The 56,010-nt window shown below is 72.2% G+C and carries 56 protein-coding genes (2 of these 56 running past the window's edge); 25 read left to right on the top strand and 31 right to left on the bottom strand.

The genetic code is table 11. The features are described 5' to 3' along the window. A protein-coding gene (locus tag EW117_RS12980) for an SRPBCC family protein (RefSeq protein ID WP_129787140.1) crosses the window boundary here: on the top strand, window positions 1–131 show its final stretch. Its footprint begins 373 nt before the window's first position; the window shows 131 of its 504 coding nt (coding positions 374–504); its start codon lies off the left edge, out of view; it ends in the stop codon at window positions 129–131. Between the two features lie 86 nt (window positions 132–217). Here EW117_RS12980 and EW117_RS12985 read toward each other — a convergent pair whose 3' ends face one another. Next, complete coding sequence (locus EW117_RS12985) at window positions 218–1,126, bottom strand: EamA family transporter (protein WP_129787141.1); 909 nt, start codon at window positions 1,124–1,126, stop codon at window positions 218–220. Window positions 1,127–1,223: 97 nt separating this feature from the next. Here EW117_RS12985 and EW117_RS12990 point away from each other — a divergent pair, with 97 nt between their 5' ends. The 3 genes from EW117_RS12990 (at window position 1,224) to EW117_RS12995 (ending at window position 3,540) form a co-directional block, all read left to right on the top strand. After that, window positions 1,224–1,811 (top strand): CGNR zinc finger domain-containing protein, encoded by a 588-nt coding sequence (locus EW117_RS12990; protein ID WP_129787142.1) that lies wholly within the window; start codon window positions 1,224–1,226, stop codon window positions 1,809–1,811. 72 nt (window positions 1,812–1,883) lie between these two features. Then, entirely contained in the window at window positions 1,884–2,027 is a 144-nt protein-coding gene (locus tag EW117_RS29420; RefSeq protein ID WP_165362675.1) for a hypothetical protein, read from the top strand. A 79-nt stretch (window positions 2,028–2,106) separates the two neighbouring features. Beyond that, entirely contained in the window at window positions 2,107–3,540 is a 1,434-nt protein-coding gene (locus EW117_RS12995; protein ID WP_129787143.1) for an MFS transporter, read from the top strand. 105 nt (window positions 3,541–3,645) lie between these two features. Here the strand turns inward: EW117_RS12995 and EW117_RS13000 are convergent, their stop codons facing one another. After that, window positions 3,646–4,818 (bottom strand): MarP family serine protease, encoded by a 1,173-nt coding sequence (locus tag EW117_RS13000; protein WP_129787144.1) that lies wholly within the window; start codon window positions 4,816–4,818, stop codon window positions 3,646–3,648. A gap of 276 nt (window positions 4,819–5,094) precedes the next feature. Next, window positions 5,095–5,916, bottom strand: coding sequence for a CHAD domain-containing protein (locus EW117_RS13010; RefSeq protein ID WP_129787146.1), 822 nt, complete (start codon window positions 5,914–5,916; stop codon window positions 5,095–5,097). Window positions 5,917–6,434: 518 nt separating this feature from the next. Here EW117_RS13010 and rpmF point away from each other — a divergent pair. Both rpmF and EW117_RS13020 read left to right on the top strand, forming a co-directional pair. Next, the gene (gene rpmF, locus EW117_RS13015) at window positions 6,435–6,620 is read left to right on the top strand and encodes a 50S ribosomal protein L32 (RefSeq protein WP_129787147.1); all 186 of its coding nucleotides are present in this window, start codon (window positions 6,435–6,437) and stop codon (window positions 6,618–6,620) included. A gap of 32 nt (window positions 6,621–6,652) precedes the next feature. Further along, the gene (locus EW117_RS13020) at window positions 6,653–7,672 is read left to right on the top strand and encodes a radical SAM protein (RefSeq protein ID WP_129787148.1); all 1,020 of its coding nucleotides are present in this window, start codon (window positions 6,653–6,655) and stop codon (window positions 7,670–7,672) included. A gap of 76 nt (window positions 7,673–7,748) precedes the next feature. On the opposite strand, the gene EW117_RS13025 is transcribed toward EW117_RS13020, so the two are convergent. The 6 genes from EW117_RS13025 to EW117_RS13055 all read right to left on the bottom strand — a co-directional run bounded on the left by EW117_RS13025 (window position 7,749) and on the right by EW117_RS13055 (window position 14,326). Then, window positions 7,749–8,699, bottom strand: a complete 951-nt coding sequence (locus tag EW117_RS13025) for a 3-hydroxyacyl-CoA dehydrogenase family protein (protein WP_129787149.1) — start codon at window positions 8,697–8,699, stop codon at window positions 7,749–7,751. Further along, complete coding sequence (locus tag EW117_RS13030) at window positions 8,696–9,163, bottom strand: ribose-5-phosphate isomerase (RefSeq protein WP_129787150.1); 468 nt, start codon at window positions 9,161–9,163, stop codon at window positions 8,696–8,698. The genes EW117_RS13025 and EW117_RS13030 overlap by 4 nt, the downstream gene beginning before the upstream one ends. After that, window positions 9,160–10,896 (bottom strand): dihydroxyacetone kinase family protein, encoded by a 1,737-nt coding sequence (locus tag EW117_RS13035; protein ID WP_129787151.1) that lies wholly within the window; start codon window positions 10,894–10,896, stop codon window positions 9,160–9,162. The genes EW117_RS13030 and EW117_RS13035 overlap by 4 nt, the downstream gene beginning before the upstream one ends. Continuing rightward, entirely contained in the window at window positions 10,893–11,861 is a 969-nt protein-coding gene (locus tag EW117_RS13040; protein WP_129787301.1) for a sugar phosphate isomerase/epimerase family protein, read from the bottom strand. Before EW117_RS13040 ends, EW117_RS13035 begins: the two co-directional genes overlap by 4 nt. A gap of 178 nt (window positions 11,862–12,039) precedes the next feature. Next, window positions 12,040–13,092, bottom strand: a complete 1,053-nt coding sequence (locus tag EW117_RS13045; RefSeq protein WP_242504269.1) for a LacI family DNA-binding transcriptional regulator — start codon at window positions 13,090–13,092, stop codon at window positions 12,040–12,042. 439 nt (window positions 13,093–13,531) lie between these two features. Then, the gene (locus tag EW117_RS13055; protein WP_129787152.1) at window positions 13,532–14,326 is read right to left on the bottom strand and encodes an SDR family NAD(P)-dependent oxidoreductase; all 795 of its coding nucleotides are present in this window, start codon (window positions 14,324–14,326) and stop codon (window positions 13,532–13,534) included. Between the two features lie 170 nt (window positions 14,327–14,496). On the opposite strand from EW117_RS13055, the gene EW117_RS13060 reads away from it, so the two are divergent. Together EW117_RS13060 and EW117_RS30510 are read left to right on the top strand one after the other, a co-directional pair. Further along, the gene (locus EW117_RS13060) at window positions 14,497–14,931 is read left to right on the top strand and encodes a VOC family protein (RefSeq protein ID WP_129787153.1); all 435 of its coding nucleotides are present in this window, start codon (window positions 14,497–14,499) and stop codon (window positions 14,929–14,931) included. A 279-nt stretch (window positions 14,932–15,210) separates the two neighbouring features. Further along, a complete protein-coding gene (locus tag EW117_RS30510; RefSeq protein WP_129787154.1) occupies window positions 15,211–16,929 on the top strand; it encodes an HNH endonuclease signature motif containing protein in 1,719 nt (572 codons plus the stop codon). 124 nt (window positions 16,930–17,053) lie between these two features. Here the strand turns inward: EW117_RS30510 and EW117_RS13070 are convergent, their stop codons facing one another. The 4 genes from EW117_RS13070 to EW117_RS13085 all read right to left on the bottom strand — a co-directional run bounded on the left by EW117_RS13070 (window position 17,054) and on the right by EW117_RS13085 (window position 20,807). Beyond that, a complete protein-coding gene (locus tag EW117_RS13070) occupies window positions 17,054–17,491 on the bottom strand; it encodes an ICP22 family protein (protein WP_129787155.1) in 438 nt (145 codons plus the stop codon). A 382-nt stretch (window positions 17,492–17,873) separates the two neighbouring features. Next, window positions 17,874–18,968 (bottom strand): zf-HC2 domain-containing protein, encoded by a 1,095-nt coding sequence (locus EW117_RS13075; RefSeq protein ID WP_129787156.1) that lies wholly within the window; start codon window positions 18,966–18,968, stop codon window positions 17,874–17,876. Between the two features lie 127 nt (window positions 18,969–19,095). Next, complete coding sequence (locus EW117_RS13080) at window positions 19,096–19,749, bottom strand: NAD(P)H-dependent oxidoreductase (RefSeq protein WP_129787157.1); 654 nt, start codon at window positions 19,747–19,749, stop codon at window positions 19,096–19,098. Then, on the bottom strand, window positions 19,746–20,807 hold the full coding sequence (locus EW117_RS13085) for an LLM class flavin-dependent oxidoreductase (RefSeq protein WP_129787158.1): 1,062 nt from the start codon (window positions 20,805–20,807) through the stop codon (window positions 19,746–19,748). The genes EW117_RS13080 and EW117_RS13085 overlap by 4 nt, the downstream gene beginning before the upstream one ends. Before the next feature lie 214 nt (window positions 20,808–21,021). On the opposite strand from EW117_RS13085, the gene EW117_RS13090 reads away from it, so the two are divergent. Beyond that, on the top strand, window positions 21,022–21,495 hold the full coding sequence (locus EW117_RS13090) for a MarR family winged helix-turn-helix transcriptional regulator (RefSeq protein WP_129787159.1): 474 nt from the start codon (window positions 21,022–21,024) through the stop codon (window positions 21,493–21,495). 9 nt (window positions 21,496–21,504) lie between these two features. Here the strand turns inward: EW117_RS13090 and EW117_RS13095 are convergent, their stop codons facing one another. The 4 genes from EW117_RS13095 to EW117_RS13110 form a co-directional block, all read right to left on the bottom strand. After that, window positions 21,505–22,023 (bottom strand): mycothiol transferase, encoded by a 519-nt coding sequence (locus EW117_RS13095; protein WP_129787160.1) that lies wholly within the window; start codon window positions 22,021–22,023, stop codon window positions 21,505–21,507. A 110-nt stretch (window positions 22,024–22,133) separates the two neighbouring features. After that, entirely contained in the window at window positions 22,134–24,011 is a 1,878-nt protein-coding gene (locus EW117_RS13100) for a PhoX family protein (RefSeq protein ID WP_242504270.1), read from the bottom strand. Between the two features lie 124 nt (window positions 24,012–24,135). Then, window positions 24,136–25,161 (bottom strand): L-idonate 5-dehydrogenase, encoded by a 1,026-nt coding sequence (locus EW117_RS13105; RefSeq protein WP_129787161.1) that lies wholly within the window; start codon window positions 25,159–25,161, stop codon window positions 24,136–24,138. After that, window positions 25,158–26,561, bottom strand: coding sequence for an MFS transporter (locus EW117_RS13110; RefSeq protein WP_129787162.1), 1,404 nt, complete (start codon window positions 26,559–26,561; stop codon window positions 25,158–25,160). The genes EW117_RS13105 and EW117_RS13110 overlap by 4 nt, the downstream gene beginning before the upstream one ends. A gap of 155 nt (window positions 26,562–26,716) precedes the next feature. On the opposite strand from EW117_RS13110, the gene EW117_RS13115 reads away from it, so the two are divergent. Next, entirely contained in the window at window positions 26,717–27,427 is a 711-nt protein-coding gene (locus EW117_RS13115; RefSeq protein WP_129787163.1) for a GntR family transcriptional regulator, read from the top strand. Window positions 27,428–27,521: 94 nt separating this feature from the next. On the opposite strand, the gene EW117_RS13120 is transcribed toward EW117_RS13115, so the two are convergent. The 6 genes from EW117_RS13120 to EW117_RS13145 all read right to left on the bottom strand — a co-directional run bounded on the left by EW117_RS13120 (window position 27,522) and on the right by EW117_RS13145 (window position 32,800). Then, a complete protein-coding gene (locus EW117_RS13120; RefSeq protein WP_129787164.1) occupies window positions 27,522–28,283 on the bottom strand; it encodes an ABC transporter permease in 762 nt (253 codons plus the stop codon). A gap of 10 nt (window positions 28,284–28,293) precedes the next feature. Beyond that, window positions 28,294–29,151 carry an ABC transporter ATP-binding protein gene (locus EW117_RS13125; RefSeq protein WP_422890818.1) on the bottom strand — a complete coding sequence of 286 codons (858 nt, stop codon included), beginning with the start codon at window positions 29,149–29,151 and terminating at the stop codon, window positions 28,294–28,296. Between the two features lie 132 nt (window positions 29,152–29,283). Further along, window positions 29,284–30,126 (bottom strand): DUF4097 family beta strand repeat-containing protein, encoded by an 843-nt coding sequence (locus EW117_RS13130; RefSeq protein ID WP_129787165.1) that lies wholly within the window; start codon window positions 30,124–30,126, stop codon window positions 29,284–29,286. 83 nt (window positions 30,127–30,209) lie between these two features. Beyond that, window positions 30,210–30,743 (bottom strand): toxin-antitoxin system HicB family antitoxin, encoded by a 534-nt coding sequence (locus EW117_RS13135; protein WP_129787166.1) that lies wholly within the window; start codon window positions 30,741–30,743, stop codon window positions 30,210–30,212. A gap of 129 nt (window positions 30,744–30,872) precedes the next feature. Then, complete coding sequence (locus EW117_RS13140; protein ID WP_129787167.1) at window positions 30,873–31,541, bottom strand: response regulator transcription factor; 669 nt, start codon at window positions 31,539–31,541, stop codon at window positions 30,873–30,875. Then, window positions 31,538–32,800: a sensor histidine kinase gene (locus tag EW117_RS13145; RefSeq protein WP_165362677.1), complete on the bottom strand. Its 1,263-nt coding sequence runs from the start codon at window positions 32,798–32,800 to the stop codon at window positions 31,538–31,540. Before EW117_RS13145 ends, EW117_RS13140 begins: the two co-directional genes overlap by 4 nt. Window positions 32,801–33,017: 217 nt before the next feature. On the opposite strand from EW117_RS13145, the gene EW117_RS13150 reads away from it, so the two are divergent. From EW117_RS13150 to EW117_RS13195, 10 genes are all read left to right on the top strand, one after another. Then, window positions 33,018–33,731: an ABC transporter ATP-binding protein gene (locus tag EW117_RS13150; RefSeq protein ID WP_129787169.1), complete on the top strand. Its 714-nt coding sequence runs from the start codon at window positions 33,018–33,020 to the stop codon at window positions 33,729–33,731. Further along, window positions 33,728–35,011 carry an ABC transporter permease gene (locus tag EW117_RS13155; RefSeq protein ID WP_129787170.1) on the top strand — a complete coding sequence of 428 codons (1,284 nt, stop codon included), beginning with the start codon at window positions 33,728–33,730 and terminating at the stop codon, window positions 35,009–35,011. Before EW117_RS13150 ends, EW117_RS13155 begins: the two co-directional genes overlap by 4 nt. Window positions 35,012–35,264: 253 nt before the next feature. Continuing rightward, a complete protein-coding gene (locus tag EW117_RS13160) occupies window positions 35,265–35,639 on the top strand; it encodes an SHOCT domain-containing protein (RefSeq protein WP_129787171.1) in 375 nt (124 codons plus the stop codon). Between the two features lie 114 nt (window positions 35,640–35,753). Then, window positions 35,754–37,130, top strand: a complete 1,377-nt coding sequence (locus EW117_RS13165; protein ID WP_129787172.1) for a hypothetical protein — start codon at window positions 35,754–35,756, stop codon at window positions 37,128–37,130. Between the two features lie 325 nt (window positions 37,131–37,455). Then, window positions 37,456–37,647 (top strand): hypothetical protein, encoded by a 192-nt coding sequence (locus EW117_RS13170; RefSeq protein ID WP_129787173.1) that lies wholly within the window; start codon window positions 37,456–37,458, stop codon window positions 37,645–37,647. Between the two features lie 41 nt (window positions 37,648–37,688). After that, the gene (locus EW117_RS13175; RefSeq protein WP_129787174.1) at window positions 37,689–38,129 is read left to right on the top strand and encodes a DUF6325 family protein; all 441 of its coding nucleotides are present in this window, start codon (window positions 37,689–37,691) and stop codon (window positions 38,127–38,129) included. 43 nt (window positions 38,130–38,172) lie between these two features. Next, on the top strand, window positions 38,173–38,511 hold the full coding sequence (locus EW117_RS13180) for an SHOCT domain-containing protein (protein ID WP_242504271.1): 339 nt from the start codon (window positions 38,173–38,175) through the stop codon (window positions 38,509–38,511). Window positions 38,512–38,638: 127 nt separating this feature from the next. Beyond that, window positions 38,639–39,043, top strand: coding sequence for a hypothetical protein (locus EW117_RS13185; protein ID WP_129787175.1), 405 nt, complete (start codon window positions 38,639–38,641; stop codon window positions 39,041–39,043). A 116-nt stretch (window positions 39,044–39,159) separates the two neighbouring features. Continuing rightward, the gene (locus EW117_RS13190) at window positions 39,160–39,537 is read left to right on the top strand and encodes a hypothetical protein (protein ID WP_129787176.1); all 378 of its coding nucleotides are present in this window, start codon (window positions 39,160–39,162) and stop codon (window positions 39,535–39,537) included. Window positions 39,538–39,840: 303 nt separating this feature from the next. Continuing rightward, complete coding sequence (locus EW117_RS13195; protein ID WP_277986464.1) at window positions 39,841–40,086, top strand: RidA family protein; 246 nt, start codon at window positions 39,841–39,843, stop codon at window positions 40,084–40,086. Here EW117_RS13195 and EW117_RS13200 read toward each other — a convergent pair whose 3' ends face one another. From EW117_RS13200 to EW117_RS29425, 6 genes are all read right to left on the bottom strand, one after another. Next, on the bottom strand, window positions 40,087–40,323 hold the full coding sequence (locus EW117_RS13200) for a hypothetical protein (RefSeq protein ID WP_129787178.1): 237 nt from the start codon (window positions 40,321–40,323) through the stop codon (window positions 40,087–40,089). 111 nt (window positions 40,324–40,434) lie between these two features. After that, complete coding sequence (locus tag EW117_RS30180; RefSeq protein ID WP_129787179.1) at window positions 40,435–43,242, bottom strand: LuxR C-terminal-related transcriptional regulator; 2,808 nt, start codon at window positions 43,240–43,242, stop codon at window positions 40,435–40,437. A gap of 203 nt (window positions 43,243–43,445) precedes the next feature. Further along, on the bottom strand, window positions 43,446–43,904 hold the full coding sequence (locus tag EW117_RS13210) for a DUF7144 family membrane protein (protein WP_242504272.1): 459 nt from the start codon (window positions 43,902–43,904) through the stop codon (window positions 43,446–43,448). Beyond that, the gene (locus EW117_RS13215; RefSeq protein WP_129787180.1) at window positions 43,901–44,422 is read right to left on the bottom strand and encodes a DUF1269 domain-containing protein; all 522 of its coding nucleotides are present in this window, start codon (window positions 44,420–44,422) and stop codon (window positions 43,901–43,903) included. Before EW117_RS13215 ends, EW117_RS13210 begins: the two co-directional genes overlap by 4 nt. A gap of 89 nt (window positions 44,423–44,511) precedes the next feature. Continuing rightward, window positions 44,512–46,185 carry a SulP family inorganic anion transporter gene (locus tag EW117_RS13220; protein WP_129787181.1) on the bottom strand — a complete coding sequence of 558 codons (1,674 nt, stop codon included), beginning with the start codon at window positions 46,183–46,185 and terminating at the stop codon, window positions 44,512–44,514. Between the two features lie 189 nt (window positions 46,186–46,374). Continuing rightward, window positions 46,375–46,539: a hypothetical protein gene (locus EW117_RS29425; RefSeq protein ID WP_165362678.1), complete on the bottom strand. Its 165-nt coding sequence runs from the start codon at window positions 46,537–46,539 to the stop codon at window positions 46,375–46,377. A 328-nt stretch (window positions 46,540–46,867) separates the two neighbouring features. Here EW117_RS29425 and EW117_RS13225 point away from each other — a divergent pair, with 328 nt between their 5' ends. Both EW117_RS13225 and EW117_RS13230 read left to right on the top strand, forming a co-directional pair. Further along, complete coding sequence (locus tag EW117_RS13225; RefSeq protein WP_129787182.1) at window positions 46,868–47,536, top strand: GAP family protein; 669 nt, start codon at window positions 46,868–46,870, stop codon at window positions 47,534–47,536. A gap of 100 nt (window positions 47,537–47,636) precedes the next feature. Then, complete coding sequence (locus tag EW117_RS13230) at window positions 47,637–48,827, top strand: zinc-dependent alcohol dehydrogenase (RefSeq protein ID WP_129787183.1); 1,191 nt, start codon at window positions 47,637–47,639, stop codon at window positions 48,825–48,827. Between the two features lie 35 nt (window positions 48,828–48,862). Here the strand turns inward: EW117_RS13230 and EW117_RS13235 are convergent, their stop codons facing one another. Continuing rightward, entirely contained in the window at window positions 48,863–49,513 is a 651-nt protein-coding gene (locus EW117_RS13235; protein WP_129787184.1) for a UdgX family uracil-DNA binding protein, read from the bottom strand. A gap of 54 nt (window positions 49,514–49,567) precedes the next feature. Further along, window positions 49,568–52,183, bottom strand: a complete 2,616-nt coding sequence (locus EW117_RS13240; protein WP_129787185.1) for a helix-turn-helix transcriptional regulator — start codon at window positions 52,181–52,183, stop codon at window positions 49,568–49,570. Window positions 52,184–52,452: 269 nt separating this feature from the next. Between EW117_RS13240 and EW117_RS13245 the strand changes: the two genes are divergently transcribed. From EW117_RS13245 to EW117_RS13255, 3 genes are all read left to right on the top strand, one after another. Beyond that, window positions 52,453–53,886, top strand: coding sequence for a BadF/BadG/BcrA/BcrD ATPase family protein (locus tag EW117_RS13245; protein WP_129787186.1), 1,434 nt, complete (start codon window positions 52,453–52,455; stop codon window positions 53,884–53,886). 73 nt (window positions 53,887–53,959) lie between these two features. Continuing rightward, window positions 53,960–54,979 carry a DUF4037 domain-containing protein gene (locus EW117_RS13250; RefSeq protein ID WP_129787187.1) on the top strand — a complete coding sequence of 340 codons (1,020 nt, stop codon included), beginning with the start codon at window positions 53,960–53,962 and terminating at the stop codon, window positions 54,977–54,979. Between the two features lie 69 nt (window positions 54,980–55,048). Beyond that, window positions 55,049–56,010, top strand: partial view of a DUF3375 domain-containing protein gene (locus tag EW117_RS13255; RefSeq protein ID WP_129787188.1) — the 5' portion only. Its footprint extends 544 nt past the window's final position; the window shows 962 of its 1,506 coding nt (coding positions 1–962); it begins with the start codon at window positions 55,049–55,051; its stop codon lies off the right edge, out of view.

The raw sequence follows: 56,010 nt of genomic DNA on the forward strand, positions 1-56,010 counted from the left end.
TCACGGTCCGTACCGTCGTCTCCAGCAAGGAGGTCCGGGACGGCATCATCGCCACGGGCATGGAGGGCGGCATGCAGGAGGCCTACGACCTGCTGGAGGAGCTGGCGGCCGAGCTCGCGGAGGCCAAGTAGCTCGTTGTGGGCGTGATCGTTGCGGTTGTCTGCCCGTCATGGGCGCAACGATCACGCCCACAACGACGTGCGACGGCGGTATCTCCTCAGTTCCCCTTCTCGAAGTCGGTCTCGGGTGCGCCGTCGCGGTGCAGTGCGACGGCGACGATCACCAGGGCCACGCCGAGGACCTCGGCGGGAGTGGGCACCTGGGTGAGGACGAGGACGCCGATGACGGTGGCCGTTGCCGGGAGCAGCGCGACCATCAGGGCGTAGGTCGCTCGTGCGATGCGCCGCATGGCGAGCTGGTCGAACACGTAGGGGATGACCGACGACGTCACGCCGACGCCGATCGCGGCGCCCAGGGCGAGCGGGTCGGTGAAGGCGGGCGCAGCGTCGATGACGCCGAACGGGAGCGCGAACACGGCCGCGATCAGCATGGCCATGGCGAGCCCGTCGATGCCGACCAGGTGCCGGTGCCGGGACACGCGGTGGGCGAGGACGATGTAGCCGGCGAACAGCGCCATGTTGACGATCGCGAAGGCGAAGCCGAGCGGCGATCCGCTGAGACTGACCTCAGCCAGGAACGCGACGCCGGCGACCGCGACCACGAGGGCCGCGAGGTTGCGCAGGCTGCGGACCGCGATCGCGGCGATCAGGATCGGCCCGGCGAACTCGACAGCGGCCACGGTCCCGAGCGGCAGCCGGTCGATGGCGAGGTAGAAGCTGGCGTTCATCAGCGCGAGGAGTCCGCCCCAGGCGACGACCGTGCGCCGCTCGACGGGCCCGGCCGACGCCCATGCCCGCCAGGGACGCCGCCACACCGCGAAGACGAGTCCGGCGGACAGGATCCGCAGCCAGGCCACGCCGAGCGGCTCGATCCGGGCGAACAGCAGGACGGCGAACGCCGGCCCGAGGTAGTGGAAGATCGCGGACCCGACGAAGTGCAGCTCAGGACGTACTCGCGCGCTCAACGGCGGCGCGGCGGTCTGACGGGGTGCTCGTGGAGGTGGCACGAACCAGCACCTCACGCATGTGGACGAGTTCGGGTGTTAGCAACTCAAACACCGTGCTGCTAACGTGTCAAACAAATCACAGGCATTAGGGGGTCCGATGGCGGAGGCGCTGCCGCTCGATCCGCGCGGCTACCGGGGCACGTACAAGCTGATCGGCGGTGCGCCCGCGCTCGACTTCGCGAACCTGGTCAGCTATCGCGGCACGGATCGTGGGCACGACTGGCTCGCCCCGGATGCCAACGCCGTGACCTGGGCACACGCTGCCGGGTTAGCCGCGCCGGCGGGCGACGACATCGCCGAGCTCCGGGAGTTCCGCGAGGTGCTCGCGCAGGTGTTCCTCGACCTCGTGGACCGCACGACGCCGTCGTCGGCGGACGTCTCGCGCATCGGCGAGCTGGCCGCGAGTGCGTGGGGTGACCGGAAACTGGTGCTCGAGGCCGGCGCCACCGCCGCCACCTGGACAGCCACGTCACCCACGCTCCTCGCCGAAGTAGCCCTCGACGCGGCGTCCCTGCTCACCGACGCCGCGGCACTCACCAGGCTCAGTGCCTGTGAGGAGTGCCGATGGCTCTTCCTCGACACCAGCCGCAACCGCCGTCGGCAGTGGTGTGATCCCGCGGACTGCGGCAACCGCGCCCGCCAGCGACGCCACTACGAGCGAAACCGGCGCTCACCTGCTCGATAGCATCGGGCTGGCACGGAGATCATCGCACCCTGGTTCCCGCCCGGCTGGACGGCCGGACCCACGAGCTTTTTCATGGCCACCGAGCTACGCCCCTCGGACGTGCGCGCCCCGGACGGTTATGCGCTGACCGCCGGGACCAGAGCCGGCGTGACCTCCGTGCGCGTGCTCTCTGCCGACGGCGCGGTCGCCGCCGGCTGGCCTGTGCTGCCCTCTTGACTATATACCCTACGGGGGTATAAGCATGCCTCCAAGTGGATACCCCCAGCCGGTATCCAAGGAGGAGAGAGGGAACGTCATGTCAGCACCAACCGCAGCCCCGGCAGGACGCCGGTGGCTCGGGCTCGCGCTCATCGCCACGGCCCAGTTCGTCGTCATCATGGACACGTCGATCATCGGCGTCGCCCTTCCGGACATGCAGGCCGCGCTCGGGTTCACACCCGAGTCGCTGTCCTGGGTGTTCAACGCCTACGTCGTCGCCTTCGGCGGCCTGCTGCTCCTGGGCGGCCGGCTCTCCGACCTCCTCGGCGCCCGGAAGGTGTTCGTCAGCGGCTGGCTGATCCTCGCCGTCGGATCGGTGCTCGCCGGGGCGGCCGGAAACGTCGGCCTCGAGATCGCCGGACGCGCGGTCCAGGGTGCCGGCGCCGCGCTCATCGCGCCGGCCGCGCTCAGCCTGCTGATGGCGCTCTTCGGCGGCACGGCCGAGCTGCCTCGGGCCTTCGCCGTGTACGGCGCGGCGGCGCCGATCGGCGGCACCGCGGGGGTCTTCCTCGGTGGCGTGCTCACCGAGTGGGCGAGCTGGCCGTGGGTCTTCTACATCACCGTCCCGATCGCGGCGCTCGTCGTCGTGCTCACGCCCGGCGCGCTGCCGGCCGTCGCGGGCGGTCGCGGGTCGGTCGACGTCGGCGGCGCCATCACCGGCACCGTCGGCCTCGCCGCCCTCGTCTACGGCGTGGTCCGTGCCCCGGAGGCGGGCTGGGCCGCGGTGGAGACGCTCGTCGCGCTCGGCGCCGGCGTCGTCCTGCTGGCCGCGTTCTTCGTGATCCAGGCCCGCTCGCGGCAGCCGCTGCTGCGGCTCGGGATCTTCCGCACCCCGCAGCTCGGGGCGGCGAACCTCGCCCAGCTCCTCCTCGGCGCGGCCTGGGTGCCGATGTGGTTCTTCCTGAACCTGTACCTGCAGCAGGTGCTCGGTGCGGGCGCGTTCGCGGCGGGGGCGGCCTTGCTGCCGATGACGGTCCTGATCGTGCTGGGCATGACGCTCGTCGCGCCGCGGCTGCTCGCGAGGTTCGGGGCGCGTGCGCTGATCGTCGGCGGGTTCGGATTCCTCGCGGCGGGTCTCGGGTGGCTCGCCTTCGCCCGCCCGGACGGCAGCTACGTCGTCGACGTCCTGCCCGCCTCGCTGGTCGCGGCGTTCGGGATGGCGCTGGCGTTCGTGCCGTCGCTCGGCACCGCGATCGGCGCCGCGCGCCCGGAGGAGACCGGGGTCGCCTCCGGGCTGGTCAACACCAGCTATCAGATCGGCTCGGCGGTGGGCCTGGCGGCGCTGACCGTGCTGAGCTCGACGGTGGCCGCCGGCGCGATCGATCCGGCGGCGCTGACCAGCGGCTACTCGGCGGCGTTCATCGGCGCCGGGGTGGTCGCCGCGGCCGGCGGCGTCGTCACCCTTGCGGCGCTGCGCACGCGGCGCGGTGCCGAGGCCGCCGAGCCTGAGCCGGAGCTGGTCGCCGGTTGATCGGCAGGGAACCGACGAGGAGGCGCGGGTCCGCGGACCCGCGCCTCTTCTGTTGTCGGCAAGCAGGTTGTCGGCCGGTGCGTTGCCGGCCAGGGTTTTCGCAGGTCAGCCGGCGCACTGCCCGGTCGACACCGCGGCGCCCAGACCGGCCGCCTCGGCCGCGACCGGCCGCAGCTCGGCGCTCGTCATCGCGTAGCCGACGTCCTCCGCGGAGTCGTCACGCGCGAAGATCACGCCGGCCACGTCGCCGCCCGTGGTCAGCAGCGGCCCGCCCGAGTTGCCGGGTCGCACGACGGCGGCCAGCGAGTACACCTCGCGCTCCGCGCCGCCGCGGCCGTACGAGTCCGGCACGCGGGCGGTGTTGACGCTGATCACACCGGCGCTGCCGGAGGTGAACGGGCCCCCGTACGGGTAGCCCTGCACGACGGCGCGGTCGCCCACCGACAGGGTGGGCGCGATGCCGAGCGGGTCCGCGTCCAGGTCGTCGACGGCGATCACCGCGAGGTCGTCGACGGGGTCGTAGTAGACCACCCGGCCCTCCCGGACCGCGCCGCCGGGGAGCTCGACGACCGGCCGGTCGACGCCCGCCACGACGTGCGCGTTGGTCACCAGCCGGTCCGGGGCGACGACGAACCCCGAGCCGGTCGAGCTCGTCCCGCACGCGTACGCGACACCCGAGATCCGGGCCACCGACCGCGCGGAGGCCTCCAGCTCGGCGTTGTCGAGGTCGACGTCGGGCACGACCGGGTCCGCTCTCGGCACCATCAGGATGTTCAGGCGGGGCAGGCCGTCGTCGAGCACGATCGCGCGCATCTCGGCGAGCGGCCGGCCCACGGCGGGCGGAGTCAGCTCGTCGATGGTGCGCAGGACGGCGGACGAGGAGACCGCCGAGGCGACGCCAGGTGCGCCGGTGGCGCTGACCGCGTTGCCGACGAACGAGAGCGCGAGGGCGACCACCCCGACGTTGGCGACCCCGCCGAGCAGGCGCTCCAGCGGGCGCAGCGACGTGCGGTCCACGCCCTGCCGCAAATTCCGGCCCAGGCCGGCGCCGAGGGACGCGCCGAACAACGGCAGGAGCACCGCCACCGCTATCGATACCGGGCCGCGCCACTCGGAGCTGGGCAGCATGTCGTTCACCGCTGGGACGGCCCAGAAGGCCGCGACGCCACCGATGATGAGCCCGACCAGGCCGCCGAGCGTGGCCAGGAGGCCCCGGCTCAGGCCGGCCATGAGGGCGATGAACAGCACCACGAGAAGCACCAGGTCGAAAAGCTGCACGGAGGCTCCTTCGTGGGCGGCGGACAGCGTCTAGCGAGATGACATGACCGTAAGGGCTGAACCTGGGTGCCGTGACATCCGACCCTCCTCCATCACCCGATCCTCGGATTTGCCGCGAGACGTTCACCGCCGCTTTCACCTTTCTTTCGGAGCGTCGCGGATGGTCACGCGAGCGCTTGCTGTCGGCACAGCTCGCGCTGCTGCGCGAGTGGGCCGAGGAACACATGGCCGAGATCGACGACGCCCGGACGTCGCGCGGCCGGTGACCTGAACCGGTCAGCGACTCCGGCTAGCGCGGGCCTCGAGCTCGCCGAGCGCGACCGGCAGGTCAGCGAGGGCGGTGAGGGCCCGCTCCTGGCATACGCCGACGACGGCGTCGTACCGCGGGGAGCCGTCCGCGTGGGCGCGGACGTGCTCGGCGAGGAGCAGGGCGTCGCGGTGGTCGCCGAGCAGGGACTGGAGCCGGTGGCCGGCGGAGCCGAGGCGCTTGGTCCGGCGGCCGAGCAGGCCGACGGGTGCGCGGGTGATCGCGTCGCAGGTGTGCCGCAGCCGGCGTGCGGCCTTCCGCAGCTCGTGGGTGCTCTCGAGGTCGGTGAGGTCGCAGGCCGCGTCGAGGGTGCGGTCGACCTGGCGCCGGACCGCGCGGCGAGCAGCCTTCTTCGCCGGTCGCGACGCTCGTTCGCGCAACCGGGGTTCGGCGGCCCACGCCTCCAGCAGCCGGACGAGGTCGCGGCCACGGTCCGACCTGGTCCAGCGCGCGGCCTCGGAGTGGGCCTGCTCCTGGGCCGTCCGCAGCGGGTCGAGCAGGGCGGAGCGTTCCGTCGTGCCGAGGCCGGCCGCTTCGGCGGCGGCGTCGGCCTGCAGCGTGCGGACCTCGAGGTCGCGGGCCCGCCCCAGCACGTCGCCCCACTCCTTGAGGCGGGCCCGGAGCTCCGCCGTCGCCTCCTTGTCGAGGTACCTGCGGAACGCGGCCAGCACGTTGCGCAGGCGGCGCACCGAGGTGCGTAGCCGGTGCACGGCGTCGGGCTCGTCGGCGAGCGCGGCCGGGACGTGCTCCTGGATCTGGCGCACCAGGTCTCCGACCGCGAGGGTCAGCATCTCGCCCGCGGTCCCGGGATGGGTGGTGGTATCAGCAGCGATGCGGCCAGTATCGCGTGCGTCGCGCCGTCGGCGACAGCCCGTCGAACCGCCGAGCGAAAAAGCCTGTGGCCTGCCCGGGGGCCGCTGGTACGTTGCCGAGCATCATGATCGAGGTCGACAGAATCTAGCCACCGAACTGCCGGTGGCCTTCACCCGGAGGGCGTGGGCCCGTACCCGCCCTGGTGACTGATCTAGTCCTTCTTCGGGAGCCCGTTCCGCACCTTCCGTGCGACACGTAGGCGCTCACCCCGGCTGAGCCCCGGCATGTTCGCGACGCACCGACCATCGGTCATGGTTCCGTGCACGCACCCTGTCGACGGCCCTCGTCGTGGTCCCGTTCAAGTCGGCCACTTGCCCTCGGCATCCCTGGGGCTACATCCGCTCCGCCGACGTCGACGCCCCGTGTCCCGGGCCTGCCCGTGGTCGGTTGCACCCCTCAGCCTCGCTGATCCGCAACCACTACGAAAGGCCGTCTCATGCAACATCGCACCTCTCGCTCGCGCACCCGCCACCGTCGCGCGCACTGGAAGGCGACCGCACCCCTCCTCGTCCGTTGCCGGAACCCTCGGTGCGGCGAGTTCGTGCCACCGCACCGGGCATGCCCGCACTGCGGCCTCTACCGGGGCCGCGAAGTACTGCCGGCGACGGATGGTGATACGTGAACGCCGTCGATCTGACCCCCAGGAGCCGGTGGATGCGCATACGCGACCACCTGTCCGCGACTGGCGTCCCGGACTTCCGGTTCCGGCAGGTCATCAGCGCCTGGAAGGGCTCGGCCGCGGAGACGTTCGCCGACATCCAGGCCCTCCCACCGGCCCTTCGCTCCGACCTGTCCGAACGGTTCGGACCGCGCCTCCATCCGCTCACGGCGGTCGAGGTCCAGCACGACGGGCAGGTCGAGAAGGTGCTCTTCGCGGCCGAGTCGGGGGCGCGCATCGAGACCGTCGTGTCGCACTACCGGGCCGGCTGGGACTCGATGTGCGTGTCGTCGCAGGCCGGGTGCGGCCTGGGCTGCACGTTCTGCGCCACCGGTGCGGTCGGGCTGGTCCGCAACCTCACCGCCGACGAGATCACCGCTCAGGTGATGCACCCGCGCTGGACGCGCGAAGGGCTTCCTCGCCCGGCGAGTGTCGCGTTCATGGGGATGGGTGAGGCGCTCGCGAACCCGCACGTGTTCGACGCGCTGACCCTGCTCACGGACGCGGGCTACGCCGGGCTGGCGGCGCGGCGGATCACCGTGTCGACCGTCGGGTTCGCTCCGAACCTCGCTCGCCTGGTCGCCGAGCACCCGCAGGTGACGGTCACACTGTCGGTGCACTCGCCATTTCCCGAGCAGCGGGCCGAGATCATTCCGCTGGAGCGGCGATACCCGCTGGCGGAGAACCTCGACGTCCTCGACCGGCACGTGGTCATGACCCGGCGCAAGGTCTACCTCGCGTACCTGCTCATCGCCGGCGTCAACGACGGTGATGCGGACCTGGCGGCGCTGGCCGGTCTGGTGCGGCGGCGGTCCCGGCCGGAGCTGTTCCACGTCAGTGTGATCCGCTACAACGAAGCGGCCGGGGCCGACCCGACATACCGGGCACCCAACACCAGGCAGGTGGACGGCTTCGTGCACGGCCTGCGGGCCCGGGGGATCCACGCGACGAGGCGTCGTCAGCTCGGCACGACCATTGATGCGGCGTGCGGCCAGCTGCACGCCCGCTACCTGTAATACCCCGTTGAGTGCTGGATATTCGCCCTTCCGCCGCGCCAGAAAGGGGCGAATATCCAGCACTCGACGACGGGGGTCAGTCGTCCAGGGGGGACGGGCCCAGGTCGTTCAACAGCTGCTGCATGCGGACGTAGGCCTTGTTGCGGTAGGCGACCAGGTCCGCCGTCCTGTCGGGGTCGATCTCCCGGAAGCCGCCGCCGCTCTTGGTGCCCAGCTGCCCGCCGTCGATCCGTTCCTGGAGGATCGACGGCGTCGCGAACCGCTCCGGGAACGTCGTCTGCAGCGAGCGGTAGCAGAACGCGTACACGTCGAGCCCGGCCATGTCGGCGATCGCGAACGGCCCGAAGAACGGGAGTCGGAACCCGAAGGTGGTCCGGGCGATCATGTCGATGTCCTCCACCGAGGCGACCCCCTCGTCCACGAGCTTGGTCGCCTCGTGGAACAGGGCGTACTGCAGGCGGTTGAGCACGAAGCCGGTGGCGTCCGTCAGCCGCGCGCTGCGCTTGCCGACCTGCGCCAGCAGGGCCTCGACCGGTTCGAGCACCGCATCGGAGGTCCCGGCGTGCGGGATCAGCTCGACGCCGGGGATGAACGGCGCAGGGTTGCTGAAGTGCACACCGAGGAACCGCTCGGGCGCGCTGACCTGCTCGGCGAGCTGCGTGATCGAGATGGTCGAGGTGTTGCTGCCGATGATCGCCGTCGGGTTGGCCGCGCTGATCCGGGCGAGAGTCGCGTGCTTGAGGTCCAGGATCTCGGGCACCGCCTCCTCGACGAACCGGGCGCCCTCCACCGCCTCCTCGATGGACGCGGCCGCGCTGAGCCGGGCCCGGACGGTATCGGTGGCGCCCTCCGGGAACAGCTCCGCCGCCTCGAACTCCGCGGTCTCGCGCAGGATCCGCTCCAGGTTGTCGGCCGCCACCTCCGCCGACACGTCGGCGAGCCGCACCTCGTTACCCGCCAGGGCGAGCACCTGCCCGATCCCGCCCCCCATGTACCCCGACCCGACGATCGCGATGTGCTCGCTCATGCGTTCTCCTCCTCGTACGTGCCGATGGACGCCACCTTCTGGGCCGACGGCGACGTCTCGTCGAAGCGGTAGCCGAGCCACTCGGCGACGAGCCGCTTGGCGAGCTCCAGCCCGATCACGCGCTGCCCCATGGTCAGCACCTGGGCGTTGTTGCTCAGGACGGCTCGCTCCACCGAGTAGCTGTCGTGCGCGGTCACGGCGCGGATGCCCGGCACCTTGTTCGCCGCGATGGCGACGCCGAGACCCGTGCCGCAGAACAGCAGGGCCCGGTCGGCCTCGCCCGCCGCGACCCGGCGGGCGGCGTCGACCGCGACATGCGGGTAGTCGGTGTGCTCCTCACCGCTCACCCCGACGTCGGTCACCGACTCCACCCGCGGGTCGGCGAGGAGCTGTGCCTTGAGCGCGTCCTTGTACTGAAAACCCGCGTCGTCGCTGCCGACGACCAGGCGCAACCGGTCGGTCATCTCGGGGTCCCTCCTGCTGTCCGGGCGATGGTGGTCAGTACCAGCGCCAACGAGGTCGCGCCGGCGTCGGGGTGGCCGAGGCTGCGCTCTGCCAGCGGCCGGGCCCGGCCGAGCGCCGGCCGCAGCGCCGACGTCGCCCGGGCGGCCGCCGTGGCGTCCTGGGCGGCGGCCGCGAGCGACTCGGCCAGCGGCTGCCCGGCGACGGCAGCGGTTTCCAGCCGCTCGACGTAAGGCACGAGCGCGTCGACCATGGTCTTGTCCCCGACCTTCGCCCGGCCCAGGCGCACCAGAGTCTCGAGCGCGGTGCCCGCGGCGGCCGCCACGTGCGTCGTCGTCACGTCGTCGCGGTCGAGCGTGGGTGCGAGGGAAGCCAGCGCGGCGCCCCACAGCGCGCCCGACGTACCGCCGGCGATCTCGCTCCAGCCATCACCGGCCGCCCGCAGCGCCGCGCTCAGGCCGGCGTCCCGGGAAGCGGCCGCCGCGGCGAGCGCTGCGTCGATCCCACGACGCATGCCGACGCCGTGGTCGCCGTCGCCCGCTATCGCGTCGATGCGGCCCAGCTCGTCCTCGTGCTCATGGAGCGTCGCCTGCATCGCGGCCAGCAGGACGAGCGCCAGGTCGGCCCGTTCGACGGACCCGGGCGTGGCGGTCTCGGCCGGCCGGGTCGCGTGCGCCGACGGCGAGCTCTGGTCCGCGGCACGCACACCGCCGGCCCCAGCGGTGAAGGCGGCCCGCTCGACCCAGCCCTTGCGGTAGGCCGGGGTGTACGCGGGCGCCCGCCAGAGCTCCTCCAGCTCCTCCGTGAGCCAGAACAGCGTGACCGAGACGCCGGCCATGTCCAGGCTCGTCACCAGCTCGCCGCACTCCGGTTCGACGACGGTCAGGCCCGCGTCACGGAGCCGCGCGGCGACCTGGCCGTAGAGGACGAAGAGCTCCTCGTACTTGACCGTGCCCAGCCCGTTGACCAGGACGGCGACCCGGTCGCCGCGGTCCGCCGGCACGTCTCGCAGGAGCTCGGAGACCAAAATCTCCGCGATCTCGGCGGCCGAGCCCATGGGTACGTCGCGGATCCCCGGCTCGCCGTGGATGCCCAGGCCCACCGACATCATGCCGTCCGGGACGGTGAACAGCGGGCCGTCGGCCCCGGGGAAGGTGCACCCGCCGAACGCCACGCCCAGGGTCCGCGTGCGGTCGTTCGCCGCGATGGCGAGCCGCTCCACCTCGTCGAGCGAGTCGCCCCGCTCCGCGGCCGCGCCGGCCACCTTGAACACCACGAAGTCGCCGGCGATCCCACGCCGGTCGGCGATCCGGTCCGGCGGGGCGCTCGCGATGTCGTCGGTGACCAGCAGGGTGCGCGCGTCGATCCCCTCGGCGCGCAGCCGCTCCTGCGCCGCGCCGAAGTGCAGGACGTCGCCCGCGTAGTTGCCGTAGCTGAACAGCACGCCGCCACCGGCGTCGGCCGCGCTCGCCACCCGGTAGGCCTGGCCCGCCGACGGCGACGTGAAGACGTTGCCGCAGACGGCGCCGGCGGCCAGCCCGCTGCCGACCACGCCCGCGAACGCCGGGTAGTGCCCCGAGCCGCCGCCCACGACGACCGCTACCCGGCCGGGCGGTAGCGGGTCGGTGCGCACCACGCCGCCGTCGACCCTGCGGACCAGGTCGCCGTGCACCGCGGCGAACCCGGCAAGGGCGTCCTGGACGAAGCCTTCGCTGGTGTCGAGCAACCGCGTCATCGGACTGCTCCGGCCAGCGCGTGCTGGCGCACCCGGCTGGTGCCGAGCGTGTAGCCGTGCCGCTTCGGCAGCACGTGCCGGCGCAGGTAGTCGCGGTTGGCGGCGCACACGCTGAGCCCGTCGCCGCCGTAGTTCTCCGTGCAGATCACGCCCTGGAACCCGCATCCGAGGGCCGTGCGGAACGCGGCCCGGTAGTCGATCAGGCCGAACTGCATCGGGGCGGGGACGGACAAGTAGGCGTCGCGTTCGGGATCCTCGTCGCGCGCGTAGTTCTTGACGTGCCAGAAGTTCGTGTACGGAAGGGTCTTCTCGACCAGCTCCTGCCAGGGTTCGACGGGCCGGTGCAGGCGGACCAGGTTCGCGATGTCGGGGTTGAGGCCGACCTCGGGCAGGCCGATCTCCTCGACCAGCCGGACGGCGGAGTCGGCGGTGCCGAGGAACGTGTCCTCGTACATCTCCAGGGACAGCAGCACGCCCACCTCGGCGGCGTGCCGGCCCAGCTCCTGGAAGCGGGACACGGCGAGCGGCCGGTCGGCCGGGTCGTCGTGGTGCCCGGGGGCGGTCCAGAACCAGAGGCGCTCCTTCTGCTCCGCCGTCAGCGCCTGGTGCAGGCCGACCGAGACGACGCCGATCCCGAGAGCGGCGGCCGCGTCGATCGTGCGGTGGCTGTAGGCCAGGTTGGCCGCGCCGTCCTTCGCGTCGATGACGCTGCGCCGGATCGCCGACACCGACGCCAGGCCGAGGCCGAGGTCGCGCGCCGTGGCGGCGAGCCGGTCCAGCGCGGGCCCGTCCAGGTCGCCGGGGCGCAGCCAGGAGTCCGTGAGGTCGACGTGGTCGAACCCGGCGTCGGCGATGTCGGTGAGCACTTCGTGCCACACCGTCGGGTCGTCCTGCGCGGTCCGGCCGTCCGGTGTCACCGCGGGGAACGGCAGGGTGCTGGCCGCGATCGGCCAGTCGGCCGCCAGGAGGCGGGCGTCCTCCGTGGCGCCCGGGCTCGGGGCGCCGTCCGGGCGTGCAGCGCCGCCGGACGGCGTCCGGTCGGGCGTGGCGGCCCCGATGGTCTGTTCCGTGGTCAACTCTGACCTCCGTCCTGGGCACGCCGGTCTCCGTTGAGCCGGGTCGTGCCCTCCGATGGTGAAGTGGTTAGTGCTCCGTGGGCGGGCTGGTGGACCCGCGGACGACGAGCTCGGTCGCGAGCTCGATGTGTCGTGAGACCGGCTCCTTGCCGGCGGCCAGGGCCAGGACGCTGTCCAGCGCCACGCGTCCCATCTCCCACAGCGGCTGCCGAACGGCGGTGAGCGGCGGCGTGGACCACGCCGCGAGGTAGGTGTCGTCGTAACCGACGACGCTCAGGTCGCCCGGCACGTCGAGCCCGTGCTGCCGGGCCGCCTCGAGCACCCCCATGGCCTGGGTGTCGCTGGCCGCGAAGATGGCGGTCGGCCGCAGGCCGGACCGGAACCAGCGGTCGGCGACCGCGAAGCCGGAGTCGTAGTCGAAGCCCGTGAACTCCACGAGCTCCTCGTCGACGGGGACGCCGGCCGAGGCGAGAGCGGCCCGGAACCCGTGCACGCGGGCCGCCGCGGCGACCGACTGCGGGCGCCCGCCGAGCGCGGCGATCCGCCGGTGGCCGAGCCCGAGCAGGTGCTCCGTGGCCGACATGCCGCCGGTGAAGTTGGTCGAGCCGACGCTCGGGACGTCCGGGTTGGTCAGGTCGAGCGGGTCGATGACCACGACGGGCAGGTGCTCCTGGCTCAGCCCGGAGACGTGCTCCGGGCTGAGCTCCGCGGTCAGGATGATCGCGCCGGTACGGCCGGCGCTCGACAGGCGGCGTGCCCAGTCGCCCGGCGCCAGCCAGCCGGTGTCGGGCGCCGCCCGGTGGAAGCGGCTGACGACGATGTCGGCGTCGGCCGTCTCGGCGGCGTCGGTCACACCGCGCAGCACCTCCATCGCGTACGGGGTGGTGAGCTGGTCCGCCATCACCTCGATGCTGCGCTGCGCCAGCGGTCCACGCGTTCCCCGGCGCACGTAGCCGAGCTCCTCGATCGCCGCCTTGACCCGCGCGCGGGTCTCCATGGCGACGTCGGGGTGCCCGTTGAGCACCTTGGACACCGTCGGCATCGAGACGGCGGCCGACCCGGCGACGTCCGCAAGCGTGGGACGCTTGCCCGTCGTCCTTTCGAAATATTTCGCTGGCACATCATCGAATCTAGCCCAGTCACGGGGGAGTGGGCAACGTTTTCTATTGCGACAACGTTGGCAAGTGGCTGGTAAGCGCGAGCGGCGATTCCTTCGAAATATTTCGGCGGACCGTCGGCGGGCGGTCAGTCCGGTGGCTCTGCCGGCTGGTTCTGACGCCCGGCGCGCGACGCTATCGCGTCGATTGTCACGCCGTCGTACCCCAGCTCCGTGGTGAGGTCCGTCGCTGCCTCGAGAGTCGCCAGCCGGGTCGACTCGCTCCGGGTCGGCCGGCCCCCGTGCCCGTCGTGGGGTCGCACGCCTTCGAGCCGCTCAGTGCGGACGCCGAGGTGTCGACGGCATACCCTCGACCGGGCGCATCGCTGGCTGCGGGAACGGCTCGTTGAGGGACTCGGACCGGGGCCGGCCTGCGTCAGGGAGTCGCGAGGCGTCGGGGAGGTCAGGGAACGATCGAGTCCACGTAGCCGCCGTCCACCCGGACGGCTGCGCCCGTCGTCGCCGACGCGAGGGGAGAGCCGAGGTAGGTGACCAGGTTCGCGATCTCCTCGGGCTCGATGAGGCGCTGGAGCAGTGACTGCGGGCGGTGGAGCCGCATGAACTGGCGCTGCGCCTCATCCCAGGGCAGGGCCGGGTCGACCAGCTCATAGACGAACTTCTCGACGCCGCCGGTGTGCGTGGGGCCGGCGATGACCGAGTTGACCGTGACGCCGGTGCCCGCCGCCTCCTTCGCGAAACCACGGGAGACGCCGAGCAGCGCCGTCTTCGAGACGCCGTAGTGGATCATCTCGGCGGGGATGACGATCGCGGAGTCGCTGGCGATGTTCAGCACGCGGCCCCAGCCCTGCGCCGTCATGCCGGGCATCGTGGACCGGATCAGTCGGACGGCGGCGAGCACGTTGACCTCGAAGTACCGGCGCCACTCGTCGTCGTCGATCTCGAGCGGTGGCGTGCTGGTGAAGATGCCCAGGTTGTTGACCAGGATGTCGACGTCGCCGGTCGTGGCGAGTACCTCTGCGGCGCCGGGGGCGGTAGTGACGTCGCCGGTCGCCGGGACCAGGTCGCGGTCCGCCGAATCCGCCCGGAGCTCCTCGACCGTCGCTGCCACGCCCTCGGCTCGCCTGCCGTTGATCGCCACCCGGGCGCCCGCGTCGGCGAGCGTCGTGGCGAACGCTCGGCCGATGCCCTGGGTCGAACCGGTCACCAGCGCCGTCTTGCCGGTCAGGTCGATGCGCATGTCGTGCCCTGTCTCGCACGATAGTCGTGTGGTTCGGCCAGGGTGAGCTGTTCCGGACAGCCAGCAGGCGCGGTCTCCAGCCGAACATAGTTCGGCCCACCCGGCAGCTTCCAGGAGCGGTGACCTGCCGGGACGGCCATTCGCTGCGTGTCCGCCATTAGGGTGGGCGGATGGCGTCAGTGAGGCAGTTTCAGGTCACGTTCGACTGTGCGGAACCAGAGCGGGTGGCTCGGTTCTGGTGCGAGGTACTGGGCTATGTCGTACCGCCGCCGCCAGAGGGGTTCGCCACGTGGGCTGACTACGATCGCACGCTGCCGGCCGAGGAGCAGGGTGCGTGGTTCGCCTGCGTCGATCCCACGGGTGTGGGTCCGCGCCTGTACTTCCAGCGCGTTCCGGAGGGCAAGGTCGTCAAGAACCGGGTGCATCTGGACGTGCGGGCAGGCGCCGGGCTCGTGGGCGAGGAGCGCCTCGCCGTCCTCGAGGCGGAAAGCGCCCGACTGATCGCGCTCGGCGCGACCCACGTGCTGACGCAGTACGCCGACGAGGAGAACGAGTCCTGCATCACGCTGCAGGACATCGAGGGCAACGAGTTCTGCCTCGACTGACGCGAGCCTGAGCGCTTGGAGAAGGTCAACGTGGGTTGTTGGCCTCGGTGGCTCCGTCGTGGACGGGTGCAGCCATCAGACCGAGTCGATCCTCGCCATGCCCGTAGCACGGCATGCCCTGTCGGCTGGACCTTATGAACGGACCGGAGGGCATCTTGGTGGTGCCGCAGAAGAGTTATCCACAGATTTCAAATACGCCCTGCAGGGCGTACGAATGTTCGAGACAATGGAGGCAGTGAACAACGGCGGGCTAGCGGACGGGTTGGGGGGTGGGGGCCGGTGGAGTCGACGAACAACGCGACGCGTGGTGGCCTGCCTCCCGCGGCATCGGTGGAGGAAGCGCTGGCCCGGATCGAGGCCGCCGTGGGTGACCTGGCCGGCCTGACCAGTGCGGAGGTGCTGGATGGGTGGGACGCGCCGGCCGTGTCCCGGCTGGCTGACGCGCACACCCGTATCCGTCGGTTGACGGGCCGGTTGGACGGGGTGCGGTACACGTTGTTGCCGCGGATCGAGGCCGAGGGTTCCTGGCGTTCCGGTGGCATGGCCCGCACGTTCAAGACCTGGCTGCGGCTGCGTGAGGGGGTCTCGGCGCGTACGGCGGGCAAGGACCTGACGATCGCCCGCCGCCTGGACACCGCGCTGCCGGTGACCCGTGAGCGGCTGGTCGCCGGTGTGCTGGGCGCGGACCACGCGAGGGTGATGACGGAGGTCGCGCCGACCAGCGAGACCCGCACCGACGCCCTGGGGTGGTTGATCGATACCCGCACCGGGGAGACGACGACGCCGGAGTTGTTCGTGCAGACCGTCGCCGTGGACTTCCCCGACCCCGCGGACGACCCGGACGGCACCGAGACCCGTGGGCTGATCACCGGTGTCCTGGAGAAGGCGGTCGCGGACGGCACCCTGGTCACCGGAGAAGGCGTGGTACTACGCGAGGCCCGGTTGTTGGACGCGGACCGGTTCCGGAGGGTGGCTAAGGCGTTCGCGTCGGTGACCGACCCGGACACCGACGAGGTGGATGATGACAAGGCCGCGGCCGGTGAGTTCCTGGACCTGGCCAAGACGTTCGGCGGCTACCACCTGGAGGGGTTCCTGACCGACGAGCACGGCCTGCTGGTGCAGACCGCGATCACCGCCGTCATGGGCGCACCCGCAGTGGACGACACCAGGACGACCTCCCAGCGCAGGGCGCAGGGCCTGGCCGACGTGGCGAGGGTGGTGCTGGACACCAACCAGGCCTCCCCCGGCGCCGCGGTCCCGCCGCACCTGAACGTGACCGTGTCCTGGAACGAGCTGGTCACCCAGGTCACCCGGACACGGGACGGCCTGTGCCTGACCTGCGGGCAGGCCACGCCCGGCCGCGGGGCGGGCCTGGCGGGTGCGACCGGCACGACTGGCGTGGCGGGCGCGGCCGGCGCCGCTGGCATCGCTGACGGTGGCTCGGCGGGCGCACCGGGCTGGGATGCCGCCGGCTGGGCCGCGGTCGGCACCACGACCCTGTCCGGGCTGCTGTCCACGCCCGGTCCGGTGTTCACCGAGACCGGCGGCCGGATACCACGGGCCTTGCTACGCCGTCTGGCATGTGACAGCAGGATCACCCGGATCGTGTTCGGCCCCGACGGCGCCGTCCTGGACGTCGGACGCGCCCAACGCACCGTGACCGGACAGATGCGCCGCGCCGTCATCGCACGAGACCAGCACTGCGTCTATCCCGGGTGTGATCAGCCGCCGTCACGGTGCGAGGTCCACCACGCCGTCCGCCACTGGGCCGACGGCGGGAACACCTCCGTGACCAACAGCGCGCTGTTGTGCTGGCATCACCATGCGCTGGTCGACGCGCGTGGGATCAGCATGCACTGGGCCGGCAAGCCCGCGACGGCCACCGGCACGGCCAGCACCCTGGTGGAGACCGGGTGGGTGTTCACCGACGCCCGCGGCCACCGCATCCGCCTCCCCGACCCCATCGACGCCCTACCCCCACCAGCAGAAGCCGCCTGACGGGCAGGGTAGCTGGTCAGGCAGCCTGACCTGGAGCAGGTGCTCGACGCCTGATTGCCGGGACGGGTCCTCGCGAATGACGACGTGGCACGCCCGGCGGTGCCACGTTGAGCCCCTCAAAGCCCTAACCGTCCTCTGTGCGGGACCAGCGCTCCCAGAGCCACAGGATGATGACGATCAGCAGGAAACCGGGTATCCCGATGACACTGAGCCTGCCCAGCCAGCTCGTCATATCGGCGCCGACGCCGGTGCCTGTGCCGTCGGCGGTTGTCGGGCCGTCGTTCCCGGGACTCGCGCCGTCGGTGCCGCCCCCGGGTTCGGTTCCGCCGCTCGTTCCGGCGTCGCTTTCGGCCTCGCCCTCGGCATCGCTCGCCGTTCCGTCTCCGATACCAAGTGTGGTGAGCCAGTCCTTGATCTCGGCGCCGACGCCGGAGTTGGTGTTGGCGCCGTCGTCGAGCTGATTGTCGCCGTCGGACTCGTTGCCCGCGTCGCTGTCGTCGGCCGTACTGGTTTCGGGCGGGGTGTCCGTTCCAGAGCCCTTCTCGGAGCTCCCCTCTCCCATACCGAGTGAGGAGAACCAGTCCGAGATCTCGGCGCCGATGTCGGAACTTGTGCCATCGGAGGTGTCGTCACCGTTGGCGCCGCCATTGTCGCCCTCGGCGTCCGGCTGACCGTCGCTGTCAGGCTCGTCTGCGTCTGCGCCGTCGTCACTGCCACTGTCGCCACGCCCGCGACTACCCTCGCCGGAGCTGGCTCCGGGTGCCGCACCCGGCCCGGCACCCTCTCCGGACTCGCTGTCCGAATCGCCTACGGAGCCGCTGCTGTCGGTGTCGTCCCCGCCCGTACCTTCGGTGTCGGTGCCTCCTCCGCCCGCACCCGCATCGTCGCCACCTTCTCCTGCGCTACCTCCGGTTCTCGAGCCTTCGCCGCCTCCGCCCGCGCTGCTACCAGTTCCGGTGCCGCGGTCGCCTCCGCCACTGCCAGCTCCGCCACTGCCAGCTCCGCCGCCAGCGCCCCCGCCCGGGCCGTTGCCAGCTCCGCCCGCACCGGCACCTTCGCCGGCTCCGCCGCCCGCACCGCCGCCACCCGCACCCCCGCTTCCATCGCCCGCACCGGGCTTCGGGACGGACTGGGCGGCGGGCGGATCGTCGGGCTGGTTCGCTACCAGTGCCATGGCGCCGCCGCCTGCCGCGAGCGCGGCGAGCACACCCGCGACGATGGCCGCCTCCTTCTTGCCGAAGCGCGGCGCCCCGGCACCCGCCGCACCGGCCGCACCCACCGCCCGCCGCCCCCGCGGCGCCCGCACCCACGGCGGCGCCGAGCGCGCCGGTGGCCACGGCCGCCGCCACGACGTGCTGGCCGTAGTCGCGGAGCATCCAGGAGACCTCGCGGACGTCGATGAAGGCGCGGGTGCACTCGGCGCAGGTGTCCATGTGCGCCTCCACCCGGTTGCGGCGGCGGGGGAGGAGCCGGTCCTTGAGGTAGTCGTGCATGGCGGCGCGGGTGGTGCGGCACTCGGGTTCGTTGACGGCTTGGGCGTGGGCGGCGGCGAATGCTCCGGCGAGGCGTTCCTCGGCGCGGCGTAGCCGCATGGTCACGGCGTGGGGTCGTACGCCGAGGCCGGTGGCGATGTCGGTGACGGCCTTGTCGTGCACGTGTCGTTCGAGGAGGATCTGGCGGTCGTCGTCGGCCAGGTCGGACAGGGCGGTGCGGAGCATGGTGACGTCGGCGAGGCGTTCGGCGTCCAGCTCGGCGCCTGCGGCTGGGGGAGTCAGGCCGTCGAGCGTGTCGTCCTCGACCGGGTGGGCGCGGCCGGCTTCGCGGGTCATGGAGATGGCTTCGTTGACCGCGGCGCGTCGCCAGTAGGGGGCGGGGTCGTTGATGGTGCCGCCGGTGGAGACGATGCGGACCATCTTCTCCAGGGCGCGGCTGGTGGCTTCCTCGGCGTCGATGCCGGGCACGCGTGCGGCGACCGAGTGCACGACGTTGGGGCGATGCACGACCCAGTCGTCGATCTGCAGTGCGCGTGCCGCCGTCATACCGGGTGCCCCCTCCCGATCGGCGATGATTCCACCGCGGTCGGAAGGGCGCGCGACGAATCCCATGATGTGCGTTAACGCACCATAAGTCGGTCACCGCCGCCCCCGGCAGGGCGCCGGGAAACGGTCAGGCGTTCGGGGCATGTGTGCCGGTGGCACGGGTCCTGAGCAGGTCCATGACGTCGTTCAGGCCCATCTCGACGCGTCCGTAGACGCGGGGGTTGAGCAGCGTCGTGCCGTCGAAGTCACCGGCGGACGCGAAGAACGCGACCGGCACGGTCAACGCCTGGAAGAACCCGAACAGGGGCCGTAGGGCGTGCTCCAGGACGAGCGCGTGCCGGTCCGTGCCGCCCGTCGCGGCAAGGAGGACCGGCTTGTTGGCGAGCGCGTACTGGTCCACGAGATCGAAGAAGTGCTTGAACATCCCGGGGTAGGAACCCCGGAACACCGGTGTCGCGGAGATCAGCAGATCGGCCTGCTCGGCGAGCCGGATCGTGGCCTCGACGTCGGGCGAGACCTCGTCGCGCTCGGCCGCCTCGGTGAAGCCCGGGCCGAGGCGGTAGACGTCGATCTGGGACGTCTCGATGGGAAGCATGCCGCCCAGCGTGTCCAGGATGACGCCGACCAGGCCCATCGTCTTGGAGCGTTCGTTCGGGCTGCCGTTGACGACGACGACGCGGAGCGCCGCACCGCCGTCCGCCGGATGCTCGGCCGGACGCTCGGCTGGACGCTCCGCCGGATGCTCAGCCCGCTCCAGGCCGACGGCGGTCGGGGCGCTCATGCCGCGCTCTTCTCACGCGCGGCGACCTCGCGGCGCACAACCGGTGCGACCTCGGTTCCGAGCCGTTCGATGGCCGCAAGGTGCTCCTGCTGCGGCATCCCGCCGAAGCCCATCTGGATCAGGGCGCGGTTCAGGCCGTACAGCTCGTGGTAGGCGAGGAGCTTGTCGATCATCTCCTGCGGGCTGCCGACCAGGAGTCCTGCCTGCGGCGAGGACTGCGCGTCGAACGCCGACCGGGGCAGCAGGAACCCCTCGCCGCGCTGGTGGTTGTTGTCCATCATGCCGCGCGCGAAGTACGGGTACATGACGTCCCGCGCGTGCTGGCTGGTGCGCCCGACGAACCCGTGCGCGTTGATGCTGACCGGCAACGCGCCGACGTCGTGCCCCGCCTGCTCGGCCGCCTCCCGGTAGAGCTCGACGGTCTGCAGGTGGGACGCGATCGGGCCCAGCAGCAGTGCCAGCGCCATGGGCAGGCCGAGCCGCCCGGTGCTGACGGCAGACGCCGGAGACCCGCCGACGCCCACCCAGACCGGGATGGTGTCGCCGTCGGCGCGGGGCGCGATGTCGGCGTCGGCCAAGGGGGCGCGGAACCTGCCCTGCCACGTCAAGGGGTTCCGGTCGCGGATCTTGAGCAGCAGGTCCAGGTTCTCGCGGAACAGGTCGGCGTAGTCCTTGAGGTCGTACCCGAACAGGGGGAACGACTCGGTGTACGAGCCGCGGCCCGCGATGATCTCCGCGCGTCCGGCGGACAGCAGGTCGATGGTGGCGAACTGCTCCCAGACCCGTACCGGGTCCTCCGAGCCGAGCACGGTGACGGAGCTCGTCAGCCGGATGTTCTCGGTGTGCTCGGCGGCCGCCGCCAGCAGGATCGTCGGCGCGGACCCGACGAAGTCGCTGCGGTGGTGCTCGCCGACGCCGAAGACGTCGAGGCCCACCTCGTCGGCGACCCGTGCCTGTTCGATCGTCTCGCGGACGCGCTGCCGCGGGGACGGCAGGACTCCGGTGACGGGATCCTTCGTGATCTCGCCGAACGTCATGATCCCGATCTCGAATGCCATCGTGAGTTCCTCCCTGCCGACGGCGGTGGCGAGCGCCTCCGATGACCGCCGACGTTCCGGTCTGCACTGGATAACTTGTCTGCGCAGACAGATATTCCGCCGGGGGCTGTCAGATGCACCGGTGACCCGGGTGACCTGTGCGTCTGACGGCGGAGAGGGTGTCTGCGCAGGCAGGTGAGTGGTGTCCGGGGACCAGGGCCGTTAGCGTGCGGGGATGGCGACCGACCGGCTGCGCGACATCGAGGCCGAAGCATGGCAAGGGTTCCTGTATACCCACGACCGGCTCTGGAGCACGCTCGAGGCCGGGCTGGCACGGCACGGCGTGAGCATGGCCGAGTACAGCGTGCTGGCCCTGCTCGGCGAGGCCGGCCCGAAGGGCATGCGGATGTCCGACCTCGCGCAGCGTCGGCTGATGACCAGCGGCGGGTTCACGCGGCTCGCCGACCGGCTCGAGAACCGGGGGCTGATCGAGCGCCGCCGTTCGACGACGGACCGCCGCAGCTCCGACGCGGTCCTCACCCCGGCGGGGCGAACACTGATGCGCAAGGCGTGGCGCCAGCACCACAGCGACCTGCGCAGCCAGTTCTTCGACCTTCTCGACGATGACGACCTGCGCCGGCTGGCCGGCATCTGGGCCAAGCTGGACCCGGCCGCCGAGCCCGTGGCAGACGACACCCCGGGCGGCTGAGGGGCCGGGTCAGTGGCTGCGCCGCCGCAGCGCGACGCCGCGGACGAAGGCCGCCTGGCCGGCGTGCTGGATGTCGTCGTTGACGACGCTGACCAGCCGGACGCCGAGCGTGACCGGCGGGTTCCAGGACTCGTCGATCACCTGGTCGAGGTCGGCGTCGGACAGGGTGCCCAGGTACCGGATGGTCCGGTCGTGCACGGCGTCGTGGTACGCGGTGAGCAGCTCGCCGGACGGCACCCGGACCGCCGAGACCTCGTCGGCGTCGTGCCCGTAGCCGGTGTCCTCGGCCGGGAACGGCAGCCCGAACCGGCGGTCCCACGCGTCGTCCGACCAGACCTGGCTGGTGCCGGCGGCGTCGGCGATGTGATCGTCCTGGACCCGGGACAGGTGCCAGATGAGCCACGCCACCGAGTTCGCGTCCTCGTCGACGCGGAACGCGAGCTCCTCTGCGGTCAGCCCCTTGACCGCGTGGCGCACGGTCTGCTGGATCCTGTTGAACGCGTCCACGAGCAGATCAGTACTCCGCATGCCGCCGTCCCCTTTCGTGCCGTGGCGTCTACCAGCCACGATGCCATGACGGCCGCGCGTTCGCCCAGGACGGCGGGCCGGGTGGCACCGTGGCGCCACCCGGCCCGGCGCTATGCGCCGACCACGCCGCCGTCCTCCCGGGTGATCACGATGGTGGCGGACCGGGGGCGGCCGGTGGGGCTGTAGTCGGGCCAGCTGGAGCTGGCGCGCGGGTTCTCGGGCGTGCCCGTGTCGCCGGGGTGCTGGATGTTGACGAACAGCGACCGGCCGTCCGGGGTGGCGGTGATGCCGGTGATCTCGCAGCGCGGGGGACCGACCAGGAACCGGCGGATGTCGCCCCGGCGGGTGTCGGCCACCAGCATCTGGTTGTTCTGGTCGGCGCCGTCGACCTGCGGCTGGGTGCCGTCGGTCAGGATCCAGAGCCGTCCCACGGCGTCGAACCACAGCCCGTCGGGCGAGCCGAACGCCTGGTCCGGCGGGACGGTGGCGCCGCTGGCCTCGTCCCCGGCGAGCAGAAAGATGTCCCAGTCGAACCGCACCGCGCTCGGGTTGCCGTTCTCGTCGATCTTCATGATGTGCCCGAACCGGTTGTTCAGCCTCGGGTTGGCGGCGTCCGCCGACTCGGTGCGGGCCGTGTTGTTGGTGCAGGTGAAGTACACCGCGCCGGTGTGTGGCTGCACGGTGCACCACTCGGGCCGGTCCATCGGCGTCGCGCCGACGGCGTCCGCGGCGAGGCGGGTGTGGATCAGCACCTCGGCCTGGTCCGCGAACCCGTCCGCCGCGGTCAGGCCCGGCTCGCCGTGCACGAGTGGCAGCCACCGGCCGGAGCCGTCCTCGTCGAACCTGGCCACGTACAGCGTGCCCTCGTCGAGCGGGCTCCGCCCGGCCCGGCGCGCCTTGGCGATCGGCTCGGCGCCGACGAACTTGTAGAAGTAGTCGAACTGCGTGTCGTCGCCCATGTACACCACGGCTTCGCCGCGGCGCCCCCGCACGACGACGGCGTTCTCGTGCTCCATCCGGCCCAGCGCGGTCCGCTTCTTCGGCGTCGACGTCGGGTCGAAGGGGTCGACCTCGACGACCCAGCCGAACCGGTTGTACTCGTTCGGCTCGGTCCGCATGTCGAACCGGCTGTCGGTGGTGTACCAGGGGTACGGGCTCTCCGAGCCGATGCCGTAGCGCTCCTCGACCGAGCCTGCAGGCGGCGGCTGCTCGCCGTAGTAGAAGTACTTGTTGATCGTCTCTTCGCAGGTCAGATACGTGTCCCACGGCGTGGGGCCGCTGGCGCAGTTGTTCAGCGTCCCCAGCACCCGCATGCCCTCGGGGTCCGCGCTCGTGCGCATCAGAGAGTGCTTGGCCGCGGGGCCGGTGATCTCGACCGGTGTCGTCATGGTCACCCGGCGGGCGAACCGCGACTCGGCCACCTGCCAGCCGCCGTCCCGGTCCTGCTCGACCTGGATGACCGAGACGCCGTGCGCCGCCATCGACTTCGCGGTCTTCTCGGGCGACCAGGCGGCCCGTCCGCCCGTGTGCAGCAGGTTCTCGGTAGTGGCCTCGTGGTTGACGCAGAGCAGGCCGGAGCGGCGGTCCCGGAGCGGGAAGAACCACATGCCGTCGTGGTGGTCGCCGGCCTGCCGCGCCTGGTCGGCCGCGCTGTTGCTCGCGTCCTCGCGGAACGCAGGGCCGGAGGGGACGATCGGGTGCCCCCACGGGTAGAGCACCTGGTACCGGTAGCCCGGCGGCAGCTTCACCGCGTCGGCCGTGCTGGGCGCGACGGCGGGGAAGCCGAGCAGCGGCCGTCCGGCGCCGTGACCCGCGCTCGCCACGGCATCGGCAGCGGTGCCGACGCCGGCGCCGGCCGCCGCGGGTGCCGGGACCCCGAAGAAGGCCGCCGCGGCGGTGGCCAGACCGCCCGCGATGGCGGTCCGGCGGGACAAGCGCAGCTCGGCGAGCTCGGACATCGACGGCGGACGGGGCGTGTCGGCGTTCACGGAGGGCTCCAACCTTGGGGGCGCGGACCGCGATGCGGTCGGGACGCGTGTCACGGTAGGGAGCCGAGATGGCCGGATCCTGGCACGAACGTGAACGACGGCGAAAGGACGGTCCGCCCCGGCGTCAGCCGTCGGAAAGCCGGATGAGCACCTTGCTGCTGTCCGGCCCCGCCGCCGCGGCGAGCGCCTCGCCGGCCTGGTCGATGCCGAACCGGTGGGTGATCACGCCGGACACGTCCAGCCCGCCGGCCAGGGCGTCGAGGGCGTCGCCGATCTCGTCGACGAACCGGTAGGCGCCGACCCAGGTGATCTCGCGGGTGACGAGATCGCCGAGGGCGGCCGGTGCGGGCGTCCCGGGGAGGTTGCCGACCTGGACGAGGGTCCCGCCGCGGGCCGTGGCCCGCAGCACGCCGCCCAGGGCCGCGGGGGCGCCGGACGCCTCGAAGACGAGCTCGTTGTCGTCGGGCAGGCTGTCGCCGGCGCCGAGGTCGAGGATCCGGTCGGCGCCCAGCTCCTTGGCCACGGCCAGCGAGCCCGCGGAGAGGTCAGCGGCGGTGACCGAGGCGGCGCCGGCGAACTTCGCGGCCGCCACCACGAGGCAGCCGATCGGCCCGGCGCCGTTGACGACCACGTCGCGGCCGCGGACGTCGCCCGCGCGGTGGACCGCGTGCATCGCCACGGCCAAGGGCTCCGCGAGGGCGCCACGCTCGGTGCTGACGCCGTCGGGCAGCCGCCGGAGCTGGTGGGCCGGGACGGCCCGCAGCTCGCTGAATCCGCCGTCGGTGTGGGGGTGGAAGGCTGCCGACCCGAAGTACCGGACCCGCGAGTGGAGGTTGGTCCGCCCAGCCAGCCGCGCCGGCAGGACCGACCCGTCCGCCGGCTGCGCGGGGTGCACGGTGACCGGCGTCCCGGGCTCCCAGCCCGTGACGCCGGGACTGTTCGTGACCACCCGGCCGGCCACTTCGTGGCCCAGGACGAGCGGGTCGCGCAGGACGGCGGTGCCGGAGGCGCCGTGCTTCCAGTAGGACACGTCCGACCCGCAGACGCCGCCCCACTCCATGGCCACGACCACCTCGCCGGACCGGGCCACGGGGTCGGGGCGCTCCTCGACCCGCAGGTCGCCGGCGCCGTGCACGACTACCGCCCTCATACGGCGTCCTCCAGCGCGACCAGGTCGCGGCCCCGGGTCTCGGGGGAGAGGCGGGCGGCTACGAGGGTGATGAGGGAGTAGGCGATGAGCATCGCTGCGATCGGCCACCAGCTGCCGGTGGCCGCGGTCAGCGCCGCTGCGACGACCGGGCCGATCGCGGTGGCGAGGATGCCGCCGATCTCCTTGGACAGGGCCAGCTGCGTGAACCGGGTGCGGGCGCCGAAGAGCTCCGCCATGGTGACGCTCTCGAGGGCGAACAGGCCCAGGACGCCGAGGTTCAGGCCGGCGATCATGCCGAGCATGAGGCCGGTGGTGGTGCCGTCGGTGATCAGCAGCATCATCGGGAACGCGAACGCGATGGTCAGCAGCGAGAGCACCGTGTACATCGAGCGGCGGCCGAACCGGTCGCCGAGCATGCCGATCACGGGCACGGTGGCGAAGCCGAGGATCGAGCCCCACATGATGGCCTCGGTGGCCAGCGCGCGGTCCATCGCGAGGGTGGTCGCGACGTACCCGACCAGGAAGGTCTGCACCAGGCCGGAGTTGCCGGCCTGGCCGAACCGCAGGGCTAGCGCCAGGAAGAACGCCTTGCCCTTGCGCTGCTTGAGCGCGGCCTGGAGCACCGGCTCCTCGGTGGTGGTCGTGACCTCGTCGCGGGAGAGCTCGTCGCGGGAGAGCTCGTCGCGCGTGAGGGCGACGCCGTCTACGACGTCGGGCCGGGCCTCGAAGACCGGGCTCTCCTTGACGTTGGTGCGGATCCAGACCGCGAAGATCATCAGCACGAAGCTGAGCAGGAACGGCAGCCGCCAGCCCCAGCTCAGGAGCTGCTCCTCGCTGAGCACGGCAAGCAGCAGCGCCCACAGGGCCGACGCCGCCAGCGTGCCGGAGTTGGTGCCGAGCGAGACCAGCGAGGCGACGAGGCCGCGGCGCCGGACGGGCGCGTACTCCGCGAGCATCACCGTGGCGCCGGCGATCTCGGCGCCCGCGCCGAAGCCCTGGACCAGGCGCAGCACGACGAGCAGGATCGGCGCGGTGATGCCGATCATCTGGTAGGTCGGCAGCGCGCCGATCAGGGTCGTGGAGACGCCCATGAGCGCGACGGTGATGAACAGGACCTTGCGGCGGCCGAGCCGGTCGCCCATGCGGCCGAAGTAGATGGCGCCCGCGAGCCGCGCCACGTAGCCGACGCCGTAGGTGGCCATCGCGGCGATCAGGGCGATCGCGGGGCTGACGTCGGGGAAGAATATCTGGTTGAACACGATCGCCGCGGCCAGCGAGTACAGCTGGAAGTCCATGAACTCCATGGCCGTACCGAGCCAGCCCGACACGGCCGCCTTGGTCAGGTCCTTGGTCGACCGGGTGACCGCGTTGCCGGGTGGGGTCATTGCTGTTTCCGCCATTGGAAGGGTGCTCCTTGCGTTCTGGACAGACGCCGTTGTCGGGAGGTGCTCGTCGATTCATGTGTGGCAGGACTAGTATGTAAGCAGCGTCCACAAGTTGGTGTCAACCGGCGTGTAGTGCGGAGGCGGGCGTCGCCTCGCCTAGACTGCCTCGCATGGGGCAAGCCTCGATCCGATCCAACCGGAGCGTCGTCTACGAGACGCTGCGCCGCAAGGTGCTCACGCTCGAGCTGCCGCCGGGCGCCTCCCTGTCGGAGAACGAGCTCGCCGCGTCGCTCGGCGTCAGCCGTACGCCGGTGCGCGAGAGCCTGATCCTGCTCGGCGAGGAGGGCCTGGTCCGGGTGTTCCCCAAGGTCGGGTCCTTCGTCTCCCGGGTCGACGCCGGACGCGTCGCAGACGCGCAGTTCCTCCGCGAGGCCGTCGAGCTTGCCGCGTTCGACGACATCCCGGAGACCCTCGACCCTGACCTGGTCGCCGAGCTCCGGGCCAACCTGGAGCAGCAGCGGGAACCGGGGCTCGACCTCGAGACGTTCTTCGGGCTCGACGAGGCGTTTCACCATGGGCTGCTGCGGCTGAGCGGGCACGGCAACGCCTGGTCGACGGTGGTCGCGGCCAAGGGGCACCTGGACCGGGCGCGCCGCCTCGGCCTGCACGAGACCAACGGCATCGGCCGGTTCGTCGACGAGCACCACGCCATCCTCGACGCGGTGGTGGCCGGCGACATCTCCAGCGCGCGGAACAACCTGCGGGCGCACCTGCGCGCCGTGTTCGACGACATCGAGAAGACGCGGCAGCGCTCGCCCGAGCTTTTCGCGGCGGACGACGGCTCGGTCCCGGTCCGCCGCAGCGTCGCCGTCTGGGAGTAGGCACGCGAAAACCCCTTGGTTGTGAGCGTGATCGTTGTGACTACGCGCCCGTTCTAGGCGCAACGATCACGCTCACAACCAAGGGGGTGGGTTGTTAGGCGATGCGGCGGCGGTAGGCGCTCATCGCGAAGAAGTACGCGACGGCGAGGATGCCGACGCACCACGCGAGGGCGACCCAGATGTCGGTGCCGACCGGCTGCTCGGCCAGCAGGTTGCGGATCGTGTCGATGATGGACGTGACGGGCTGGTTCTCGGCGAACCAGCGCACCGGGCCGGGCATGGTCTCCGTGGGCACGAAGGCCGAGCTGAGGAACGGCAGGAAGATGAGCGGGTAGGAGAACGCGCTCGCGCCGTCGACCGTCTTGGCGGACAGGCCCGCGATGACCGCGAGCCAGGTCAGCGCCAGGGTGAACAGAACCAGGATGCCCGCTACACCGAGCCAGGCCAGCACCCCGGCCCCGGAGCGGAAGCCCATCACGAGCGCGACGAGCACGACTACCGCGATCGAGATCAGGTTGGCGACCAGCGACGTCAGCACGTGCCCCCACAGGACCGACGACCGGGCGATCGGCATGGACTGGAACCGCTCGAAGATGCCGCCCTGGAGGTCCAGGAACAGCCGGTAGGCCGTGTACGCGATGCCGGAGGCGACAGTGATGAGGAGGATGCCGGGCAGCAGGTAGCTCACGTAGCTGTCCGTGCCCGTGTCGATGGCGCCGCCGAAGACGTAGACGAACATCAGCATGAACGCGATCGGCATGAGCGCGGTGGTGATGATGGTGTCGGGGCTGCGCATGATGTGGCTCAGGGACCGCCCGGTCAGTACGGCGGTGTCACCGAAGAAGTGCTTGGTCATCGTTCGCTCCTCACGCGTCCGTGCCGGCAGGGTTGCTGGTCTTGTTGCTGGGTTCGTTGCCGCTCGTTCCGGCGTCACCGTTCTTGCCGGCGTCGCCGTTGTTCCCGACGACGGCGAAGAAGACGTCCTCCAGGGAAGGCTGCTTCTCGACGTACTCGACCTTCGCCGGCGGCAGGAGGGCCTTGAGCTCGGCCAGGGTGCCGTTGACGATGATCCGGCCCTGGTGCAGGATCGCGATCCGGTCGGCGAGCTGCTCCGCCTCGTCCAGGTACTGGGTGGTCAGCAGCACCGTGGTGCCGCCCTGGGCGAGCTTCTTGACCTCGTCCCAGACCTCGATGCGGGCCTCGGGGTCGAGCCCCGTCGTCGGCTCGTCGAGGAAGATGACCGGCGGGTTGCCGATCAGGCTCATGGCGATGTCGAGGCGGCGCCGCATGCCGCCGGAGTAGGTGGCGGCCTTGCGGCCGCCGGCGTCGGTCAGGGAGAAGCGGGCCAGGAGGTCGTCGGCGATCTTGCCGGGGTTGGTCAGGTGGCGCAGCTTCGCGACCAGGATCAGGTTCTCGCGTCCGGTCAGGACTTCGTCGACGGCGGCGAACTGCCCGGTCAGGCTGATCGACTCGCGTACGTCGGCGGCCTGGGTGGCGACGTCGTACCCGTTGACGCTCGCGGTGCCGGCGTCGGCCTTGAGCAGGGTGGACAGGATCTTGATGGCGGTGGTCTTGCCTGCGCCGTTGGAGCCGAGCAGCGCGAAGATGCTGCCGCTCGCGACCTCGAAGTCCACGCCCTTCAGGACGTGCAGGTCCCTGTACGACTTCTCGATGTTCTGCACCCGGATCGCGGGCTCGCGACCCCGGTCGGTTGGCATCGTCATGTTCTCTTACCTCTCTGGGGTGGTTCGGAACGGTTTTTGGGTAGGGGGTAGCCAGGACGGTGGATCAGCGGGTTATCGGTCCGGCGTCGCCGGCCCGGGCGGTCAGGCCCGGCTCAGGTCAGGCGGTTGCCCTCAGGGGCGGCGGATGATGATGTCGCCCCAGCCGGTGCTGGCGTGGATCTCGGCGGTGGCCTCGTTCTCCACGGGGCCCTCCGTGGGGGTGAGCTGGTTGCGGACGGTGCCGTGCTCGGAGGTGACGTCGAGCCAGGCGGCCGTGCCCTCGGGCACGTCGGCCTCGATCGAGCCGTAGGACGTGGTGAGCGTGACGCTGCCCGACTCGACGCGGTCGACGCGGATTCCGGCGTGCGCGGACTTGACGCTGAGCGTCCCGTGCACGCGGCCGACGGCGACTTCGCCGTGCGCTCCGACGACGTCCAGCGTGCCCGTCACGGAGCCGATGGACGTGGTGCCGTTGCTGGCGCGGACGGTGCCTTCGCCGGCGAACTCGGTGATCCGCACGGAGCCGGCGCTCGCCTTCACGGTCGTGGCACCCGGCGCGCTGCCGACGATGACGTTCCCGGCCGAGACCTTGAGGTCCAGGCGGGCGGCCTCGTCGACCCGGGCGTCGCCGCCGTTGAGGGTGAGGTCGACGGCGCCGAGCCGGCCCTCGGAGAACAGCGAGCCGGCCTTGCCGCTCAGGTCGGACCCGGCGGGCACCTCGATGTTGACGATCGCGCCGCCGGCGGCAAAGGGGAGGACGTACTGCTTCCAGGCAGCCGGATAGATGATCGTGACGGCGTCGCCGTCCCGCTGGACGCGGGTCTCCTCGGCGGCGCGCACCGAGCCGGACTTGGCCGGGTCGGCGGGCAGGACGGTGACGACGACGTCGTCCCGCTCCCCGGCGACGACGTGCAGGTTGCCGAACGGCACGTCCACGACGACCGGGACGGGGGTGGGGGCAGGGAAAGTGGGCATGACGGCTCCAGGTGAGGGCGAAGAACGACGGGTGGCGGTGCTGTGGTGTCTGGGTGGTGTCTAGGTGGTGTCGCGGCGGGTGGTCAGCGCACCCAGCCGGTGAGGCGCTTCGTCGAGGGCTGCCCGGGTCCGGTCTGCTGTTCGGGCCGGCCGGTGGGCTGGTCGAGTGCCGCGGCTACCGCCCGCACGAGCCAGGTGTTGACGGAGACGCCGTCGCGGGCGGCGGCGGCCTCGGCCTGGGTCTTGAGGTGGTCGGGCAGGCGCAGGGTGGTGCGTGTGGTGGCACCGCCGTCGGCGTCTGCGTTCGCCGGTGCGGACGGCGACGGCGTGGGTGCCGAGGCCACGGCGGGTGCCGAGGTCGGAGCCGGTGCCGCGGCGGGTGCGGCGACGACGAACTCGGGCTCGCCGCCGCGCAGCCGCACGTCGACGGAGCCCGGTGCGAGCTCGGCGGAGATCTCGCCGGCCGCGGCCGAGAGTGCCTCGAGCAGGACGAGGCGGGCTGCGGCGTCGAGCGGGGCGGTCAGGCGGCCGGCGAGCTCATGCGCCTCGTCCCCGCCCGCGGCGGCCGCGGTGGAGAGCTGGCGCTGCAGCTCGTCGACGTATCTCGTGAGGTCCATGCGAAGACTATGACACCATTGATGGTGTCACCGCAACCCCTGTGACGTCATTAATGGCACCAGTTTGACGTCACATGGTGTCGCAGAAGTGCCTGCGCAGGTCAGCGGCCTGCCGGTCGGTCGCCGTCGTCAGCGACCGCTCGGCTCGACCAGCCCGTTCTCGTACGCGGCGATGACGAGCTGCGCGCGGTCGTGGGCGTTCAGCTTGGTCATGACGCGGTTGACGTGGGTCTTGGCGGTGTGCGGCGAGATGGCCAGCAGCTCCGCGATGTCGCCGTTGGAGCGGCCCGTGCCGACGAGTGCCAGCACCTCCGACTCGCGCTCGGTCAGGTCGTGCAGCGCTCGCGGCGGCTCCGTCGTGTGCAGGCGGGTCGAGTGCACGTACCGGTCGATGAGGGTCCGGGTGGCGACGGGGGACAGGAGCGCGTCGCCCCGGTGGACCGCCCGGATCGCCGCGGCGATGTCGTCCCGCTCCGCCCCCTTGCCGATGAACCCGCTCGCGCCGGCCCGCAGCGCGCCGACGATGTACTCGTCCTCCTCGAACGTCGTCAGCACCAGGACCCGGACCGCCGCCAGGTCCGGGTCGGCACAGATCTCCCGGGTCGCCGCGATGCCGTCCATGCCCGGCATGCGGATGTCCATCAGGACGAGGTCCGGACGGCGCTCGCGGGCGAGCGCTATCGCCTGGTGCCCATCGGCCGCCTCGCCGGCGATGGTCAGGCCCTCGCTGTGCGTGATGAGGTCGGCGATCGCCGAGCGGATGAGGGCCTGGTCGTCCGCGATGAGGACGGAGATCATGAGCGGCTTCCTGGTGCGGTCGGGGTTGCGCTTGCGGTGGGGGGTGCCGTTGCCGGTGCGGGCAGGTCGACGTCGAGCTCCCAGGAGCTCACCCCCGCCCGGCCGTGGCGAAGCGTGCCCCGCACGGACTCGACGCGCTCGCGTACTCCGATCAGGCCGTTGCCGGCTCCGGTGGGGGCGACGTCGGCGCCGTCCGCCGTCGGGCCGGGACGGGCGGGGCCGGGATGGGCTGGAACGGACTGCGCGGGGACGGACTGCGCGGGGACCGGATTGACCACCGTGAGGTGCAGCCGGTCCGGCAGGTACTCGATCACCACGTGCGCCCGGTGGTCGACGCCGTGCTTGTGGGCGTTGGTCAGCGCCTCCTGGATGACCCGCAGCGCGACGACGTCGACCGCGGGCGGCAGCTCGCGCGCGTCGCCGAGCCGGCGCACCGTGACGTCGAGCCCGTGCCCGCGGAACTGCCGCAGGATGTCGTCGAGCTGGGCCAGACCGAGCGGCCCGGTGCCCGGCGAGCTGCGGTCGCGCAGCGTGGCGAGCAGGTCGCCGATCTGGGTGAGCACGGTCCGCGAGGCCTGGCGGATGACGGCCAGCGAGTGCTCGGCGTCGTCCGGCCGATCGCGCAGCGCCGAACCGGCGACGCCGGCATGCAGATTGATGACGGCTATCTGGTGGGCGACGGCGTCGTGCAGGTCGCGGGCGATGGTCAGCCGGTCCTCCGCGACGCGCTGGTTGGCCACGGCCTCCCGTGTCGCCTCGGCGCGCTCGGCGCGTTCGGTGATCGCCTGGAACTGCTCGCGCTGCACCCGGATCAGGTCGCCGAGCGCGCCGAAGAGCAGGACGAGGAGCAGGAACTGCATGGACCCGCGGCCGATCGCGACGGCGCCCGCGGAGCTCACGAGGACGCCGGCGCCGAGCACCAGCCACAGCGCGCGCCGGCGGGGCAGCGCGCCGCTCGCCGTGAACGTCGCGATCGCCGCAGCGAGCACCACACCGGGGTTGAACAGGCCGATCGGCACGCTGAGCCAGACCACGGCCACCGTGGCCGCGACGGTCAGGACGGGGCGCCGGCGGCGCAGCAGGAGCAGCGCGGCCGCCACCAGCGCGATGGCGAAGACGTCGGCCCGCCACTCCGGCAGCGTGGATTCCTCGGTCGGGAGCGGGCTCGTCAGCAGCACCGCGACGGATGCCGCGGCGTGACCGGCCCACGCGGGAATCCGGTGGGTGTGGCCGAGCTGCATCTCGTTGCTCCGTCGCATCTCGTCCCCCCTGTCCGCCGTCGGCCGGTTCCGCCGTCCGCCGGTTGCGCCGTCCGGCGGCCGCGCCGTGCCAAGCATCCCGTACCCGGCGGGTACGCGCGTCCCGCCCAGGGGGTATCGGGGAGTACTACCACGGCGGTACACAAGAGTCATCGTCAGGGCGATTCGTGAAGGGCGTCCGCGGCGGAGGGTTGGTCACGTCAACATCTCCGGCACCATGAGAGAGGCGGCCGACGTGGCTTCCCCACTGCTCTCCGTCAGCAACCTGCACAAGACCTACGGGTCCGGCTCGAACGCCTTCGAGGCGCTCAAGGGCCTGGACCTGGACATCGCCGAGGGCGAGTCCATAGCGATCATCGGCAAGAGCGGCTCGGGCAAGTCGACCCTGATGCACCTGCTCGCCCTGCTCGACCGGCCCACCTCGGGGACCATCACCCTGGACGGGAAGGACACCTCCCGGCTCTCGGCCAAGCAGCTCAACCAGACCCGCAACAGCACCTTCGGGTTCGTCTTCCAGCAGTTCTTCCTCAATGCCCAGGCGAGCGTGCTCGACAACGTCACGCTCCCACTGAAGATCGCCGGGGTCTCGCGCCGCGAGCGCCACGCCCGCGGGATGGCGGCGCTGACGCAGCTCGAGCTGGACGACAAGGCCGGCAACAAGGCCAACGACCTGTCCGGCGGGCAGAAGCAGCGCGTCGTGATCGCGCGGGCGCTGATCAACCAGCCGCGCGTGATCTTCGCCGACGAGCCGACCGGCAACCTGGACACGGCCACGGGCGCCGTCGTGGAGGACATCCTCTTCGACCTGAACCGCCGCCAGGGCATCAACCTGGTGGTCGTCACGCATGACGAGGACCTGGCGTCCCGGTGCGACCGCAGCGTGTACATCCGCGACGGCCTCCTCGCCGTGCGCGAGGAGGTGGCGGCATGAAGATCGTCGACGTCGTAGGCACCGCCTTCCGCAACGCCTTCCGGTCCCGGCTGCGCACCAGCCTGACGGTCCTGGCCATCTTCATCGGCGCCTTCACGCTGTCCCTGACGAACGGCCTGGGTACCGGCGTCAACCAGTACCTCGACGACACGGTGGCCTCCGTCGGGGTCGACGACGTCCTGACCGTCACCAAGACGAACGAGGAGGCGCCCACCGACGACGGCCCGGCCGAGTACGACCCCAACCAGATCGAGGCCGACGGCCCGCCCGGGTCCACGACCACCGCCCTGACCGACGACGACATCGACACCATCGCCGACGTCGACGGCGTGCTGAGCGTCGATCCCGCCAAGAGCGTCATGGTCGACTACGTCCAGCACGACGACGGGACGAAGTACCAGCTGTCCGTCGCCGAGTTCGTCCCCGGGATGCGGGTCGAGCTGGCGTCCGGCAGCCAGGTGGACCTCGACGCCGCCGACCCCGAGCTGGTGCTGCCCGAGACCTACCTCGAGCCGCTGGAGCTGGGTTCCGCCGCCGACGCCGTCGGGCAGACCGTCGCGCTGGCCGTCACGGACGCCACCGGGGAGCAGGTGACCACCGACGCGACGATCGTCGGCGTCGCCGAGCCCGCGGTGATCACGATGGGCGGCGCGATCCCGAACGACGTCCTCACCACCACGCTCTACGACCTGCAGACCTCGGGGGCGCCCGAGGCGGAGACCACCCGCTACGCGCAGGCGTCCGTCTCGTTCGACCCCGCCGGTGGCGAGGACGCGGCCCAGGCCCTGAAGGACCGGCTGGAGGACGCCGGCTACACCGCCAGCACCCTGGAGGACCAGCTCGGCACGCTCACCGCGGTCATCGACGGCATAGTGCTCGTGCTGAACGGGTTCGCGGTGATCGCGCTGATCGCCGCGGGCATCGGGATCGTCAACACGCTCTTCATGGCGGTCCAGGAACGCACGCGCGAGGTCGGGCTGATGAAGGCCATGGGCCTGTCGAGCGGACGCGTCTTCTCCCTGTTCAGCATCGAGGCGGTGGTCATCGGTCTGGTCGGGAGCGCGGTGGGCGTGCTCGGCGCGATCGGCGTCGGGCAGCTCGTGAACGGTGTGTCCGGGGACCTCCTGGCCGACCTGCCGGGGCTGACGCTCATCGCATTCGATCCGGTGAGCGTCGCGACGGTGGTGCTGAGCGTGATGGCCATCGCGTTCGTCGCCGGCACGCTGCCCGCACTGCGCGCGGCGCGCCAGGACCCGATCTCGTCCCTCCGCTACGAGTAGCCGGTTCGGGCTGGGCGTTCATCCGAACACCGCCCGCCGAACCGCAACTTACGTGTCGATCGGGCCTGAGCCGGACGTCCGTCTTTCGGCTCGACGCCGAAGCCGACACGTAAGTTGCGGTTCGGCGCGTCCGGTTCACCCGATTCCTACGAGGCAGCGCGCGCGGGGCGCGCTTACTTTCGGGATCTCGGTCCGTGCTCACCGGCACATCGAGGGTCGAGCCTCATGGAGGAATTCGAGAACAGGACGAATCATGGACTTCTGGGACTTCTTCTGGCTGATGGTCTACAGCTTCTTCTTCGTGGCTTACCTCATGGTGCTGTTCCAGGTGGTCGCGGACCTCTTCCGCGACAAGCAGCTCTCCGGATGGTGGAAGGCGCTGTGGATCTTCCTCCTCATCTTCCTGCCGGTGCTCACCGCTCTCGTCTACCTCATCGCGCAGGGCCGGGGGATGGCGCAGCGACAGGGTGAGGCGGTGGTCGAAGCGCGTCGCGACACCGAGAGCTACATCCGCGAGGTCGCCGGCGCATCGCCGGCCGACCAGATCGCGAGCGCGAAGGCGCTCCTCGACGCCGGCACGATCGCACCGGCGGAGTTCGAACGGCTCAAGGCGAAGGCGCTGGTCTGACCGGCCGGGCCAACTCACCCGTTCCGGGGGAAGCCCCGTCCGGACCGGCCGGCCGAGCATGGAGGACGGACAGCCAGGCCACGCGCCCGGCGGGCACGGAGGGGCAGGGACGCTATGAGCGAGGCGGCCGGGGCGGGGCACGACGTCGGTCCGCCCGACGCCGCCGTTCGGCTCGCCGCCCTGGAGCGGGAGAACGCGGAGCTGCGCCGCCGGCTCGACGAGGCGGGTCCCGCGCCGGGTGCGGCCGCCGGCGGGCGGCCCGGCCGGCCCGCACGGCACCGCTCGCGGACCGCGGCCGCCGTGATCCTGATCCTCCTCGGTGCCCTGCTCGCGCCCGTCGCCGTCGTCGCGGCCTGGGCCGAGCGCACCCTCACCGACACCGACCGCTACGTCGCGACGGTGGGCCCGCTCGCGGAGGACCCGACGGTGCGGTCCGCGCTGTCCGGCGGCCTGACGCAGGCCGTCATGGCGCAGATCGACGTCGGGTCGCTGCTCGACGCCGTTGCCGGCGGGCTCGACGAGCGGGACGTCGCGCCGCGGGTCGCGGCCGCGCTGCCTGCGCTGGAGGCACCCCTGACCAGCGGGGTCGAGTCCTTCATCCGCCGGACGGCCGACCGCGTCGTGACCAGCGACGAGTTCGCCTCCGCCTGGCAACAGGCCAACCGGGTCGCGCACGAGCAGCTCGTCGACGTCATGCGCGGGGACGAGGGCGACGTCGTCCAGGTGGGCCAGGACGGGCAGCTCACCATCCAGCTCGCGGGCATGATCGAGCTGCTCAAGGACCGCCTCGACGAGCGCGGTTTCGGGCTCGCGGCCAACCTGCCCACCATCGACGCGACGTTCATGGTCATGGAGACCTCCCAGCTCCTCGAGATCCGCAACAGGTACGCCCAGGTCGTCGCGCTGGGGACCTGGCTCCCGTGGATCGTGCTGATCCTGCTGGGCGCCGGCGTCATTGCCGCGACGCACCACCTGCGCGCCCTGGTCGTGGCCGGCCTCGCGCTGGCGGCGGCGATGCTCGTGCTGGCCCTCGGTCTCGCGATCGCCCGCGGCCTGTACCTCGACGCGCTCAGCGGGACCGTCATGCGGCTGGATGCCGCCCAGGCAGTCTTCGATCAGGTGGTCACGTTCCTGCGCGCCACGCTGCGCACTGTCGGCGTGCTCGGCCTGGTCGTGGCGCTCGCGGCCTACCTCGGCGGGTCCAGCGCGTCGGCGCGCGGCCTGCGGGCTGGTATCGGCAGGGGTTTCGGCACCGCACGGGCGTGGGCCGAGGGGCGTGGCGTGACCACCGGCCCGGTCGGTGTGTGGCTCGCCCGGTACCGCGGCTTCGTCCGCGCGGCGGTCGTCGCGCTCGCGGCCCTGGTCCTGCTGCTCGCGGCGACGCCGACACCCGGCCTCGTCGTCGGCGTCGCGATCGGCGCGGGCCTGCTCATCGCGCTGGTCGAGCTGCTGGCCCGGCCCATGTCCGCCGCCCGGGACGACCCGTCCTGAGCCGGCCCGTACGAGAACCACCAACTCGAAGGAGACACCGTGGCCGACACGCCGAACAATCCTTCGTCATCTGGCGTGACGACATCGGGATCACGGCGACCCGGACGAACACGCGCAGCATCGGCCCGCACGAGCTCGCCACGACCTGCACGATCTCGAACATCGAGGGGAACGTCGCGACGTCCGCCGAGGACGCGGCGGCCGACGACGGCGAGCTGGCCAACGTGGTCACCGGGCCTCCGGCGTCGAACTGCGACGCGGTCACGCCCACGCGCGCCCTCGCCGCGGTCCCTGAGATGCCCGAGGGCTGCGAGGGATCACCCCGGTGCGGGAGTTCGAGGTTCCGCCCGATCCGGGCGCCCCGCCGTACGGGGAAGCTCCGCCGCCGGACTCGGGCGCCCTGCCGGTCACCGGTGCCGGTTCGATCGGCACGATCCTTGCCGCCGCACTCTTCCTGACGCTCGCCGGAGGACTGCTCTCCCGCGGCGCCGCACGCCTCCGGGGCCGGTCCGACTGACCCCGCGGCCTCTTCCAACTACATAGCCCCAGGAGGATCCCATGTCATCGATGTTCGGCCCCGTCGAGCTCGTCGCCCTCGCCTTCGACGCTCCCCGCATCCCGCCCGCCGTCGCCCGCGCAGTGCTCGACGTCGCGGGAGGAGACGCGGTCACCCTGCTGGATCTCGCCGTCGTCCGGCGCGGGGACGACGGCGAGATCGCCGTCCTGGAGGCGCACGAGCTCGGGGACGAGGTGGACCTCGTCACCATCGAGCTCCCGGCGTCCGGGCTCACCGGCGACGAGGACCTGCGCGAGATCGCCGCGGCGGTGAACCCGGGCACCTCGGTGCTCGTCCTGGCGATCGAGCACACCTGGTCTCGTCAGTTCGTGTCGGCGGTCGCCGACGCGGACGCCGACGTGATCCTGCACGAGCGGGTCCCCGCCGCGACCGTCAACGAGATCGCCGATCTGGCCGGGACCGCCGCGGGTACTCCGGGCTGATCGTCACCCCGTCCGCACCCATTTCACCGAACGGAGCAAGAACATGGCCCCCTTACGACGCATGGGCAGGCCTGGCCTGCTGGGCACCGCCGCACGCACGGCGGTGATCGCCGGCACGGCCCAGGCGACCGCCGGGGCGGTCAGCCGGCGCCAGGCGAACCGCGCCCGGCAGCAGTACGAGGCTCAGCAGTACGAAGCGGCGCAGCAGGCGCCGTCCCCGCCGTCTGTTCCGCCGCAGCCGGCCGCACCGGCGGCCCCCGCACCCGCGGTCGGTGCGAACGACGCGCTGCTCTCGCAGCTCGCCCAGCTCGGCGAGCTGCGCGGCAAGGGCGTGCTCACCGACGCCGAGTTCGCGGCGGCCAAGGCCAAGCTGTTGGGCTGACTGGACCCGCGGGCGCCGTCGGGCACCGGAATCACCCGAGGCGGGTGATCACGAGCTGGGGTTCCCGAGGGACCGTGCAGGCACGGGCCCTCGGGGCGGCCCGCATCACGGACGGAAGGGTGTGCACATGAGGCGGACAACAGGTGTGCTGGTCGGGCTGATGGTCCTGTCGACGGCCGCGTGCTCCAGCGGGACGCCGGAGCAGAACACCGAGCAGGCGTGCGGCGCGGCCGAGCAGCTCACCGTCGCGCTGGACGACTTCGACTCGACACTGACGCTCGACGCCACGGTCGACGAGGTCATGGCGGCGCGCGACGAGGTCCGCGCGGCCTGGCGAGAGCTCGACGCCGCGGCGGACGACGTCGCGCAGGACCGTGGCCAGGCGCTCGACGACGCGTGGGACGGCCTCCAGGACTCCATCGACGACATCAGCGGGGACACGTCGGTCTCCGACGCCGTCGACTCGCTCCGGGACGAGGCCGCGGAGGTCCAGGAGGCGCGCGACGCGCTGGCGGACGATCTCGGCTGCTGAGGGCCGGACCGCGGCGTGATCGGTGACTCCGATCGGTGACTCCGATCGATGACTCCAGTGAGGCCGGTGGATGGTGATGACGGAAGAGAAGCGAGGCGACGTCGGAGAACAACCGCGTGCTGGAGGAGTTCGCCCGCGAGCGGTTCACGGACCACTTCGCACCTGCCTTCGAGGAGTGGATCGCGACGCGTCCGCTCAAGAACCCGGACGCGCCGCGCAGCCCGTTCGCGATGAACAGCTACGTGCCGCCGGGCGAGGTCGAGGCTCAGGAGGCGGACGCCCGCGCCGACGGCTACTTCGCTGACGCGCTGGCCGACAACCGGCGTGGTGACAACTACACGCTGCTCACGGTTCTCTTTGCGCTGGTGCTGTTCTTCGGCGCGCTCTCCAACCGGTTCGGGTCGGAGCGCAAGTCCTGGACGATCCTGGCGGGCGCGGGCGTGCTGCTGGTGGTGGGGGTGGGATTCCTGATCGCGTTCCCGAAGATCATCTGATGCTCCGTCTCGCGCGAGTCAGCTGGCTGGTCGCCGAGGAGAAAAACGAACGGACAGAGTCGGTCACCGGGGCGTACGTTGCCTGATGCCGCACGGCCCCCATGACGGATACGACGTGAAAGGCTCAACGATGACCGAGATCGTGGCACGTAATCCCTCGGGCGTGTTTCCGCCGTACGCCGGCTACGCCCACTCCGTCGAGGTTCCGGCCAATGCTCGAACCCTGTATATCAGCGGCCTCAACGGGTACGAGCCCGATGGGACGACCATGCCATCGGACTTCGGCGGGCAGGCCAGGCTGATCTGGCGGCACCTCGGCACCTCGGCACCGTGCTGTCCGGGGCCGGCATGGACTACGACGACCTCGTCTCGCTTCGGTTCTTCCTCACGTCCGCCGCGCACGACCCGGAGAACGTGGACATCCTCAGGGAGCACCTCGGCGACCATCGAGCGTGCAGGACGGTAGTGGTCCAGCAGCTCCTGGAGCCGCATTGGCTGATCGAGGTGGAGGCCATCGCGGCCAAGGTCGACGACCCGGCTGCGCTCTGATCAGCGCCGCTCGCTGATCGCTCCGGTCAGCCACAAGGAACTGACGCGCGGTCCGTCCGACCACACCTCGTCGTCGAGCGCGTACTCGCCGCCACCGAACTGGTACTCCTGGCCTACGACGGCGACGACCTCACCGCTGTCGTCGAGGATCTCGTTTCCGTCGTCGGAGCTGGTGAAGCCGTACGGGGTTGCCGGCTCCGCTTGCGCACCGCGAGGAAGTGCTGAGGTCGCATCCACACCGGTCAGCCAAGCAGGAGAACAGCCCAGAAGGGAATGACCCCTACACACTGCACGCCATGTTCGGCGTGTCGCGTGCAGTGTGTAGGGATGGCCGGTTTGTGCCCGGCGTCAGAGCAGGTGGAAGCTCCGCGCGATCTTCAGCGCCTCGCTCCGGCGCGACGCCGCCAGCTTCGTGTACAGGCTCGACACGTGCGTCTTGACGGTGTTCTCGGAGACGAACAGCGCGGCGGCGATGTCGGCGTAGGTGGCGCCGCGGGCCAGCTCGTTGAGGACCTCGCGCTCGCGCGGGCTCAGGGCCGGCGGGACCAGGGCGCGGCTGACCTCGTCGAGCTCGCGCGGGGTCGCGGTCATCGACGCGTAGAGGGCCGTGACGTCCGGACGGCCGGCGGCCGTCGTCGCGAGGTCGTGCAGCCACGCGGTGGCGGGACTGTTGGCGAGCCGTCGGAGCAGCGTCTCGATGGGGGTGCCCTGGCGCGCCCAGCCGAGGAAGGGCCCGGAGTTCCGGCGAGCCTCGGTCACGGCAATGGCCTCCGCCAGGCGCTGCTGCGAGCCCGACGGGTCGCCCATGGCGTCGAGCAGCTGGGCCTCGCAGGCCAGCGCGAGCGCGCGGGTGGGCGGCTGCGAGTAGGTGGCGTCGGCCGAGGCGGCTTCGAATGCTGCAACTGCCACCCGCCGGTCGCCGTCCCGGTCGGCGCGCAGCCCCAGCACGAGCGCCGACTCGCCCACGGCGCCGAGCAGCTCGAGCGTGTCGTGCAGCGACTTGAGCGTCTCGCGGTCGCTCGCCAGCGCGGCGACGAACGCGCGCTCGACCAGCAGGACGACCCGCAGGTGCTCCGGGAGCTGGTTGTCCGTGAGCCGCAGGCACTCGCCCGGGCCGGAGAGGATGCGCTGAGCTCCGCCCACGTTGCCGGCGATCACCTCCTGGCGGGCATCCCAGATGCGGAACCAGAAGCGCGTGCAGAGGTCGCCGCTGTGGTATCGCTGCGCCGAGATGTGCCCCATCGTGGTGTCCGACGGCGCGGGGACGTCGAGCAGGCGGGCGAGCAGCTGCGCGAGGCTCGCCCGCGCCGCGACGAAGCGCAGCTGCCGCGCGCCGGGGGCGCCGGCGGCGACGAGGACCTCGGTGGCGAGCTCGATGCACGCGCTCTCGCGCCCGCGCATGTACTGGGTGAAGGCGAGGTGGCTCAGGGCGCACATGCCGAGGGTCGGCAGCCCCTGGCTGTGCGACAGGCTCACGGCGAGGGTCAGGCTGGTCTCGGCCTCGGTGAGCTCCCCGAGCCAGTTCTGCGCGACGCCCAGCTCGTTCACCAGCACGGGCAGGACCTCGGCGTTCGCCTCCCGCACGGCAGGTCGCGTCTGCGAGGCCACCACCACGCGCTTGGCGTGGCCGACGGCGGCGTACGCCGGCTCGAGCCCCAGCGCCACGCGCCACAGCCGGACGCAGGCGATCGTCGCGTCGAGCCCGTCCATGCCGCCGGGGAGCCACGATTGCGACCACCGTCGCCGCGCGTCCAGCAGCCGGTCGCCCCAGTGGCGTGCCCCTTCGACGTCGTCGCGCATCCAGCAGTCGAGGGCGATCGCGAACCAGATGTCCGGACGGTTGTCGACGACCTCGGGCTCGGCCCGGACGAACTCGCCCACCTCGTCGCGCTCGCACTGGTTGAGCACCAGGCGCACGCCGTCGCGGGCCAGGACGTCGGCGGCCTCGGCGGGCGCGCCGACCCGGACGAGCCGGGCGAACGCGTCCGACAGGTTGCCGCGCGCCACGTCGAGGCCGACCGCCCGGATGACCGTGGAGCGGGCGCGAGCCGCGTCGACGCCGCCCTCGGCGAGCCGCTGCCGGACCACCTCGACCAGCAGCGGGTGGACCCGGAAGCCGCCGGTGGCCGGCGAGTCCGGGTCCGCTGGGCCCGACGTGCGCTCGGCTTCCGGGGCGTCGCTCGTGTGGGTGCGGGGACGCGCCACGTCGTTCGCCGCGTACTCCTGCAGGTCCTCGCGCAGCACGAGCAGGCCGGTGTCCTCCAGCTCCCCGAGGATCTCTCCCGCATGCTGGTCGTGGGACAGGTGGGCCGCGGTCGAGACGCCGACCAGGAGCTCGCCGGCGATGCACAGCAGGAGGTGGCGCTGGCGTGGGGTGAGCGTGGTGAAGACCTCGCCCGCCACCCGTGCCGCGATCGGCGCGGTGTCCTGGGCGAGCAGGCGGGCGGCGGCCGCTGGGTCGGGCGCCGCGCTCAGTGCCCGTGCGGCGAGGACCGCCGCGGCACACCAGCCGGCGGCGTGCCTGGTCACCGCGTCGATCACCTGGGGGTCGTCGGTCCTGGCGTGCCGGGAGACGAGTGACGCGCACTCGGCGTCGTCCAGTCGCAGCAGGTCGCCCCGCAGGAACGTGAAGTTGCCCAGGAGCTCCGGGATCAGCCGGGTCAGCGGCAGGGCCCAGCGGCTCAGCAGGAGGATCCGCATGGAGTCCGGCGCCGTGTTGAGCCGCTCGTCGATGTGGCGCAGGGTGGCGGCCGGGAGCAGGTGGGCGTCGTCGACCACGACCAGGGGTGGCGGTGCGCCGGGCGCGCGGAGGTCGAGGACGGCGCGGAGGCCGTCCGGCGTCCACGTGCCGTCGCCCTGGATCCAGACGGCGTCCTCGGCACGCTGCGACGCGGTGTGCCGCAGCCATCCGTCGACCCCCATCGTCTTGCCGGCCCCCGTTGGGGCGACCACGAGGGTGACGGAGCCCTCGACCGCCTCGTCGAGCCGCTGCCACAGGCGCGGGCGCGGGACGTAGATCCGCGGGAGCGGCGGCGGGGGAACGTCGCCGACAGACGTACGACGGCGGTGCGGCGTGCCGGGTGCGAATGCTTGTCGGGGGACGCGTGGCGCACTGGTTCCGGGGCTGATGGCGACGGTGCTCTGTCTGGTGTGCATACGGGCGGCGTCCTCCACTCGAAAGGTGAAGTGGCGGCCGCCCCCCCAACCGCCGGGCCGGCGACGAAAGAACGTCGCAGACCTGATATCGCGCCTTTCCGGACTGCAATACTTTGCATCAATGGTCCGGTAACGCGCTTACAGGGCAATGATGCATGCATATTCGCGTTGCCGCCTGGGCACAACGGGGTTTCACCCAGCCCTTACGATGAGCGCGGATCGTCTTGTGCGAGGAGAGTGCACAGCGCCCAGATCACGGCGACGTTGAAGGCAAGAACTATCGTGCTCCATATGGGGTAGTAGGGCAGAAATGCAAAGTTCGTGATGCTCGCGATGACGGCGAGAACAATTCCGACCATATAGGCCCAGGACTGGGCGGCAAGGACACCGATTCCCGTGGCGAGCGCGATCGCGCCGACGGCGACGTGGATCCACCCCCAGCTCGTCACGTCGAGCTGATAGACGTACTCGACGCCGGTCAGGTACACCGTGTCCTGCGCGACGGCGGCGATCCCCTGGAGGATCTGGAACAGCGCCACCATGATGAGCATGGTCCCCGCGAACCCCGAGGTGGTCAGAGCCAGTGAGGACGGCGGGCCGTAGTTGGCGACGGGGGTCATGCCCGGGTAGGGATCGGACCCGGACGAGTGCGTGCCGCTCATGACCGTTCCGCCTGAAGCGGCTCGTCCTCGCTGAAGACCTCGCGGAGCGCGGCCTCCTGCTCGGCGTTGAGGTTGGTGAAGATCAGCTCGGGCGGCTCCTGGCCGGCGAAGGCGTCGTGGATCTTGTCCACCACCGCGTCCGACGACATGACGAACAGTGCCGAGGTCCCGGGCGTGATCTCGTCCCGGACGCGATTGATGAAGCCGTCGTCGATCCCGACGTCCGTGAGCGCGCCGCTCAGCGCGCCGGTGGCGGCGCCGATGGCCGCGCCGAGCAGCGGGACGAAGAACAGGAGCCCGAAGAGCATCCCCCAGAAGGAGCCGCCGAGGGCCCCGGCGCCGGTCGTCGAGGTGAGCTGGCGGGTCTTGGGCTTCTTCGCGCCCTCGTCCCACCGCACAGTCGCCACGTCGTGGATCGTGATGAGGTTCTCCCGGGCGAGCTGCTGGATGGTCGTCGATGCGGTCTCCGCGCCGTCCGCGCTCCTGAACTTCCAGACGGTCAGGGTTGACTGAGCCATGGGAGGCTCCCTTCAGGATGGAATGGCCTGACCCTGCTACCTCAGCGTCCGGGCGGCCCGCGGGCCTCACCCGTTCCCGGTGAACCTGCTCAGCTCTGGACGGCGTCGTCGAGCGTCGTGAACAGCGGAGGCTCGCCCTGCGCCCCGACCCGCGCCAGGACGTCGCGCACCTGGCCGATGCCCTCGGCGAGCGCCAGGTCGGAGCCGTCCCGCTGCAGGTCGGAGCGCAGCTGGACGAGCATCGCGGCGGCCGTCACGTCGATCGACGGCGTCGCGCGACCGTCCAGGACGACGAGCCGCAGGCCGGGGGCGTGCTCCGCGAGCTCCCGGACGCCGGCCCGCACGTACTCGGCGTTCGCGAACATGAGCGGGCCCTCGACGCGGACCGCAAGCACGCCGGGCACGGCCTGGTAGCCCGGGTTGCGCTCGGCGTCGACCCAGGGCCGGCCCGGCTCGTCGCCGACGGGCGCCAGGACGGTGATCCGGGGGCGCGAGGTCCGGGCGAGCAGCAGGATCAGCGATACGGCGATGCCGATGACGAGCCCGGGCAGGGTGTCGAAGATCAGCACCCCCAGCAGGGCGGCGCCCGCGGCCATGAAGTCGGCCCGGGCGGTGACCTGGTAGACGTGCGCCAGGCGCCCCGTCCGGACGTGCCACAGGCGGCGGAGCGCACGGACGTCGATCAGCTCGACGACGGCGGCCACGACCACGGCGGCCAGCGTCGCCAGCGGGAGCTGGTCGAAGACGCCGGTCAGGAAGAGCAGCGTGAGCACCGTCAGGGCGGCCGCGGTCAGGGCCGAGATCTCGGAGCGGGCGCCGGCGCTCGCGTTCACCGCGGTCTTCGACAGGCTGCCGTTGACGACCATCCCGGAGAGGAACCCGGAGCCGAGGTTCGACACCCCGAGGCCGATGAGCTCGCGGTTCGGGTCGACGCCGTACCCCCAGCGCGCGGCGTAGGTCTTGGCGGCGCCGAGGCCCTCGGCGAAGCCGATGAGCATCAGGCCCACGGCGCCGCCCAGGAGCTCCGCGAACTGCGGGGCGGTCACGTCGGGGACCCCGACCTGCGGGAGCCCGGCGTCGATGTGGCCGACGACGGCGAGCCCGCGGTCGCCCAGGCCGAGCAGGATGGTGGCGCCGATCGCCAGGAGCACCACGACCAGCGACCCGGGCAGGAACGGCATGGTGCGGCGCACGAGGACGAGCGCGGCCAGGCTCGCCAGGCCGACCGTGATGGTGAGCGGGTCGATGTCGCCGAGCTGGCCCAGCAGGGCCCACGTCTTCTCGAAGAAGCTGCCGTGGCCACCCTCGACCCCGATGAGGTCGGGGACCTGGCCGATCATGATGGTCAGGGCCAGCCCGATGATGAAGCCCTTGAGGACCGGCTCGGAGATGAACGCGGCGAGGAAGCCGAGGCGCAGCAGGCCCGCGAGGATCGCGACGATCCCGGTCGCCAGCGCGAGTGCCGTGGTCAGGGCCACGGGGTCGCCGTCGGCGCCCGCGACGCTCGCGACGATGCCCGCCGAGAGCGCTGCCGTCGCCGACATGGGCGAGACGACGAGCTGGCGGGACGTGCCCGCGATCGCGTAGAGCGCGAGGGCGGGCACCGCCGCGTACAGGCCGACGACGGGCGGGACGCCGGCGATGGTGGCGTAGGCGAGGGACTCGGGGACCAGGACCGCCCAGACGGCGAGGCCCGCGACGATGTCGGGGCGTACCCAGGAGCGTTGGAACCCCGAGAAGGACGGGGCGAGGAATCTGGCCACGGGCGGTTCCTCTCCGAGGTGCACGGCTGATCAGCGCCGTCCGTAGGCGCGGGGCCGGTCGCGCAGGTCACCCGGAAGGGGTGACGCGGCCGGCCCCGCGGCCGGAGGGAGCGGGCGACCAGACGCCGGGGTGGGCGCACCGGCTGGCGTCCACGACGCACGGCGTCATCCAGGTACTCGCCTGCCCTGCTAGGCGGAGGTGGGGGCCGGGTTCTGGCCTCGCTTCTGGACGGTGCGGCCTACGATCCCGAGGACCAGCCAAAGCGTGAGGACCAGGGCGACGCCCGTCGGGGACTCGGGGCGCCACAGCTCCCCGGCGGCGTCGGCCCAGAACCGGCCGACGCCGGAGAGCACCAGCGCCGCGCCGCCGAGCGCCGTCGCCCACCCTGTTGGTGCGCCCGGTCGGGGACCGAGTCCCGCACGTCCAGCTCGATACGGCCGTTGAACTGCTCCGCCATGTTCTCCACCTCATCTGCTCGGTCTGGTTGGCGACGGGCCGGTGACCGGTCCGCGAGGCGTCCCGGCCCACGCCCTCATCGTCGGCAGCCGTCCGCCCGGGCGGGTCACCCTGTTCGGGTGACGCCGCCTCCGTCTTCCGCGCCTAGGTTCGGCTCCACGGCTGGTCGGACCGGTACGTCTGGCGCACGCCTGGTCGAACTCGTCCCGGATGGAGGTCGTCGCCATGGGCGCAGCGATCGGTCAGTCCCTGCCCGTGGCGGTGGGCGTGCTCGTCAGCCCCTTGCCGATCGTCGCGGTGGTGCTGATGCTCGTCAGCGGGCGGGCACGCGCCAACGCGCTGGCGTTCGTCGCCGGCTGGTTCCTGGCGGTCCTCGCCCTCGTCACCGTCGTCGCGCTGCTCGCAGGCTCCGCCTCGCCCGACGACGAGCCGGCCGCCTGGACGGGCTGGCTGAAGATCATCCTCGGTGCCCTGCTCCTGCTCCTCGGCGTCCGCCAGTGGCGCGACCGGCCGCGGGGCGACGCCGAGCCGCCTGCGCCCAAGTGGATGGCGGCCATCGAGGGGTTCACGCCGGCGCGGTCCGCCGGGCTCGCCGTGCTGCTCGGCGCGGTCAACCCGAAGAACCTGCTCCTGGTTGTGTCCGGGGGTGCGGCGATCGCCGCGGCGGCCCCCGGGGACACCAGCGCGGCGACCGTCGCCGCGCTCGTGTTCGCGGTGGTGGCCAGCGCGGGCGTCGTCGCCCCTGTCGTCATCTACTTCGTGATGGGCGCGCGGGCGGCGGCCATCCTCGACGAGCTGAGGTCGTGGATGGTCCGCAACAACACGGCGATCATGGCCGTCCTGCTGCTGGTCCTCGGCACGAAGATGCTCGGGGACGGGGTCTCCGTGCTCTGACGGGACCGGGCGTGACCGGCAAGGATGCAAGTGGGGCCGGGCGGTGCCAGCGTGGAGGGGCCGACGACACGGCGTCCCACGACGGTACGAGGAGCGGACGATGAGAGCACTCACGTGGCAGGGCCGGGAGAACGTCAGCGTCGAGACGGTTCCCGACCCGCGGATCGAGGAGCCGAACGACGCGATAGTCCGCGTGACCTCGACGGCGATCTGCGGCTCCGACCTGCACCTCTACGGTGTGCTGGGGGCATTCCTCGACGCCGGGGACGTGCTCGGGCACGAGGCCATGGGCGTGGTCGAGGAGGTCGGCCCCCAGGCGGGCGACCTGCGCGTCGGCGACCGTGTGGTGGTCCCGTTCGGGATCGCGTGCGGCCGGTGCTGGATGTGTACGCGCGGGCTGCAGTCGCAGTGCGAGACCACCCAGGTCACCGGCGAGGGCAGCGGGGCGGCGCTGTTCGGCTACACCAAGCTGTACGGGCAGGTGCCGGGCGGCCAGGCGGAGTACCTGCGGGTTCCGCAGGCACAGTACGGCCCTGTCGTCGTGCCGGACGACGGTGAGCCCGACGAACGGTATTTGTACCTCTCGGACGTGCTGCCCACCGCATGGCAGGCGGTCGAGTACGCGCAGGTGCCCGACGGCGGGTCCGTCGTCGTGCTCGGCCTCGGCCCGATCGGCCAGCTGGCGGCCCGGGTGGCCACCCACCGCGGGGCAGGTCTCGTGATCGGCGTCGACCTGGTGCCGGAGCGGCTCGCGATGGCCGCGAGGCACGGCGCGACCGTCCTCGACTCCAGGGAGCAGGACGTCGTCGGCGCCGTCCGGGACCTCACCGAGGGGCGCGGCCCGGACGCGGTGATCGACGCCGTCGGCATGGAGGCCCACGGCTCGCCGGTCGCCGAGACCATGCAGAAGGCAGTGGGCGTGCTGCCCGACGCCGTGGGGCGGCCGCTGACCGAGCGGGCCGGTGTCGACCGGCTCGCCGCCCTGTACATGGCCATCGACCTGGTGCGTCGCGGCGGCACCATCTCCCTCTCGGGCGTCTACGGAGGCGTGCGGGACCCGCTGCCGATGCTGCGCCTGTTCGACAAGCAGGTGACGATCCGGCAGGGGCAGGCCAACGTGCGACGCTGGACCGACGACCTGCTGCGGCTCGTCGCCGACCCCGCCGACCCGCTCGGTGTGCTCGACCTGAGGACCCACCGCTGGCCGCTGAGCCGCGCCGCCGAGGCCTACGCGATGTTCCAGCGCAAGGACGACGGCTGCGTCAAGGTGGTGCTCGACCCGGCGGCCTGAGGCGTCTGGCCGGCGGGTGGTGCGCGCCGGCGCCGTCAGCCCGCGGCCTCCGCGGCCGTCCGGAGGTCCGCGACCAGCGCACCGAACTTCTCGCCGAACTCCGAGCGGTCCCGCAGCCGCAGCAGCGACGACGGGTGCGTGGTGACCACCACGTCATGCGTCTCGCCGTCGAGCAGCTGCCCGCGCTCCGCGCCGATCCGGACCTCGCGCCCCAGCAGCGCCCGCGCCGCCGTGGCCCCGAGCGCGACCACCACCCGCGGCCGCACCGCGGTCAGCTCCGCCTCCAGCCACGGCCCGCACGCACGGATGTGCGCGACGTCCGGCTTCTTGTGCAGCCGCTGCTTGCCCCGCTCCGTGAACCGGAAGTGCTTGACCGCGTTGGTCACGTACACCTGCTCGGCGTCCAGGCCGGCGGCGTGCAGGGCGTCGGCCAGGACCCGCCCCGCGGGGCCGACGAACGGCTCACCCTCCCGGTCCTCACGGTCGCCCGGCTGCTCGCCGACCAGCATGACCGTGGCGTCGTCCGGCCCGGACGAGAAGACCGCCTGCGTCGCCGGGCCCCACAGCTCGCAGCCGCGGCAGTCGTGCACCGCCTGGGCGAGCTGAGCGACGTCGGCGCTCGCGGGTACCCACTCCTCGGCGCCGGGTCGGGCGGGTTTGGATTCGGCAGTTCGAGCGTGCGGCACGGCTGCACCTCCTCAAGTCCTTGCCACCACCCTGTCCCGGCACCGGCTCGCTCGCTACGCGGGCGCGCCTGGCCCGCCGTCCGCTCGGTGCCGCGCGGGTCGCAGCCAGGTCGTCGTGGCCCGGACCAGCGCCTGGCGTCCCGTCGTGCCTAGCTTGTGGGCAGTGTTGTGCAGGTGCGTCTCCACGGTGCGGACGCTCATCTGCAGGGTCGCGGCGACGGTGGCGGCCGGCATCGGCGTGGCGATGAGCTGCACGATCTCCAGCTCGCGGGCCGACAGGCCGACGTCGTTCACGAGCGGGGCGAAGAGACCTGAGCGTTCTATGCCGGCGACCGAGGAGAGCTGCCAGGCGGCGTCAGCCTGCTCGACACCCTCCTGTGCCCGGCCGGCCGCGCGCAGGGCGAGCGCGCGGCTGACGGCGGCACGCACCGCGTACAGGCGCGCGCCGGTCGTCACGAACGACTTGATCGCGCGGGCCAGCCCGGCCAGGTCGTGCTCGGCGTCGGCGACCACGTACTCGCCGAGGGCGCGCAGCAGCGGGCTCTGCGTGCCGGCCGCCGTGTCGCGGACGGCACGGGCCCGGGGGGCGTCGGGCCTTTGGCCGTTCGCCTCGACCGCCAGGAGGATCGCGCTGGCGACGTAACCGCGGCCGGTGCGGTCGGCGACCAGCTCCCACAGGTCGGGAGCAGCGGCGTCGTCCCCGGCAGCCATCGCGGTCACCACCGACGGCACCATGCCGGGCCACGGCCCGGTGCCCCGTTCGGTGGCGATGGCCTGCGCCGCGAGGTTCCTGGCGTACGCCGGCCTGCCCTGACCGAGCGCGATCTCGGCGCCCAGCACCAGCACGCCGGTGTGATAGATCTCCCGGAACCCATCGACGGTAGTGGCCGACAACGTGCGGAAGAGGAGCTGGGACGCGTCCCCGAGGCGGCCGGCGAGGGCAAGGCCGAGGATCGTCACGTAGGAGAAGGCCTGGATCTGACGCAGGTGTCCGCGCTGGTAGGCGGCATGCAGCTGGTCGTCGGCCCGATCGACGCCCGCATCGATGTCGCCGGCGAGGACGTCGGCCAGCGCCCGGGCCGCCGTGGCCTGGTCGGCGAGCACCGGGTCGTGCGGGCGGAGGCCCGCCAGGAGCTTGCGCGCGGCATCGACCTGGCCGCCGGCGACGAGCAGGTCCGCGCGAACGCACGCCCGCAGGTCGGCGCCCAGCGGTTCCCGGTCGCCGGTGGAGCTGCCGGAGCCGGCGGGCTCGTCGAGCAGTGCCGGCTCCGGCACCCGGTCGCGGAGGAAGGTCAGGTTCGCCCGCCTGGCGCGCAGCAGGCCGGCGAACCGTGGCATACGTGCTTCGTGCTTCTCCAGCAGCCGAAGTCCTGCCGGCAGGTCGGCCTGGTAGACGGCGCGCCAGCCGGCGATCCAGGAGACGGTCATCGCTGTCGCTTCGCTCTCCTCGGTGAGCGGCGTCTCGGCGATGACGTACTCGACCTGCGTCGCGGGAGCTCCGGCGGCGCGGAGCGCGATCAGCAGGGGCAGCGCCGTCTCGGGGACCGGCTCCTGCTCCCAGGCGCGCCGGGCATCGGCCACGGCGGCGGCGGCCCGGCCGACCATCTGCTGGTTGAGGACGGCGGCGTCAGCGCCGACCGCCTGCGTGGTGTCGAACGGTGAGGTGAGCCCGGCCTCGTAGGCCCGCGCGGTCGGCAGGAACGCCGAAGGGCCGCCGAGGTCACGCCCGTGCGCCAGCCCGAACGCCGAGCCCTCGCGACGCAGGAACTCCGCGAGCAGGGGCGGGTAGAGCCCGACCACGCCCACGCCGCCGTCGTCGATGTGGTGCACCAGCCGGGCCGACATCAGCCGGTCCAGGACCGTTCGGCCCACTAGCGTCTCGGCCTTGTCGAGCGACACCGGGCCCGTGACGGCCAGCGTGGTCGCTCCGTCCCACACCTCGGGTTCGACGCCGGCCAGGAAAGGCTCGACGACCGCGGCCAGGTGTTCGGACCACAGGTCACCCGGCAGGGTCCAGACGCCGCGGCGCCGGACCAGCCGCCCGGTGTGCCGGCCGACCGTCGCGATCGTCCGGACCAGCCCGTGCAGCCCGCCGGACTTCATCGCGATCCGCGCGAGCGCGCCGGCCTCGACCCGGTCGCCGAGCACGTCCTGGCAGACCTGGTGGACCTCGTCGAAGTCGAGCATCGGAACCCGGATCCGGACCGCCGGCGCGAGGCCGAGCATCAGCGAGTCCGGCCGCGCCGGCTGGTGGGGAAGGCTGCTGGTGACGGCGACGAGCGGCCGTTGCCGGTGGGCCGTGAGCAAGGCGCCGGCCGACGGCAGGTCGAGCTCGTCGGCGTCGTCGGCGACGACCACCGCCGAGCCCCGGAGCTGCTGGGCCAGGGCGCGGGTGACCTCGTCGGCAGGCTTGCGGGGACCTGGAGGGGCCGCGGCGCCGATGCCCGACGCCAGGAGCGCTCCGTACGGCTCTCCGCGCCAGGCGGCGTTGCCGCCCAGCCGGAGCACCGTCGCACCGGCGTCGTCCAGGCGGTCGGCGACCAGACCGAGCAGCGCGCTGCGCCCGGAGCTGTGCGGGCCCACGAGGTGCACGCTCACGCCGTCGTGCACGAATGCTTCGATCTGGTCGATCAGTCGGGCGAAGACGCCCTCGACGGGGTTCTCCTCCATAGGCCGACAGTACCCGCGCGGGCCCGCACTTCCGTGTCGGCGGGTACCGGGTCCGGCCGGGCGGGCGCGTAGCGGTGCGCTCGCGGGCACGTAGATCTGCCCCTGTCGGCTGCGGGCGCCGTGCGACGTCGTCGGCGCTGACGGCTCCGGCGCCAGACGCATATATCACCCGTCGCGTCGCGGGCCGCGACGTCCCGGGGGAGTATGTCCCGGTGCCGATAGCGACTGGTCAGCAGGGTGGGGCAAGTGGCCTCGAAACGGACACGCGGGTGGCGGGGGTCGACATCGGCGGCACGGGGTCGCGCCTGCGCGTCAGTACGGGACCGGGCGGAAAGTCCTATGAGATCGCCGGGCCGCCGGCCGCCGTCGTCGGCGGCCGCTCGACCGTGCCTGACGTGGTGCGGAACCTGTGCCGCGGCTTCGCGGCCGAGTTCGGCGGGCGGCCTCGGGTGGCGGCCGCCGCCGTCGGGATGCGGGGCTTCCGGTCCCTGACGCAGGCGGGGAAGCTCGACCCGAACCGCGTGCACGACATCCTCGCGGAGGAGCTGCGCACCAGCTCGACCGCCGTGTCGAGCGATGCGGTCACGGCCCACCTGGGTGCCCTCGGCGCTGGACCGGGCGCCACGCTCGCGGTCGGCACGGGTGCGGTGGCGGTCGCCTGCGACGACGTCGGCAGGTGGCACCTCGCCGACGGGATGGGGCCGCACGTGGGCGACAACGGCGGCGGCGCCTGGATCGGACGGCGCGGCCTGGACGCCGCGGCGCGCTCGATGGACGGCCGCCGGATGGGCGCGTCGCCGGGGCTGGTCCGGGCCGCCGAGGAGCACTTCGGACGGCGGGAGCAGTGGACATCCGTCAACAACGTGTCGCTGTTCGCCGCGTTCGCGCCGCAGGTCATCGCTGAGGCGGGCAACGGTGACCTGGCGTGCCGCCAGATCCTCGACGAGGCGGCCCAGTCCCTGGCCGACGGGCTGTGCGCCGTGCTGAGCCATCCCGGTGTCGAGCCGGTGGCGGTCACCACCGGAAAGCTCCTGATGCATGCGCCGGTGTTCCGGTCGATGGTGCTCCAGCACCTCCTGGAGAAGCGCGCCGACGTGCGCGTGCAGCCCAGTGCGGGGCTCCCGATCGACGGCGCGCTGGCCCTCGCGCGGATGCTGACCGCGCACCCCGACGTCGTCCAGGAGCACGTCCCCCTGCTCGCGGTCCGGATCGGCGCTGGACCCCGGCTGGACGACTCGATCACGATGCCGAAGGTGGTGCTCCCGGCCGTCCGGCCGATGGAGCGGCTCGAGAACACACCGAGGGCGTGGGCGGTGGAGATCCGGTCCGACTTCGAGTGGTCGGCCGACCAGGTCCCGGAGGGCGACATGGTCTCGTCCGTGTCCGCGGACGCCGTCGTGCCACTGACCGGCGAGCGCCTCGTGGTCGGACGCGCCTCGCGCAGCCGCGGCGTCGTGCCCGACATCGTGTGCGAGGACACGGGGGTCTCGCGCAGGCACTGCGAGATCGCCTGGGTGGAGGGTGGCTGGAGCGTCGTCGACCTCGGGTCGGCCAACGGCACGTACGTCGCCGCCCGCGGCGACGCGCTGCCCACCGAGCCGCTGCGGCCGGGGGAGCGCCGCTGGCTGTCCGACGGCGACCGCATCTACGTCGGCGGCTGGACCTGCCTGACGACGCGGGCGGTCACCGCGAACGTGCGCTGACCTGTTCTCGGCGTTCATGGTGTCTCGCCGGAATCCGCTGGACCGCGCCAGGCCAGGCTTCTACCTTGGCGCCATGTCCGGTATCGAGCTCGCCCGCGCGTACTGGGCCGACATCGTCCGTCCGATCCTGGACCGGGAGCTGCCCGGCGTGCCGCGCGCGGTAGGGCGGCTCGGCGGTGGGTCGGACGTGCTGGGGCTGGACGACGACACCTCTCGTGACCACGACTGGGGGCTGCGGCTGACCCTCCTCGTCCCGGCCGAGCACGTCCACGACGTGGATCGGGTCCTGGCCGCGTCCCTCCCGGCGTCGTACCGGGGCCGGCCGACGGCGTTCCCCGTTACCTGGGACCCGACCGTCCGGTACCGCGTCGAGGTGGCGTCACCCGCGGATCTCGTGCGGTCGCGCACGGGGCTCGACGTCGGCGACGGCCTCACGCCCACCGACTGGCTCTCGCTGACCGGGCAGTCCGTACTGGAGGTCACCGCTGGGCCGGTGTTCGAGGACACGTCCGGCGAGATCACCGCGCTGCGCGAGCGCCTGTCCTGGTACCCGCACGACGTGTGGCTGCACGTCCTGGCCGCGGACTGGACCCGCGTCGAGCAGGAGCTGCCGTTCGTGGGCCGCACCGGGCAGCGCGGCGACGACCTCGGGTCCCGGCTGATCGCCGCGCGCCTGATCACGGCGCTGGTCCGGCTGGGCTTCCTGCTGGAGCGGAGCTGGCCGCCGTACCCCAAGTGGGCGGGGACCCTGTTCGCACGGCTGCCGGTGGCGCCGTCGGCCGGCGGGCACCTGGTGGGCGCGCTCGCGGCCGCGACCTGGGAGGAGCGGGACGCGGCCCTGCGCGCGGCGTGCGAGGCGCTGCACGAGCGGCAGCGCGCCGTCGGGCTGCCGGCGCTCGACGGGCCGGCGTGCGAGCCGTTCTACGACCGCCCGTTCACGGGGTTGCGCGGTATACCGCAGGTGCTGAGAGCCGCGGTCACCGACCCGGCGGTGCGCTCACTGTCGCACCGCGGTGGCGTCGAGCAGTGGGTGGACGACGTCGGCACCCTCACCGACGCGGGCGTGCGGCCCCGCCTCGCGGCCTGCGAGTGACGATCCGGCACGGCGCCCTGTGGACGACGGCGCGGTGAATGTCGGCGGTCCGACGTACTCTGACCGGCGATGATTACTCGTGCAGAGAGTGCGTACCTGGGCGCGCTCCGGGCCTTCCAGGAGCCGATGCTGGACCTGCTCCACCGGAGGTATGCCCCATTGGTGGTGTCGCTGCTGTCGCTCGTGTTCACACCGGAGCGCCCGACGGTGCCCGTGGCGGAGGCGCACACCGAGATCGGCGACGCGCTCGACCAGCTGCGCGCGCAGGGCTACGAGCTGAACGCGGACGGCACCCGGGCGATCCCGCTGGGCAGCGCCCGCGAGCTGTGCCGGCAATGGGCCGACGTCGGCTGGCTGAAACGCCAGATCGTCGAGGGCGACGTCGAGGTCTACCAGCTCTCGGCGCACGCCGTCGGGGCGCTGGAGGTCGCAGGGCGCGCCGGTGGGGCGCGCGCGCGGGTCTCGGAGTCGCGAGTCCGGACGCTCCTGGAGGCCGTGGAGCGGCTGGCCCAGGACGCCGACCCCGACGTGCTGGTCCGCATGGCGCGGCTGGACGGCCAAATCAAGCGGCTGCAGGCCGAGCTGACGCGGATCCAGCGGACGGGCGAGGTCGACGAGGTGGACGAGGAGGAGCTGCTCGAGGAGGCGGAGAACGTCCTGCACCTGGTGCGCGAGCTGCCCGCCGACTTCGCGCGCGTGGCGGAGTCGATCCGGGCCATGCAGCGGGACGTGGTGACGGCGCTGCGCCAGGACGAGCGCCCGTCGGGCGACGTGCTGCGCGAGTACCTGGAGCGCGGTGAGCAGGTGATGACCGCCACGCCCGAGGGCCGCGCCTTCGCCGGCGCGCTGCGCCTGATCGGCGACCCGGAGCGGATCGACGAGCTGTCGCTCCAGCTCGACACGGTGCTGCGGCACCGCTTCACGGGGCGGCTGCCGGGGCAGCAGCGCGCCGAGCTGCGCGACATCGGGCGGCGCATCGAGCAGGGCGTCGCCGAGGTCATCAAGGCCCAGCGCCAGGCCTCCCACGTCAT

It is taken from the genome of Promicromonospora panici (assembly GCF_900608595.1).
Taxonomy (GTDB): Bacteria; Actinomycetota; Actinomycetes; order Actinomycetales; family Cellulomonadaceae; genus Promicromonospora; species Promicromonospora panici.

Coding starts and splice junctions, on each gene's coding strand:
- EW117_RS12990 (WP_129787142.1), top strand. CDS start 1,224: ATGGCGGAGGCGCTGCCGCTCGATCCGCGCGGCTACCGGGGCACGTAC.
- EW117_RS29420 (WP_165362675.1), top strand. CDS start 1,884: ATGGCCACCGAGCTACGCCCCTCGGACGTGCGCGCCCCGGACGGTTAT.
- EW117_RS12995 (WP_129787143.1), top strand. CDS start 2,107: ATGTCAGCACCAACCGCAGCCCCGGCAGGACGCCGGTGGCTCGGGCTC.
- EW117_RS13010 (WP_129787146.1), bottom strand. CDS start 5,916: ATGCTGACCCTCGCGGTCGGAGACCTGGTGCGCCAGATCCAGGAGCAC.
- rpmF (WP_129787147.1), top strand. CDS start 6,435: ATGCAACATCGCACCTCTCGCTCGCGCACCCGCCACCGTCGCGCGCAC.
- EW117_RS13020 (WP_129787148.1), top strand. CDS start 6,653: ATGCGCATACGCGACCACCTGTCCGCGACTGGCGTCCCGGACTTCCGG.
- EW117_RS13025 (WP_129787149.1), bottom strand. CDS start 8,699: ATGAGCGAGCACATCGCGATCGTCGGGTCGGGGTACATGGGGGGCGGG.
- EW117_RS13030 (WP_129787150.1), bottom strand. CDS start 9,163: ATGACCGACCGGTTGCGCCTGGTCGTCGGCAGCGACGACGCGGGTTTT.
- EW117_RS13035 (WP_129787151.1), bottom strand. CDS start 10,896: ATGACGCGGTTGCTCGACACCAGCGAAGGCTTCGTCCAGGACGCCCTT.
- EW117_RS13055 (WP_129787152.1), bottom strand. CDS start 14,326: ATGCGCATCGACCTGACCGGCAAGACGGCGCTGGTGACCGGTTCGACC.
- EW117_RS13060 (WP_129787153.1), top strand. CDS start 14,497: ATGGCGTCAGTGAGGCAGTTTCAGGTCACGTTCGACTGTGCGGAACCA.
- EW117_RS13070 (WP_129787155.1), bottom strand. CDS start 17,491: ATGGGAGAGGGGAGCTCCGAGAAGGGCTCTGGAACGGACACCCCGCCC.
- EW117_RS13075 (WP_129787156.1), bottom strand. CDS start 18,968: ATGACGGCGGCACGCGCACTGCAGATCGACGACTGGGTCGTGCATCGC.
- EW117_RS13080 (WP_129787157.1), bottom strand. CDS start 19,749: ATGAGCGCCCCGACCGCCGTCGGCCTGGAGCGGGCTGAGCATCCGGCG.
- EW117_RS13085 (WP_129787158.1), bottom strand. CDS start 20,807: ATGGCATTCGAGATCGGGATCATGACGTTCGGCGAGATCACGAAGGAT.
- EW117_RS13090 (WP_129787159.1), top strand. CDS start 21,022: ATGGCGACCGACCGGCTGCGCGACATCGAGGCCGAAGCATGGCAAGGG.
- EW117_RS13095 (WP_129787160.1), bottom strand. CDS start 22,023: ATGCGGAGTACTGATCTGCTCGTGGACGCGTTCAACAGGATCCAGCAG.
- EW117_RS13105 (WP_129787161.1), bottom strand. CDS start 25,161: ATGAGGGCGGTAGTCGTGCACGGCGCCGGCGACCTGCGGGTCGAGGAG.
- EW117_RS13110 (WP_129787162.1), bottom strand. CDS start 26,561: ATGGCGGAAACAGCAATGACCCCACCCGGCAACGCGGTCACCCGGTCG.
- EW117_RS13115 (WP_129787163.1), top strand. CDS start 26,717: ATGGGGCAAGCCTCGATCCGATCCAACCGGAGCGTCGTCTACGAGACG.
- EW117_RS13120 (WP_129787164.1), bottom strand. CDS start 28,283: ATGACCAAGCACTTCTTCGGTGACACCGCCGTACTGACCGGGCGGTCC.
- EW117_RS13125 (WP_422890818.1), bottom strand. CDS start 29,151: ATGACGATGCCAACCGACCGGGGTCGCGAGCCCGCGATCCGGGTGCAG.
- EW117_RS13130 (WP_129787165.1), bottom strand. CDS start 30,126: ATGCCCACTTTCCCTGCCCCCACCCCCGTCCCGGTCGTCGTGGACGTG.
- EW117_RS13135 (WP_129787166.1), bottom strand. CDS start 30,743: ATGGACCTCACGAGATACGTCGACGAGCTGCAGCGCCAGCTCTCCACC.
- EW117_RS13140 (WP_129787167.1), bottom strand. CDS start 31,541: ATGATCTCCGTCCTCATCGCGGACGACCAGGCCCTCATCCGCTCGGCG.
- EW117_RS13145 (WP_165362677.1), bottom strand. CDS start 32,800: ATGCGACGGAGCAACGAGATGCAGCTCGGCCACACCCACCGGATTCCC.
- EW117_RS13150 (WP_129787169.1), top strand. CDS start 33,018: ATGAGAGAGGCGGCCGACGTGGCTTCCCCACTGCTCTCCGTCAGCAAC.
- EW117_RS13155 (WP_129787170.1), top strand. CDS start 33,728: ATGAAGATCGTCGACGTCGTAGGCACCGCCTTCCGCAACGCCTTCCGG.
- EW117_RS13160 (WP_129787171.1), top strand. CDS start 35,265: ATGGACTTCTGGGACTTCTTCTGGCTGATGGTCTACAGCTTCTTCTTC.
- EW117_RS13165 (WP_129787172.1), top strand. CDS start 35,754: ATGAGCGAGGCGGCCGGGGCGGGGCACGACGTCGGTCCGCCCGACGCC.
- EW117_RS13175 (WP_129787174.1), top strand. CDS start 37,689: ATGTCATCGATGTTCGGCCCCGTCGAGCTCGTCGCCCTCGCCTTCGAC.
- EW117_RS13180 (WP_242504271.1), top strand. CDS start 38,173: ATGGCCCCCTTACGACGCATGGGCAGGCCTGGCCTGCTGGGCACCGCC.
- EW117_RS13185 (WP_129787175.1), top strand. CDS start 38,639: ATGAGGCGGACAACAGGTGTGCTGGTCGGGCTGATGGTCCTGTCGACG.
- EW117_RS30180 (WP_129787179.1), bottom strand. CDS start 43,242: ATGCACACCAGACAGAGCACCGTCGCCATCAGCCCCGGAACCAGTGCG.
- EW117_RS13210 (WP_242504272.1), bottom strand. CDS start 43,904: ATGAGCGGCACGCACTCGTCCGGGTCCGATCCCTACCCGGGCATGACC.
- EW117_RS13215 (WP_129787180.1), bottom strand. CDS start 44,422: ATGGCTCAGTCAACCCTGACCGTCTGGAAGTTCAGGAGCGCGGACGGC.
- EW117_RS13225 (WP_129787182.1), top strand. CDS start 46,868: ATGGGCGCAGCGATCGGTCAGTCCCTGCCCGTGGCGGTGGGCGTGCTC.
- EW117_RS13230 (WP_129787183.1), top strand. CDS start 47,637: ATGAGAGCACTCACGTGGCAGGGCCGGGAGAACGTCAGCGTCGAGACG.
- EW117_RS13240 (WP_129787185.1), bottom strand. CDS start 52,183: ATGGAGGAGAACCCCGTCGAGGGCGTCTTCGCCCGACTGATCGACCAG.
- EW117_RS13250 (WP_129787187.1), top strand. CDS start 53,960: ATGTCCGGTATCGAGCTCGCCCGCGCGTACTGGGCCGACATCGTCCGT.